The 52,057-nt window shown below is 67.6% G+C and carries 43 protein-coding genes (1 of these 43 cut by a window edge); 31 read left to right on the forward strand and 12 right to left on the reverse strand.

Translation table 11 applies throughout. The annotated features are described in order from the left end of the window. The 11 genes from ABD210_RS06460 to ABD210_RS06510 all read left to right on the forward strand — a co-directional run. Positions 1-704: the 3' portion of a carbohydrate ABC transporter permease gene (locus ABD210_RS06460; RefSeq protein WP_344109846.1), read on the forward strand. Its footprint begins 133 nt before the window's first position; only the last 704 of its 837 coding nucleotides appear in the window; the start codon falls outside the window, past its left edge; its stop codon occupies positions 702-704. A 5-nt stretch (positions 705-709) separates the two neighbouring features. Next, positions 710-1,816: a mandelate racemase/muconate lactonizing enzyme family protein gene (locus ABD210_RS06465; RefSeq protein WP_344109848.1), complete on the forward strand. Its 1,107-nt coding sequence runs from the start codon at positions 710-712 to the stop codon at positions 1,814-1,816. Then, complete coding sequence (locus ABD210_RS06470) at positions 1,794-2,648, forward strand: amidohydrolase family protein (RefSeq protein ID WP_344109850.1); 855 nt, start codon at positions 1,794-1,796, stop codon at positions 2,646-2,648. Before ABD210_RS06465 ends, ABD210_RS06470 begins: the two co-directional genes overlap by 23 nt. After that, positions 2,641-3,429 (forward strand): amidohydrolase family protein, encoded by a 789-nt coding sequence (locus ABD210_RS06475; RefSeq protein ID WP_344109851.1) that lies wholly within the window; start codon positions 2,641-2,643, stop codon positions 3,427-3,429. The genes ABD210_RS06470 and ABD210_RS06475 overlap by 8 nt, the downstream gene beginning before the upstream one ends. Then, complete coding sequence (locus tag ABD210_RS06480) at positions 3,426-4,238, forward strand: creatininase family protein (protein ID WP_344109852.1); 813 nt, start codon at positions 3,426-3,428, stop codon at positions 4,236-4,238. The genes ABD210_RS06475 and ABD210_RS06480 overlap by 4 nt, the downstream gene beginning before the upstream one ends. Positions 4,239-4,258: 20 nt before the next feature. Next, on the forward strand, positions 4,259-5,014 hold the full coding sequence (locus ABD210_RS06485) for an SDR family NAD(P)-dependent oxidoreductase (protein ID WP_344109854.1): 756 nt from the start codon (positions 4,259-4,261) through the stop codon (positions 5,012-5,014). Positions 5,015-5,016: 2 nt separating this feature from the next. Further along, positions 5,017-6,234, forward strand: a complete 1,218-nt coding sequence (locus ABD210_RS06490) for a hypothetical protein (protein WP_344109855.1) — start codon at positions 5,017-5,019, stop codon at positions 6,232-6,234. A 200-nt stretch (positions 6,235-6,434) separates the two neighbouring features. Further along, complete coding sequence (gene leuS / locus ABD210_RS06495; protein ID WP_344109856.1) at positions 6,435-8,924, forward strand: leucine--tRNA ligase; 2,490 nt, start codon at positions 6,435-6,437, stop codon at positions 8,922-8,924. 11 nt (positions 8,925-8,935) lie between these two features. Next, a complete protein-coding gene (locus tag ABD210_RS06500) occupies positions 8,936-9,355 on the forward strand; it encodes a YjbQ family protein (protein WP_344109857.1) in 420 nt (139 codons plus the stop codon). A gap of 154 nt (positions 9,356-9,509) precedes the next feature. After that, entirely contained in the window at positions 9,510-9,746 is a 237-nt protein-coding gene (locus ABD210_RS06505) for a hypothetical protein (protein WP_344109858.1), read from the forward strand. Positions 9,747-9,932: 186 nt separating this feature from the next. Next, a complete protein-coding gene (locus ABD210_RS06510; RefSeq protein WP_344109859.1) occupies positions 9,933-12,494 on the forward strand; it encodes an ATP-binding protein in 2,562 nt (853 codons plus the stop codon). Positions 12,495-13,045: 551 nt separating this feature from the next. Here ABD210_RS06510 and ABD210_RS06515 read toward each other — a convergent pair. Continuing rightward, complete coding sequence (locus ABD210_RS06515) at positions 13,046-13,561, reverse strand: pyridoxamine 5'-phosphate oxidase family protein (protein WP_344109860.1); 516 nt, start codon at positions 13,559-13,561, stop codon at positions 13,046-13,048. 52 nt (positions 13,562-13,613) lie between these two features. On the opposite strand from ABD210_RS06515, the gene ABD210_RS06520 reads away from it, so the two are divergent. The 5 genes from ABD210_RS06520 to holA all read left to right on the forward strand — a co-directional run bounded on the left by ABD210_RS06520 (position 13,614) and on the right by holA (position 18,923). Continuing rightward, positions 13,614-14,456: a DegV family protein gene (locus ABD210_RS06520; RefSeq protein ID WP_344109861.1), complete on the forward strand. Its 843-nt coding sequence runs from the start codon at positions 13,614-13,616 to the stop codon at positions 14,454-14,456. 104 nt (positions 14,457-14,560) lie between these two features. Next, positions 14,561-15,361: a ComEA family DNA-binding protein gene (locus tag ABD210_RS06525; RefSeq protein ID WP_344109862.1), complete on the forward strand. Its 801-nt coding sequence runs from the start codon at positions 14,561-14,563 to the stop codon at positions 15,359-15,361. Beyond that, positions 15,348-17,228: a ComEC/Rec2 family competence protein gene (locus ABD210_RS06530; protein WP_344109863.1), complete on the forward strand. Its 1,881-nt coding sequence runs from the start codon at positions 15,348-15,350 to the stop codon at positions 17,226-17,228. The genes ABD210_RS06525 and ABD210_RS06530 overlap by 14 nt, the downstream gene beginning before the upstream one ends. A gap of 65 nt (positions 17,229-17,293) precedes the next feature. Further along, the gene (locus tag ABD210_RS06535; protein WP_344109864.1) at positions 17,294-17,824 is read left to right on the forward strand and encodes a ComEC/Rec2 family competence protein; all 531 of its coding nucleotides are present in this window, start codon (positions 17,294-17,296) and stop codon (positions 17,822-17,824) included. Positions 17,825-17,939: 115 nt separating this feature from the next. Then, complete coding sequence (gene holA, locus ABD210_RS06540; RefSeq protein ID WP_344109865.1) at positions 17,940-18,923, forward strand: DNA polymerase III subunit delta; 984 nt, start codon at positions 17,940-17,942, stop codon at positions 18,921-18,923. A 68-nt stretch (positions 18,924-18,991) separates the two neighbouring features. Here the strand turns inward: holA and rpsT are convergent, their stop codons facing one another. Beyond that, the gene (gene rpsT, locus ABD210_RS06545) at positions 18,992-19,252 is read right to left on the reverse strand and encodes a 30S ribosomal protein S20 (RefSeq protein ID WP_112245713.1); all 261 of its coding nucleotides are present in this window, start codon (positions 19,250-19,252) and stop codon (positions 18,992-18,994) included. A 299-nt stretch (positions 19,253-19,551) separates the two neighbouring features. Beyond that, positions 19,552-20,007, reverse strand: a complete 456-nt coding sequence (locus tag ABD210_RS06550; protein ID WP_344109867.1) for an SRPBCC family protein — start codon at positions 20,005-20,007, stop codon at positions 19,552-19,554. Between the two features lie 197 nt (positions 20,008-20,204). Between ABD210_RS06550 and ABD210_RS06555 the strand changes: the two genes are divergently transcribed. Continuing rightward, a complete protein-coding gene (locus ABD210_RS06555; protein ID WP_344109868.1) occupies positions 20,205-23,210 on the forward strand; it encodes a S8 family serine peptidase in 3,006 nt (1,001 codons plus the stop codon). Positions 23,211-23,509: 299 nt separating this feature from the next. Here ABD210_RS06555 and ABD210_RS06560 read toward each other — a convergent pair whose 3' ends face one another. Beyond that, positions 23,510-24,415: an aminoglycoside phosphotransferase family protein gene (locus tag ABD210_RS06560; RefSeq protein WP_344109869.1), complete on the reverse strand. Its 906-nt coding sequence runs from the start codon at positions 24,413-24,415 to the stop codon at positions 23,510-23,512. A gap of 203 nt (positions 24,416-24,618) precedes the next feature. Between ABD210_RS06560 and lepA the strand changes: the two genes are divergently transcribed. From lepA to ABD210_RS06575, 3 genes are all read left to right on the forward strand, one after another. Next, positions 24,619-26,508 (forward strand): translation elongation factor 4, encoded by a 1,890-nt coding sequence (gene lepA, locus ABD210_RS06565; RefSeq protein WP_344109871.1) that lies wholly within the window; start codon positions 24,619-24,621, stop codon positions 26,506-26,508. Then, positions 26,508-27,419, forward strand: coding sequence for an aminoglycoside phosphotransferase family protein (locus ABD210_RS06570; RefSeq protein WP_344109873.1), 912 nt, complete (start codon positions 26,508-26,510; stop codon positions 27,417-27,419). Before lepA ends, ABD210_RS06570 begins: the two co-directional genes overlap by 1 nt. 539 nt (positions 27,420-27,958) lie before the next feature. After that, the gene (locus ABD210_RS06575; RefSeq protein ID WP_344109874.1) at positions 27,959-28,594 is read left to right on the forward strand and encodes an MOSC domain-containing protein; all 636 of its coding nucleotides are present in this window, start codon (positions 27,959-27,961) and stop codon (positions 28,592-28,594) included. Positions 28,595-28,745: 151 nt separating this feature from the next. Here the strand turns inward: ABD210_RS06575 and ABD210_RS06580 are convergent, their stop codons facing one another. Genes ABD210_RS06580 through kduI form a run of 3 tightly spaced genes read right to left on the reverse strand, consistent with a single transcriptional unit; the run spans position 28,746 to position 31,162 of the window. Beyond that, positions 28,746-29,501 (reverse strand): IclR family transcriptional regulator, encoded by a 756-nt coding sequence (locus tag ABD210_RS06580; RefSeq protein ID WP_344109875.1) that lies wholly within the window; start codon positions 29,499-29,501, stop codon positions 28,746-28,748. Positions 29,502-29,537: 36 nt separating this feature from the next. Continuing rightward, on the reverse strand, positions 29,538-30,326 hold the full coding sequence (locus ABD210_RS06585; protein WP_344109877.1) for an SDR family oxidoreductase: 789 nt from the start codon (positions 30,324-30,326) through the stop codon (positions 29,538-29,540). Then, complete coding sequence (gene kduI, locus ABD210_RS06590; protein ID WP_344109878.1) at positions 30,323-31,162, reverse strand: 5-dehydro-4-deoxy-D-glucuronate isomerase; 840 nt, start codon at positions 31,160-31,162, stop codon at positions 30,323-30,325. The genes ABD210_RS06585 and kduI overlap by 4 nt, the downstream gene beginning before the upstream one ends. A 156-nt stretch (positions 31,163-31,318) precedes the next feature. Between kduI and ABD210_RS06595 the strand changes: the two genes are divergently transcribed. Then, entirely contained in the window at positions 31,319-32,833 is a 1,515-nt protein-coding gene (locus tag ABD210_RS06595) for a sodium:solute symporter family protein (RefSeq protein ID WP_344109879.1), read from the forward strand. 64 nt (positions 32,834-32,897) lie between these two features. Continuing rightward, positions 32,898-33,083 (forward strand): tautomerase family protein, encoded by a 186-nt coding sequence (locus tag ABD210_RS06600; RefSeq protein ID WP_344109880.1) that lies wholly within the window; start codon positions 32,898-32,900, stop codon positions 33,081-33,083. A 376-nt stretch (positions 33,084-33,459) separates the two neighbouring features. Here the strand turns inward: ABD210_RS06600 and ABD210_RS06605 are convergent, their stop codons facing one another. Continuing rightward, positions 33,460-34,044: an ArsR/SmtB family transcription factor gene (locus ABD210_RS06605; protein WP_344109881.1), complete on the reverse strand. Its 585-nt coding sequence runs from the start codon at positions 34,042-34,044 to the stop codon at positions 33,460-33,462. A 66-nt stretch (positions 34,045-34,110) separates the two neighbouring features. Between ABD210_RS06605 and ABD210_RS06610 the strand changes: the two genes are divergently transcribed. Together ABD210_RS06610 and ABD210_RS06615 are read left to right on the forward strand one after the other, a co-directional pair. Further along, entirely contained in the window at positions 34,111-34,692 is a 582-nt protein-coding gene (locus tag ABD210_RS06610) for a dienelactone hydrolase family protein (RefSeq protein WP_344109883.1), read from the forward strand. A gap of 108 nt (positions 34,693-34,800) precedes the next feature. After that, entirely contained in the window at positions 34,801-35,826 is a 1,026-nt protein-coding gene (locus ABD210_RS06615) for an aspartate-semialdehyde dehydrogenase (protein ID WP_344109884.1), read from the forward strand. A gap of 85 nt (positions 35,827-35,911) precedes the next feature. Here the strand turns inward: ABD210_RS06615 and ABD210_RS06620 are convergent, their stop codons facing one another. Further along, the gene (locus ABD210_RS06620) at positions 35,912-37,537 is read right to left on the reverse strand and encodes a peptide-N4-asparagine amidase (protein ID WP_344109885.1); all 1,626 of its coding nucleotides are present in this window, start codon (positions 37,535-37,537) and stop codon (positions 35,912-35,914) included. A 105-nt stretch (positions 37,538-37,642) separates the two neighbouring features. Between ABD210_RS06620 and ABD210_RS06625 the strand changes: the two genes are divergently transcribed. From ABD210_RS06625 to ABD210_RS06650, 6 genes are all read left to right on the forward strand, one after another. Beyond that, entirely contained in the window at positions 37,643-39,478 is a 1,836-nt protein-coding gene (locus ABD210_RS06625; protein ID WP_344109886.1) for an AMP-dependent synthetase/ligase, read from the forward strand. A gap of 19 nt (positions 39,479-39,497) precedes the next feature. Then, positions 39,498-40,325, forward strand: coding sequence for a MerR family transcriptional regulator (locus ABD210_RS06630; RefSeq protein WP_344109887.1), 828 nt, complete (start codon positions 39,498-39,500; stop codon positions 40,323-40,325). Between the two features lie 60 nt (positions 40,326-40,385). After that, complete coding sequence (locus ABD210_RS06635) at positions 40,386-41,705, forward strand: MFS transporter (RefSeq protein WP_344109888.1); 1,320 nt, start codon at positions 40,386-40,388, stop codon at positions 41,703-41,705. Between the two features lie 317 nt (positions 41,706-42,022). Next, positions 42,023-43,234, forward strand: coding sequence for a radical SAM family heme chaperone HemW (hemW, locus tag ABD210_RS06640; protein WP_344109889.1), 1,212 nt, complete (start codon positions 42,023-42,025; stop codon positions 43,232-43,234). A 223-nt stretch (positions 43,235-43,457) separates the two neighbouring features. After that, on the forward strand, positions 43,458-44,780 hold the full coding sequence (locus ABD210_RS06645; RefSeq protein ID WP_344109890.1) for an ABC transporter substrate-binding protein: 1,323 nt from the start codon (positions 43,458-43,460) through the stop codon (positions 44,778-44,780). Between the two features lie 262 nt (positions 44,781-45,042). After that, the gene (locus ABD210_RS06650; RefSeq protein ID WP_344109891.1) at positions 45,043-46,056 is read left to right on the forward strand and encodes a LacI family DNA-binding transcriptional regulator; all 1,014 of its coding nucleotides are present in this window, start codon (positions 45,043-45,045) and stop codon (positions 46,054-46,056) included. A 26-nt stretch (positions 46,057-46,082) separates the two neighbouring features. On the opposite strand, the gene ABD210_RS06655 is transcribed toward ABD210_RS06650, so the two are convergent. Next, complete coding sequence (locus ABD210_RS06655) at positions 46,083-46,925, reverse strand: hypothetical protein (protein WP_344109892.1); 843 nt, start codon at positions 46,923-46,925, stop codon at positions 46,083-46,085. Then, positions 46,918-47,610: a hypothetical protein gene (locus ABD210_RS06660; RefSeq protein ID WP_344109893.1), complete on the reverse strand. Its 693-nt coding sequence runs from the start codon at positions 47,608-47,610 to the stop codon at positions 46,918-46,920. Before ABD210_RS06660 ends, ABD210_RS06655 begins: the two co-directional genes overlap by 8 nt. 148 nt (positions 47,611-47,758) lie before the next feature. Between ABD210_RS06660 and ABD210_RS06665 the strand changes: the two genes are divergently transcribed. Then, positions 47,759-50,344: a DUF3376 domain-containing protein gene (locus tag ABD210_RS06665; protein WP_344109894.1), complete on the forward strand. Its 2,586-nt coding sequence runs from the start codon at positions 47,759-47,761 to the stop codon at positions 50,342-50,344. Here ABD210_RS06665 and ABD210_RS06670 read toward each other — a convergent pair. Beyond that, entirely contained in the window at positions 50,319-51,143 is an 825-nt protein-coding gene (locus tag ABD210_RS06670; RefSeq protein WP_344109896.1) for a DUF3097 domain-containing protein, read from the reverse strand. The two genes, ABD210_RS06665 and ABD210_RS06670, sit on opposite strands and share 26 nt — an antisense overlap. Positions 51,144-52,057 lie beyond the last annotated feature (914 nt).

The raw sequence follows: 52,057 nt of genomic DNA on the forward strand, positions 1-52,057 counted from the left end.
TGCCGCCGCAGTTGATTCCCACCGACCCGACCCTGGCGAATTTCGGATACGTGTGGACGGCAGGTGGTGTGCAGCAGTACTTCCTCAACAGCGTGATCATCGCCGCCGGGACAGTGATCATCAACGTCGGCTGTGCGACGCTCGCCGGCTACGCCTTCTCCCGGCTCCACTTCCCGGGACGGGGAGCACTGTTCGTCGCGGTGGTCGCGACGATGGTCATTCCCTTCCCGTCGATCATGATCTCGCTGTTCGGGATCACGAAGACCGTGGGTCTCTACGGCAGCCTCTTCGGGGTGATGATCCCGTTGGCCGCGGTCAATCTCTGGCTGTCCGTGTACATCATGAAGAACGCCTTCGCCGCACTGCCTCTCGAGCTCCAGGAGGCGGCGTTCATCGACGGCGCCTCCGACGGCCGGGTGTTCTTGAACGTGATGCTGCCACTGGTCAAGGCGCCGATGGCCACTGCCGCCATCTTGGTGTTCACCGTGAGCTGGAGCGACTTCCTCTGGCCGCTCGTCGTGCTGCGCGACCCCAGTTCGTTCCCGATCTCCATCGGCCTTCAGTACTTCATGTCAATGCTCACCGGGAACTGGCACAACATCACCGCCATCGCAATTCTCGCTTCCGTTCCGACGGTGGCCGTCTTCCTGTTGCTGCAAAGGTACTTTTTCGGCGGCACGTTGACCGGTGCCACGAAGGGTTAGAGGTCATGAAGATATCCAGGGTGAGGGCGATCCCCTACCGGGTTCCGTTGCGCTCGACGATGAACTCCGCGCTCGGCGCGATGAGCCAATCGGAGTACGGTCTGGTCCGGTTGGAGACGGACGACGGTCTCGAAGGCCTCGGCGAGATCTCGCTGATCTGGCACGGGGACGGCGCGTCGTTGTGCGACCTCGTCAATGAGGTGGTCGGGCCGGCCGTCGTCGGGTTCGATCTCTTCGACTACAGCCGGATCATGGCGGCGGTCCACGCGTCGTTGAAGTTCGGCCGGCATTCGCTCACGGCGGCCGCGGCGGTCGACATGGCGGTGTTGGATGCCCAGGGCAAATACCTGGGGCAGCCGGTGATGAATCTGCTGGGCGGCGCTGCTGCTGATCGGATCCTGCTGACGATGTCGCTGTCCATCGCCTCACCCGAGGAGGCGGTGGCTGAGGCCCACCGATACCGGGAGTCAGGCTTCCGCGTCGTCAAGGTCAAGGCCGGGCGAGATCACGACCGCACCGTCGCGACCGTGAAAGCGCTCAACGCCGAGTTCGGATCCGACCTCGGCGTTCGAGTCGATCTGAACATGGCTTGTGTAACGGCCAAAGAAGCACTGGGCACCATCCGCCGGTTGGAGGAGTTCGGCGTGCTGTCGGTAGAGCAGCCGTTGGCGCCCGACGACCTCGCCGGGCTGGCCTTCCTGCGTCAGCACACGGTCTTGCCGATCATGGTGGACGAGAGCGTGTGGGGACCGGTCGACGCCCGGGAGGTCATCCTGGCCGGCGCCGCCGACATCATCAACATCTATGTCGCGGAGTCGGGAGGAATCCGGCCCGCCAAGCTGATCGCCGATCTCGCGGAACTCAACCACATCGGAGTCGCGATCGGGAGCATGCCCGAAACCGGCGTGGGCACTGCGGCGGCAGCACACCTCGGATTCTCGATGCCCAAGCTCGAACACCCCAGCGATGTGGCTGGTGTTCTTTACCACGCCGACGACGTCGTGGTCAGCAACCTGGTATTCGACGGCGGATACATCTATCCGCCCACCGCGCCCGGTCTAGGGGTCGCAATAGATGAGGAGAAGCTGAGTGCATTTGCAATCCGTCGCTGAGAGCCCGGAGCAGGACACCGATCCGGGACGCCTGGGGCTCGTCGACAGCAATGTATTCGTCGGCCGCGCGTCAGGTGTCCCCTGGGCACGGAACTTCGAGGTGAGCTCGCGGGACGTGCTCGCGGAGATGAGCAGGGTCGGCGTCGACGGGGCCGTCGCCTACCACGTACTCGCGCGGGAATACTCGCCGCGGCTGGGTAACGGCCTGCTCCTGGACGAGATCGCAGGGCAGCCGGCGCTGGCAGGCGCGTGGATCGTGTTGCCTCATCACACCGGCGAATTCCCTCCTCCTGCCGCGCTCATTCCAGAGATGGCCGCCGCCGGCGTCGTGATGGCACGGATGCATCCGTCCACCGACCCGAGCGCGCATCGGTACCTGCTGGCGGACTGGGTGGTGGGCGAACTACTGGAAGCCCTCGCGGACGCCGGGTTTCCGCTGGCGATCGACTTCTCCCTTTTCCGGCGGGCAGAACCGCCGTGGGAACTTCTCTTCCAGGTGCTCAACACACATCCCTTGCTGAAGGTCCTTCTGATGGACGTTCAGGGGCGGAACAACCGCACGCTGTACCCGTTGCTGGAGCGCTTTCCGAATCTGACCATCCAGACCGCCGGACTCAACGTCCATCGCGGCATCGAGGACGTCGTGAGCCGGTTCGGAGCCGATCGCCTGATCTTCGGCTCCGGCTACCCGCTGAGAAGCATGGGTGCGGCACGGTTCGGGCTCGACACCGCGGAGATCGCCGAGACCGACCGTCGCCTCATCGGAGCGGGAAACTTGACGAGCCTGCTGGGACCGCGAGCCGCCGACAGATTCGGAGCCACACATGCCTAGCGAAACGGTGCCCGGACGGCACCGCCCACCTCTCGTCATCGATGCTCATGTGCATATCGGTCCGTTCCGGAACTTCCATATTCCGGATAACGGCATCGAGGGTGTGGTGGCGGCGATGGACAGTCTGGGCGTCGACGTCTCGGTGATGTCCGCACACGCCTCGATCTCCGCCGACTACACCATCGGCAACGACATCGTCATCGATGCGGCAACGCGATTTCCGAGCCGGATCCTGGGCTATTGTGCGGTGAATCCGAACTATGCCGACTCGATGGCAGACGAGCTTGAACGCTGCTTCGAGCACGCTGCCTTCCGGGGGATCAAGCTTCATCCCGAACTGCACGGGAACCATGCGCTCGATTCCCGCCAGTACTCGGCCGTGTGGGAGTTCGCCTCACGGCGTCGGCTTCCGGTCCTGTCGCACAGCTTCTTCGCCGGCGACGGCCTGGACGTGTTCGCCCGGATCGCCGAGAGCTATCCGGACGTGCAGCTGATCCTCGGTCACGCCGGTCAGGATTTCGGGATCGACAGCGTCATCGATCTGGCCGCCGGACACGAGAACATCTGGCTCGATCTGTGTGGACCGCTCAGCCTCGACGGTGCCGTGGAGAAGTTGGTGCACGCACTGGGCCCGGGCCGGATCCTGTTCGGGAGCGACCTGCCGTTCTGCGACGGGGCGCTTCAGTTGGGGACGCTCTTGTACTCGAGGCTTGATCCCTCGCAGGTAGAGGCGATCGCAGGCAAGAACGCTCTGGGGCTGTTCGGTGAGGCCGCCGCATGAGGATTCTGTTGGAGGAGTACCGCTCGACCGAACTGGCGTCCATGGCCGAGTCCAGCACGCTGATCATTCCGGTCGGCTCGACCGAGCAGCACGGCCCGCATCTCCCCGTCGCCACGGACGCCGTGATGGCACAGTATGTCGCCCGGGCTGCCGCGGCGAAGGTAACAACGGGCGACACCCCGGTGCTGGTCGCGCCGACGCTGAACTTCGGGGCCTCCGACCATCATCTTCCCCGGGCCGGAACGATCTCCGTCACCGGTGGGGTCTACCTCGCATTCCTGAACGAGATGCTCGCTTCAGCGGCGAAGGGCGGTTTTCGCCGGATGGTCATCCTGAACGGCCATGGCGGAAACGAGGACGTCGCGCGCCAGGCGTCTCGCGACACGGCCGTCGAACACCCGGTCATGGTCGCTGCCGCGGCCTACTGGACCATGGCTTGGCCGCGACTTGTCGAGATCTGCACGACCCACGGTCTCGGCGGGCTTCCGGGCCACGCAGGCGCGTTCGAGACATCCCTCATGCAGCACCTGGTGCCCGAGCTCGTCGACCTGACCGCACTACGGGGATCCGACGCCGCGGACAGCACGCCGTCGGATCATCCGCTGGCAGTGCCGTCCATCGAGACCCACGGTTGGATCGCAGAGATCGACGGCTACAGCAATGGTGCTCGGGCAGCCTCCGCGGCCGCCGGCGCCGAAGCGCTGTCCACCATCGTGGCGGCGACAGCCGCGTTCTTGGAGAACTTCTCCAAGCGGGAGCTTCCACCCTTGGTCGTCCGTTCCGGTCGCAACATCCGGACAAATCAATGAAAGCGGAGTGAACTCAGTTGTTGAGCAGCGACTACTACCTCGACAAGACCGCCCTGGTGACAGGCGGCGCCCGGGGCATCGGACGTGCGATCGTCAAGAGGTTCCTGTCGGAAGGTGTCCGGGTTGTCGTCTGTGACATCAATCCGGACGGCATGGACGATCTGCTGGCCGATGAATCGATCGACAGCGCGATGGTCCTTCCAGTCGTCGGCGACATCCGACATGCGGGGGAGGTCCTTGATCAGGTGGCCGCCGCGGGGTGGCGCATCGACTACCTGGTCAACAACGCCGCACTCTCGCCGCGAATCCCGAGTTCAGAGCTCGCCCGCGACGTGCTCAACGACGTCCTCGACGTGAACGTCTCGAGCGCCTTCGAGCTGTCACGAATGCTGGTGGAGCGGTCCGAGTTGTCCGCCGGCGGGCTCGTGATCGTGAACATCTCCTCGGTGAACGCGTGGCTCGGCATCCCGGAGATGGCCCACTACAACGCGTCGAAGGCCGCTCTCCTGTCGATCACCCGGACGCTGGCGGTCGAATGGGCACCGCGGGGAGTCCGGGTCAACGCCGTCTGTCCGGGGTCGACGTGGACAGAGTCGTGGGAAGAAGGCGGGTGGGGCGAGGAGGACCGCGCCCGCTTCGCGTCCAAGAATCCGCTCGGCAGATTCGCCACCCCGGACGAGATCGCGGGCACTGTGCTCTTCCTGACCGGTCCCGATGCGGGCTTCATCACCGGGCACGGACTGGTCGTCGACGGCGGCCTCACTGCTTCGGTCTAGCCGTGGAGCCGCCGACGCCGCTGAACACGACCATCTTCCTCATGCCGGTCGACCTGGTTGGCGAGGGCGTCGACGAGGTGGTGGCCAGGAGCAGGGATGCACTCGGCGTGGGCGCCGTGGCCTTGGCGGTGCTTTACCACGCCTCCAGAGACCTCCTGCCACACAACCCGCAGTACAGGGTTCACCAGTCGGCCGGCGGCGCGTGCTTCCGGGTCGAACCCGCGCTCTTCTCGGCTGAGGTCCCCCCACCAGCGATCATTCCGGTGGCGCATGGGCGAGACCTGCTTGCGGAGCTCTGTGTGTCAGCGGGGAAGCGGGGGATGCCCGTAGACGCGTGGGTGGTCTACCTGCATGAGGATGCTTCTCAGCTGTCCGATCTCGAAGGGTGCGTTGTCAACGCGTTTGGTGACCGCTATCCGCGTCTACGGTGCCCTTCCTCGCCGAGAACCAGGCGGTATGCGCGCGCTGTGACCGAGAACGTCGCCCGGTATCCGATTCGTTCGATCCTGGCGGAGGGCCTTCATTGGTACCCGTTCGAGCACGGTGACCACCATGAGCGGACGGAACTGGCGGCTACGCCTCGCTCGGCACACCTTCTGAGCCTGTGTTTCTGCGCATCGTGCGAAGCAGCGGCGGCAGCGCACGGGCTGGATGCACGTCGGGTTGCCGAGCGGTGCCGAAACGAGATCGACGCTGAGATCAGTGGGCTGGCAGGTCTCCTCGGCGGCGTGCTGTCGGACGAGGGGTTGCTCGAGGCGTATCTGGACCTGCGGACTCGCGCTGTGTCAACGCTGGTGGCCGAGTGTGCCGACATCGCCGCCGCCCATCGGAAGCAGTTCGTTTTCATCGATCTCTCCGCCGGTCGCGCCGGATGGAGCGATGGCAACTCCTCCGGCCCGTTAGGCGTCGACGCGGCGCCGGAGTTGGGGATCGACGTGGCTTCCGTGGCTCGTACCGTGCCGATCGCCGTCGCCATCTACACGGCGGACCCGGCCAGGGTGAGCCTCGAACTGAGCGCGTACCGCGAGGTCGTCGGCTCCGGCGATCTGCGGGTGATTCTGAGGCCCATGCCGCCCGATGTGCGGTCGGATCACGAACTGCCGGAGAAGCTGAACCGAATTCGCGAAAAAGGTGTCAGCGACGTCGCCTTCTACCAGTACGGTCTGGCCCGGCGGGTCGACCTGGCGCGGATCCCGCTCGCCCTGGCCGCCGGGGCGTGAACCCGGTCACGCGGGAGTGGCGTGATGCGCTAATCTGGTGATATGCGAGTGACCCTGCTCCTTGGTTAGCCGTACTGGCAACCAGGCGCCCTCTGCGCCGGTCAGTACGGCGTCCCCTCCTGCGCGAGGGGCTTTTTCATGTGTGCAGAGTCTTTTCTGGCAGGGTTCACACCACATCCCGAGAACGCAGGAGTACGACGGTGAGCGAGCAGGTGGAGAACGAGGCGGACGCCCCGATCGACCGGGGCGGCTATGACTTCAATGCCCTGCAGGCCAAGTGGCGGCCGGTGTGGGAGAAGCTCGACCCGTTCAAGGCCCGCGACGACGGGTCGGCCGAGCGCCGCTACGCGCTGACGATGTTCTCCTACCCGTCCGGCGACCTGCACATGGGACACGGCGAGGTCTTCGCGCTGCACGACGTGCTGGCGCGGTACTGGTTCCAGCAGGGCTACGACGTGATGAACCCGATCGGCTGGGATTCGTTCGGGCTGCCGGCCGAGAACGCCGCGATCAAGCGCAACGAGCACCCCGCCACGTACACCTACGCCAACATCGAGACCCAGGCGGAGTCGATCCGGCGGTACGCCATGAGCTTCGACTGGTCGCGTCGCCTGCACACGTCCGACCCGGAGTACTACCGGTGGACGCAGTGGCTGTTCCTGCGCTTCTACGAGCGTGGCCTGGCCTACCGCAAGGCGTCGTACGTGAACTGGTGCCCGAACGACCAGACCGTGCTGGCCAACGAGCAGGTCGTGCAGGGCCGCTGCGAGCGGTGCGGGTTCGAGGTCACCAAGCGCGAGCTGACCCAGTGGTACTTCAAGACCACCGACTACGCGCAGCGGCTGCTGGACGACATGAGCCTGCTGGAGTGGCCCGAAGAGATCCTGCTGCAGCAGCGCAACTGGATCGGCCGGTCCGAGGGCGCCTTCACTGACTTCGTCGTGGAAGGCCGCGACGAGCCGATCAAGGTCTTCACCACCCGTCCGGACACGCTGTTCGGCGCCACCTTCATGGTGGTCGCGCCGGACTCCAAGCTGGCCGAGGAACTGGTCACGCCCGAGCAGCGGGCCGCCTTCGACGAATACCTGACCGCGGTGAACGCCTCGACCGAGATCGAGCGGCTGAGCACCGAGCGGGACAAGACCGGCGTCTTCCTGGGCTCGTACGCGATCAACCCGGTCAACGGCGAGCGGATCCCGATCTGGGCGGCCGACTACGTGCTGGCCGACTACGGCACCGGCGCGATCATGGCCGTGCCGGGCCAGGATTCCCGGGACTGGGAGTTCGCGGAGAAGTTCGGCCTGCCGATCGTGCGCACGGTGCAGCCGGAGGAGGGCTTCGAGGGCAAGGCCTACACCGGCGACGGACCGGCCATCAACAGCGCGAACGACGAGATCAGCCTGAACGGTCTGCCGATCGACGAGGCCAAGGCGAAGATCATCGACTGGCTGCAGGACAAGCACCTGGGCGAGCGGACGATCAACTATCGGCTGCGCGACTGGCTGCTGAGCCGCCAGCGGTACTGGGGTGCCCCGATCCCGATCATCCACTGCCCGGTCGATGGCGAAGTGCCGGTGCCCGACGACCAGTTGCCGGTTGAGCTGCCCGACCTGCGGGGCGCCGCTCTCGCTCCCCGGGGTGTCTCGCCCCTGGCCTCCGCCCGCGAGTGGGTCGAGGTGACCTGTCCGAAGTGTGGCGGTCCCGCCGAGCGTGACACCGACACGATGGACACCTTCGTCGACTCGTCGTGGTACTTCCTGCGCTACACCTCGCCGGAGTACACCGAGGGCCCGTTCGATCCCGAGGCCGCCCGCCGCTGGATGCCGGCGTACCAGTACGTCGGTGGCAAGGAGCACGCGGTTCTGCATCTGCTGTACGCGCGGTTCTTCACCAAGGTGCTGCACGACCTGGGCATGCTGGACGCCGTCGAGCCCTTCACCCGGCTGCTGAACCAGGGCCAGGTGATCAACGAGGGCAAGGCGATGAGCAAGTCGCTGGGCAACGGGGTCAACCTGGGTGAGCAGCTGGACGCCTTCGGCGTGGACGCGATCCGGCTGACGATGGTCTTCGCCGGTCCGCCGGACGACGACATCGACTGGGCCGACCTGTCCCCGGGCGGCTCGCTGAGGTTCCTGCAGCGCGCCTGGCGGCTGAGCGGGAACGTGGAGGCCCCGGTCGGCAGCGACCCGTCGACCGGTGACCTGGCGCTGCGCAAGATCACCCACCGCACGGTGGCCGACGCGTCCGAGCTGCTGGACTCGTACCGGTTCAACGTGATGGTTGCCCGGGTGATGGAGCTGGTGAACGCCACTCGCAAGGCGATCGACTCCGGGCCGGGCGCTGCCGACCCGGCGGTTCGCGAGGCGGTCGAGACCGTGGCGATCCTGCTGAGCCTGGTCGCGCCGTACACGGCCGAGGACATGTGGGAGAACCTGGGCCACGAGCCGACGGTCGCCAAGGCCGGCTGGCCGAAGGTCGACCCGGCTCTGCTGGTTCAGGACTCGGTCACCTGCGTGGTCCAGATCGCCGGCAAGGTGAAGGAGCGCCTGGAGGTGTCCCCGGACATCACCGAGGCCGACCTGGAGCAGTTGGCCCTGGCGTCCGAGGCGGTCCGGACTGCCTTGGACGGTCGTGGCATCCGCAAGGTCATCGTCCGCGCGCCGAAACTGGTCAACATCGTCCCGGCCTGAGACGCTGCCCTATGCGTTCCGAGCTGATCGACGTGGGGACCGGTAGCCGCGAGGTTGTTTTCGATCTGACGAGCAAGTGTGAGCAGTTCGTCGCCGCTGAGGCCCATCAGGCCCAGGGCGACGGACTGCTGCACCTGTTCGTGCCGCACGCGACGGCAGGGATCGCGATCCTGGAGACGGGAGCGGGCAGCGATACGGACCTGCTCGCCGTGCTCGAGGAGCTGTTGCCGCGAGACTTCCACTGGCAGCACCGGCACGGTTCTCCGGGTCACGGGCGCGATCACGTCCTGCCCGCGCTGATCCCGCCGTACGCGAGTCTGCCGGTGATCGGGGGGCGGCTGATGCTCGGCACCTGGCAGTCGATCTGCCTGGTCGACACGAACGTGGACAACCCGCAGCGGCACGTCCGGCTTTCCTGGCTGCCCAGCTGAGGATTTCCGGTATACCGCATTCAGTGCACGTCGAGTTGACTGGTCAAGCGGTAAAAGGACTACCCGGTAACAATGATTTCCGCATTTTGGTGACTTATCGCGATGTTGGCGATCGTGTTACGTATGCGAAACACCACTCCGCTTGAATCTTCGCATGGCAGCCCTCGATATCCTCCGTGAGCATTGGCTCGGTCTCGGCACCGACCTCCTGGTCCGTGCGACCCGGAGTATCTGCGACGGCAGCCTGTTGAACGCGGATTCCGGCCGCGCCGACACGCGCGCCCGGATCGAGGACTGGGCCGGCGTGCTCGTCCTTTATGACCCCGCGGTCCTGCAGCCCCGCGATTTCGAGCCCGGCAATGAGCCGCAGCAGGTGCGCTTCAGCGCCTGAGATCGGGCATTCTCTCGCGCACGGCAATTCAGCTCCGAGCCTCCAAGGTGCTACGAAATTCAACCGTTCATCCCTGGTCGGCGACTGGGCCGGCTCGTGCTTCGGTCACGGGGTGCGTACGGCATCCATGGCTCTGTCACGCTATGTTGTGCGGGGACGTGTGAGGCTCTGAAGGGGTGACGGGCTTTGTCGGACGCGGATGGCCGGGCTCAGGGACGGCGCGGGTTTGCCGATCTCCTGCTCGACCTGAGGGTCCAGGCGGGGCTTTCCCAGGAGGAACTGGCCGAGCGGGCCGGGCTGAGCGTTCGCACCATCCGTGAGCTCGAGGCCGGCCGCGTCGCCCGCCCGCGGAAGGATTCCGTCCGGCTTCTCTCCGAAGGTCTCGGCCTGCGCGACGGCGATGCCGGCAGGTTCCTCGCGGCCGCCGGACATGCGGCAGTCCGGCCGGTGATCGCCATGGCCGACCCCGCGCCGACCGGCTTGCGCTGGCGCGGGACGAGGCCCATCCCTGACGGACTGGTCGGGCGTGAGCCGGAACTGCTGGAGCTGGAGCAATTGCTGCGGCAGAACAGGCTCGTGACCCTGGTCGGGCCCGGCGGCGTCGGGAAGACGGAGCTCGCCCTGGCCGCGGCTGACCGCTTCTCAGGAGCAGAGACGACTGTCGTGGTCGTGGACCTGACCACGGTCCAGCGCGACGCCGCAGTATCGTCTGCGATCCTCGACGCCTTCGGGACTGCTCCCGGTACGTCGGACCTCGACGACCTGCTCTCCGGCCGGAAGCCCGGCGACTTGGTGATAGTGGAGGACAACGCCGAGCACGTCCTCGACGGCGTAGCCACCGTGGCCAACAGGATGGTGCGCAGCTTCCCGGGCGTCGGCGTACTCGTCACGTCCCGGATCCCCCTCGGCCTGCCGGACGAAGTCGTACGCCGTGTGCAAGTGCTCGGCGTACCGGAGAACGACAGAGACCTTGAGGTGATCGCGGCCAGCCCGGCGGTCGAGATGTTCTGCAGGCGAGCCGCGCGGGTCCGCCCGGACTTCAAGCTGACGCCGGAGAACGCGACCACGGTGGCTCGGCTCTGCCAGCGGCTGGACGGGTTGCCACTCGCGTTGGAACTGGCCGCCGCCCGGGCAGGGTCGCTGACGGTGGAGACGATCTTGGCCGCTCTAGATGACCGGTTCCGGTTGCTGTCGGGGCCACGCCGGTTCGGGGCGCCGCACCAGCGCACGCTCGCGGACACCATTGCCTGGAGTGTCGACGCACTTTCCGATCCGGCTCGGCAGCTGCTGTACCGGGCGTCGATGCTTGGGTCGCCGTTCACGCTGGATGCCGTGGTCGGTGTGTGCACGGGTGTGCCGATCGACGCCGCTGATGTGCCGATGTTGCTGGCCGAGCTGGTGGACAAGTCGCTGTTGCAGCCGGTGCTGGAGTTCGAGCAGCTGTACGGCGCGCGGTACAAGATGCTGGAGACGATCCGCGAGCACGCGTACGCCGGGCTGTCCTCGCAGGGGGACGACCTGACCGAGTTCCGCGATCGGACCGTCGCCTGGTGCTCGAAGTACGTGGAGGGGCTGGACGGGGCGTGGTCCAGCCCGGACCGGGACCGCCGGTACCGCGCGGCCAACGCGAACTCGGCGACCTTCGAGGTGGCCCTGGAGCGAGCGGCAGAGCTCGGCAGGTGGGACACGGCGGCGCAGATCGTGCTCGGGTTCCGCATCGCCTGGCAGTACCAGGCGAGCGTCGCGCAGAGCGGGATCCGCTGGGCGAGTGAGTCCGCGGAGAACGTAGAGGACAAGGAGACCAGCGGCAGGCTGCTAGCCATCGCCGGGCGGCTCTCCAGCCTCACCGGTGACGTCCGGGCCGCCCGCAGGTACTACGGCGACGCCCGCAACCTGGTGCCACCCGAGTCGGAGATGGGCCTGATGGCTCGGGGTGGCTGGGTCTCGTCCGGCTCGCTGCTCTTGGACACGTTGAGCCTGGCGGAGATTCCGACGCTGGTGGCCGATGCGCGCAGGCACGGCGATGTTCAGCGCTCTGCGACAGTGCAGGCGATCTGCGGCCTCGCCCTGGCCCGCTGGGGACGCCTGCCCGAGGCGAAGGAGTTGCTGCTCGCCTGGGAGGCCGCGCTGGCCAATCCGGGCGTCTACCCCGACGAGATCGCCTACATGGCGCTCAGCCGGGTGGAGTTGGAGCTCGGCGACCTCGAGGAGGCCCGCCGTTGGGCGGAGTTGGCCCGAGACAGCCAGGCCTCCGACGACCCGGAGCGAACCAAGGTGGCCGGCTGCCTGGCGATGGTCGAGTTCCAGGCCGGCAAGTACGACCGGGCCCGGGCGCTGCTGGATGAGGCCGACGCCGACATCCGCGGTCATCGGGGCTACTTCGACTACCTGGTGATGCTCTACCGGAGCCGCTTGGCCCGGCAAGCCGGCGACCTGGAGCAGGCCCGGCTGTCCGTCCGCGATGCCGTGAACCGCCTGCTGCTCGAGGGGCGCGTCGTGTACCTGCTGGACGTGCTGCCCGAGGCTGTGGCGGTGCTGCACGCTCTGGGTCAGGGTGAGGAAGCTGACCGGCTCTGCGGGCAGCTCCTCGCCTGGCAGCAGACGATGGATCCCCCTATGCTCCCCACGGCGTGGGCGGTCCTGCAGGATTCCTGCGACGGCGCCCAGCCGGCCGCCGGCTGGCCCGAGCCCGATCCGGCGGAGTCAGTCCGCCGGCTCGCGGACGACGTACTGGCTGCCCTTTCCTGACGCCGATCTTCCGAAGCTGCCGGGCAACTGCCGGGTTTTCTGCCTCGTCCTGACCTAGCGGCCGGAACCAGAATTACAGCCGTAGGACAGGTTCCACGAGACAGAGATCCGATGCCGGGTTCGGGCATCACGGGCAGGGAATGGGGGCGGTGGTCGTGCAGCATGCCCGATGCACCGGACTGCCGGAATCACTTCGAACCCGGAGCAGGCGACGCGGAGGACATCCGACGGCTGGACGGTGGGGGCGCCGAACGGCTGTCGAGATCTCCGGAGTGCTGCGACGTGCGGATCTGTCCTACCTGAACCGGGTGCCGTGTTCCGTCAGGGCATCGGACCCGGGGTGGGGCCCCAGTTGCGGTTTGGCACACGACACAGGGGACGAGTGCCGGCCCGGTCGATACGGGACAGCCGTGCAGGTTCGCTCACTGCCGGTGGGTCGGCCACTGGGGCCTCCCGGGGGAGCAAGTAGCTCAGTGAGCTGACGCCGAGGGGGAGTCGGCTACCGGCGAGGTGGAGGCCACCGGAGGGGTTGGCCGCCACCTCGCCGCGTCCTATCCCTTGCCTGCCAGTACTGCGGTCTTGTCGAAGGCGTAGCCGACCATCCAGCTGGGCCGGAGTCGGCAGTAGACGATCTCCTCGCCCCAGCTCGACGGGGAACTGCCGTAGTGGCTGGTGAGGTGCTCCTCGATCTCCGCGAAATCCGGGTGGTTCTCGTCGAGGAACTCGACCTGCCCGTGGCTGAACACGCCGATGCGCTCGCCGTCGACGTACGAGATGCTCGCGGCCGGTCTGGCGCGCAGGTGGCGCGCCTTGGCCGCAGTACCGGAGGTTGTGAACACCCAGCGCCCGTGCAGGAAGTGGCCGTCGACAGCGCTGATCCGGGGCTCACCGCCGGCGGTCACGGTAGCCAGATTGAGGGTGCGCATGCCGGTGAGAACCTTCGTCAGGTCCTGTGCGTCCAGCTTCCGCGCGCCGGTGATGATGTTGCGCAGATGCTCTGTCGAGCGGTCGTAGGCGGCGTCCAGCAGCCGCTGCAGTTCGGTGACTTCATCGCTGGTCTCCTTCATTCTCCGCAGTCTGGCACCAGGCGCAGACGAAACTGTCCGGTAACCTCGCTGCATGTCAGCCCGAGTGCACGTCGTCACGGACTCCACCGCGGGTCTGTCGGCGCTCGAGGTGCTTAGGCACCCGCTGACAGTCGTACCGCTGCAGGTGGTGATCGGCGGCACGTCGTACGACGACGGCGCGACCAGTGCCGACGCGGTCGCGGAGGCGCTCAAGACCTTCACCCCGGTCTCGACCAGCAGGCCCGCTCCCCAGTCATTCGCCGACACCTACGCCGAGTGTGCCGCCGCCGGGGCCGAGTCGATCGTGTCGATCCACCTGTCGGGGGACATGTCCGGCACGTTCGAAGCAGCGATGATCGGCGCGAAGGAGTCGCCCATCCCGGTTCGCGTCGTCGACTCGCGCTCGCTCGGCATGGGGCTGGGTTTCCCGGTCCTCGCAGCGGCAGAAGCAGCCGCCTCCGGCGCGGACCAGGCGGGCGTGGAAGCTGCCGCACGCTCCCGGATGGCCGCCATCTCGTCGTACTTCTACGTGGACACCCTGGAGTACCTTCGCCGTGGCGGTCGCATCGGTGCAGCCCAGGCACTGCTCGGTACTGCGCTGGCGGTCAAGCCGCTGCTCACCATCAGCGGCGGCCGGATCGTCCCGCTGGAAAAGGTCCGTACGTCGAGCCGGGCGATCGCACGACTCGCGGACATCGCCGTCCAGCGCGCCGGCGACGGCCCCGTCCAGATCGCGGTCCACCACCTCGCCAACCTCGACAAGGCGCACACTCTCGCCGACGGCCTGGCCGAGCGTCTTCCCCAGGCCGACGAAATAGTCCTCCGCGAGGTAGGCGCCGTCATCGGCGCGCACGTCGGCCCCGGCATGCTCGCCGTAGTAGTAGCGCCCCGCTAACCACCGCCGGCGACCCTCGGCGTCAGCTCCGCCTTCCGCCCCCTCTTTCCACAGGCCTGAAGGTTTCTCCGGCTTGCCGGGTTGCGGCTCGTACCTTCTCTGGCGTGAAGGTCAAACGCCGCACCCCAGAGCCCGACCCGGGCGAACGCCTGCGTGCTCTTGCGCGGCTGCGCGCCGCCGGCCCGGAGACGGTGGGGCGCGACGAGGAGCTGGGGAGGGATGAGGAGGTGCGAGGTGGATGGATTCCAGATCCTGTGCTGCCGGAGCGGTTGCGAGGGAGCAGATGGTCGCTGGCGCCGCGGCACGTCGCGGTGGTCACAGTCGTGCTCGTGCTCGGCCTTGCGTGGGCCGGCTGGTCGGTCTTCCACAACCGACCCGAGGTGGTTCCAGATGCCCGACCCGCCACGGGCATCGTCTCCGGATCACCCGTCGGACAACCGTCGCCGTCCGGCGTACCGGCATCCACCCCATCGACGCAGGTCGTCGTCGTCGACGTATCCGGAAAAGTCCGCCGTCCCGGGCTGGTCCGTGCCAAAGCCGGATCCCGCGTCGCCGACGTGCTTGCCCTGGCCGGCGGAGCTCTCCCCGGTGTCGACCTGACCAACCTGAACCTCGCCCGCCAGGTAGCCGATGGCGAACAGATCCTGGTCGGCGTCCCCGGCGGTGTTCCAGCCGGTACGCCGGCCGTCAGCCCAGGCGCTCCGTCCGGCACAGCCCAGGTAGACCTCAACACGGCCACGGTGGCCCAGTTGGAGGCCCTGCCAGGCGTCGGTCCAGTCCTCGCCCAACGCATCGTCGACTGGCGAACCGAACACGGCCGCTTCTCCTCAGTCGACGAACTTCAGGAAGTCTCGGGCGTCGGCGAGAAGAAGTTCGAATCCCTGAAACCCCATGTCCGCATCTGATCTCCGCGAAGCTCCGACGGAGGAGTCGCCGTCCGAAGAACCCCTCGATATTCGCCTACTAGCCCCCGCGGCCGCTGGCTGGCTGACCGCGATCCTCCTACTCACCCAACGGCCCTTAACCGGCGTCATCACCGCCCTGACCGCCCTGCTGATCGCCGCCGCGCTCCTGCTCACCCTCCGCCGCGCCCACGCCCAGACCACCAAACCTTCCACCGCAAGCCACCCCGCCAACGCGGCCGCGGGAGCACCGACAACGAGGTCTGTTGCGTCGGCAGCTCTGGTCACCGGCGTGGGCGTGGCGGCGGTGGTGGCGGGGATGGCGTTTGGGGCGGCGATGGAGGTGCAAGGACTGCGATCTGGGCCGGTGCCGGAACTGGCGTCGTCTCAGGCTGCGGTGACAGTGAGACTGAAGGTCGAGGGGGATCCGGCCCTCCGGACCAGCCCTGGGAACCGTCGGCCGCCATACGTGGTGGTTCGGGCAACGGTCGAAGAAGTGACCGGACGCGGCAAGACGACCCGAGTGCGGTCGCCGGTGCTGGTGATCGGCTCGGCTCAGTGGCAACGGGTTCGGTTCGGCCAGCACGTGCAAGCCAGCGGCAGGCTGGGGCCGGTCGAGCCGGGATCCGACCTGGCGGCGATTCTCTCCGCGCGGGCCACTCCCCGGGTCCTCGGCGAACCAGCGTGGTGGTTGCGTGCAGCGGAACGAGTCCGACTCGGGCTGAGGGAGGCCGTCGCCAATGAACCAGAAGCTGTGCGGGGCCTGGTGCCGGCACTGGTGATGGGTGACGAGTCCGCCCTACCTGCCGAGTTGGCCGATGACTTCAAGATCACTGGCCTGACTCACCTGTCGGCCGTCTCCGGGACCAACCTGACCTTGCTGCTCGCCTTCGTCCTGCCACTGGCCAGACTGCTCGGCGTACGGGCTCGTGGCCTGACGGTCGTCGGCTTGGCAATGGTCGTGGTCTTCGTGGTGCTCGCTCGCCCCCAACCGAGTGTGCTCCGGGCAGCGGTGATGGGGTTGGTCGCACTCGCCGCGATGACCAGTGGCGGCGGTCGGCGGCGCGCGGTGCGGACGTTGTCGGTCGCGGTGATCGCGCTGCTGCTACTCGACATGTCCTTGGCGAGATCGGCTGGCTTCGCCCTGTCGGTGCTTGCAACTGCAGGGATCGTGCTGCTGGGCCCGGGCTGGCGAGATGCACTTGCGGGATGGATGCCGCTTCGCCTGGCTGAGGCGATCTCGTGCCCGCTCGCGGCCCAGCTCGCCTGTACTCCGGTGGTGGCGTGGCTGTCGGGTCAGGTCTCGCTCGTCGCGGTGGCAGCCAACCTGCTGGCAGGTCCTGCGGTCGGCCCGGCGACGATCGTGGGCTTCGGAGCTGCCGGTATCGCCTTGCTCAGTGAGGACCTCGCGCGCCTCGCAGGTTGGGTGGCAGGTTGGCCCGCCCGATGGATCATCTTCGTCGCGCAGAGAGGTGCGGATCTCCCCGGCGCGGCCAGCGCGTGGCCCGCCACGGTGATCGGCGTCGGCGTGCTGACCTTGATCTGCCTCGCGTTGGTCGTCGGTCTGCATCGGCTGCTGGCTCGGCCGATCGCCATGGTCCTCGCCGTCATATTGGTCGCTGTCGTCGTACTGCGACCCGTCGGCTCGTTCGGGTGGCCTCCAGGCGACTGGCTCTTGGTCGCCTGCGATGTGGGTCAAGGCGACGGCCTCGTACTACGTGTCGGTGGTGCAGCGGCCGTGGTGGTCGACACAGGCCCAGATCCCGCAGCAATGGATCGGTGCCTACGCGAGCTCGACGTGACGTCTGTGCCGGTACTACTCCTGACCCACTTCCACGCGGATCATGCGGGGGCCTCGCCGGTGTTCTGAAGGGGAGGAAGGTCGACGAGATCGAGGTGACGCCGTACTACTCTCCACCAGCAGAATATCGACGGGTGATCGAGCTGGCCGGTCTGCATCAGGTGCCGATCCGCACCGTCGGCTTCCACGAGCAGCGGGTCGTCGGGCCGGTCTCCTGGACTGCCTTGTGGCCGGCGCGGGTGCCTGCCCTGCCCCAATCGGGTCAATCGTCGGCAACACCGACCGATGAGGGATCACCGGAGAACAACGCGAGTATCGCGATGATGGTCGAGGTCTCCGGCCTCCGGATGCTGATGACCGGCGACCTGGAACCGGAGTCTCAGCGAGCCGTCGTCGCCAGCGGAGTGGACCTCAAAGCCGATGTGCTGAAGGTGCCGCACCACGGCTCCGGCCAACAGGACCAGACCTTCATCCAGGCAACCGGAGCCAGGCTCGCACTGGTCTCCGTCGGTATCGACAACGACTACGGCCACCCCGCGCCCCGCACCCTCGATCTGCTCTCCCACGCCGGAATGACCATCGCCAGAACCGACACCCAAGGCTCCATCGCGGTCGTCCGCTCCAACGCCCACTTGGCCCTGACCACCCAAGGCCGTTCGCCCTGACCATCTTGTTCTTCCGTGCTGTCGGGCCTGCTGGAGGCGAAGAGAGCTGCGTGAGTTGGTGCCGGGAGAGTTGGGTCCGGGTTTGTCGGTGCGGCATGGCATGCTGGCGGGCGTTATGGCAGCTCGAAAGAATTCCGCGCCCAAGCTGGGTGACGTCCTGCTCGTCACCGGCGCCGAGACGTTCCTTGCCGACCGTGCTGTCCGGTCCGCGATCGCGGCCGTGTCGAAGGTCAGCGCCGAGGTCGAGGTGACGGACCTCAGCGCGGCGGACCTCGACGTCGGGGTGTTCGCCGAGTTGACCGGGCCTTCGCTGTTCGCGAGCGAGCGGGTGCTTGTGCTCCGGATGCTCGAGAACCTGCCCGCCGAGATGGCGCCGAATCTGATCGACTATGCGGGTTCGCCCGCGGACGACGTCCTGGTCGTGTTCGTGCACTCCGGCGGGCAAAAGGGCAAGGCGGTTCTCGACAAGTTGCGGAAGGCCTCGGTCAACGAGGTGGTGGCGACCGCGCCGAAGACGTGGGAGCTGCCACAGTTCGTCGTCGGCGAGATCCGGTTGCTCGGTGGCAGCATCGACGAGCGCGGAGCGGCCGCGCTGGTCGACGCGGTCGGGCATGATCTGCGAGCACTCGCGGGAGCCTGCTCGCAGTTGGTGTCGGACTCCGGCGGCCAGCCGATCAGCCCGGACCTGATCGGGCAGTACTTCGGCGGCCGCGCCGAGGTGACGAGTTTCGCGGTGGCCGATGCGGCGATCGCCGGGCGGACCGAGCCGGCGCTTGAGCAGTTGCGGTGGGCATTGGACTGCGGGGTCGCCGCGGTCCTCGTCACCAGCGCGATGGCCGGGGGACTGCGCGGACTGGCGAAATACACGAGTGCGCCGAGCGGGCTCCGAGAAGCTGACCTGGCGCGCGAGGTCGGCGTACCGCCGTGGAAGTTGAAGACCCTCAGGCAGCAAGCACGCGGTTGGACGCCCGGCGGTCTTGCCAAGGCCATCAAGGCGGTCGCTCAAGCCGACGCCGACGTCAAAGGCGCCTCCGGCGACGCCGGCTACGCCCTCGAGCGAATGGTCATCACCGTCAGCCAATCCCACGGCCGCCGCTGAGGGATTCCGGGTACGCAAAAACGATCGGCCCGGTCCGCGGGGCGGATGGGCCGATCGTCAAGGCGCGATCAGAGAGAAGCGGCCTTCTTGAAGATGGACGACTTCCGGTTGGCAGCCTGGTTGGCGTGGATGACGCCCTTGCTGGCGGCCTTGTCGAGCAGGCGGGCGGCCACGCGGGCGTTCTCCTGCGCCTTCGCGGCGTCGCCGGCGTCGGCGGCCTCACGGAAGCGGCGAACTGCCGTCTTGAGGGTCGACTTCACAGACTTGTTGCGAAGCCGCGCAGCCTCGTTCTGGCGGTTGCGCTTGATCTGGGACTTGATGTTCGCCACGGAGCAGAGCCTCGATCAGGAGTTTGCGGTCAATACAGGAAAGGTGGTGCGTGCACGGGTGAGTACCAACGCACACGCGCGAAGAGACAGACTAGCAAGAAGCCCTGGTCAGCACCAAACCGACCGACGCTGCCGACATCGTCGAACTCACCCACCCCGAGGCTACATCCCTGCCGGGGAGCAGCCGCCGCCGAGCGTAGGAGCACGGCGGCGGACCTGCCCCGGAGCGGGTTCAGTACGGCGCTAGTCGGCGGCGGGGGCAGCTGACCCGACGCAGCGCGGGCCGATGGCTGGATGGGTCAGGTGGTGGATTCGGCGGTGGACTTGAGGGCTTGGAGGGTCTTGTGGATGCCGGACTGGTTGCGGTGTCGGCGGTTACCGAAGAGCCAGCGGAAGGCGGGGCGGAGGATGGCAGGGCGGTGGTCGGTCCAGGATTCGCTGAGTTCGCAGCCGGTGGCGGTGGGGGTGAACTCGTAGGTCCAGAGGGCGATCGGGACAGGGCCGAAGTGGATGCGGAAGGAGAACCGGCGGCCTGGTGAGGCCTCCAGTACCTCGCCCTGGGTGAACCAGCGGATCGCACCGGCCCGGTTGTGGCCGATGAAGCGGGCGCCGGCCACAGCGCTCGTCGTACCGGCGGTCCAGGTCACGCGGGTGCACTCGGGGCTCCATTCACCCATCCGGGGCAGGTCGCTCACCAGGGCGTAGAGGCGGTCCGGCGGCGCGTCGACGGTGATCGACTCGGTGAAGTCCGGCATGGTCTGTTCCTCCTGGCGCTGACGGTGATTCGCCGTGACACGTGCTGAACCGAGCGTGACATCGAGCACCGACGACGGCATACTCGGGCCCGCGTCAGGCCGATACCGCGGGGGCGCCGGCCGCCAGAAGCTCCACCGACGCCCTGCCGGCCCCGCCGAGGATCCACAAAAGCTTCATCCCAGCCTGGAGGAACTTCGTGTCATCGCCCGCCCGCCCGCGTCGCCGTACGGCCGTCGTCACGACCCTCGCAGTCCTCACTGCAGCGGCAACCGCAGCAGGATTCAGCCTGGCCGACCAGGCCACGGCGGGAACCGCACAGCTGGGACCGGACGTGCCCGAGTCGCCCACCGGTGCGTACATCGTCCAGCTCGACGATTCCCCGGTCGCGGAGTACGACGGCGACATCGCAGGCCTGCCGGCGACGCGAGTGCTCCCGGGCGGCAAGTTGGTCCGTGAGGCGGGGCAGGTCGTCTCCTACGTCCAGCACCTCGCGGGGGAGCGGGCCGCGGTGCTCGACCAGGTCCCGGACGCCACCAAGCTGTACGACTACAGCTACACCTACGCCGGGTTCTCGGCACGGATGGCGCACGACGAGGCGGTGAAGCTGGCCAAGACCTCAGGTGTGAAGAGCGTCGAGGCGAGCGGGTTCCAGCACCAGGACACCGTCGACACCCCGCGATACCTCGGCCTCTCGGGCAAGGGCGGGGCCTGGCAGCAGGCGGGCGGCATCGACAAGGCCGGGGACGGCGTCATCATCGGCATGATCGACACCGGCTTCGTGCCGGAGCGGCCCAGCTTCGCGCCGATGAAGACCACCAAGCAGTCGGACGCTCTGGTCGCGAAGAAGTGGAAGGGCACCTGCCAGGTCGGGGAGGAGGCCCCGGTCGCCTGCAACAACAAGGTGATCGGCGCCCGGTACTTCGACGCCGGCATCGGCAACCGCCCCATTGCCGAGGAGTTCCGCTCGCCGCGGGACTACGGCGGCCACGGCACCCACACAGCCAGTACTGCGGCCGGCAACAACGGCGTCGACATGTCCGTACTAGGCAGGGACTACGGCAAGGGCTCGGGTATCGCGCCGCACGCCCGGCTGGCGATCTACAAGGTGCTCTGGGCGGTTGACGCAGCCGGAGGTGGCACCGGCACGGACGCGGACATCGTGGCGGGCATCGACGCGGCGGTCGCGGACGGTGTCGACGTCATCAACTATTCGATCTCCGGCTCCGGCTCCAGTTTCGTGAACTCGACCGCACTGGCCTTCCTCCGGGCGGCCCGCGCCGGCGTGTTCGTCGCGACCAGCGCGGGCAACACCGGCCCCGGCGTCAGCACGGTCGGCAAGAACTACCCCTGGGTCACGACCGTTGCCAACGGCACCCATGATCGCGAGGTCCAGACCACGGTCGTCCTCGGCAACGGAAAGTCCTACACCGGCGCGGGGATCGGCGCGGGCACAGCCGACGCCCCGGTGATCCTGGCCAAGGATGCGGGTCTCGCCGGAGCGAACCCGACCAATCTCATCCTCTGCCTGCCGAACACGCTCGACTCCACCAAGGTGACCGGCAAGATCGTCGTCTGCGACCGCGGTGTCAGCGCGCGGGTCGACAAGAGCCTGCAGGTGAAGAACGCCGGGGGCATCGGCCTGATCCTGGTGAACCCGACGGCGAACACGCTGGACTCCGACCTGCACTCGGTCCCCACGGTCCACCTCGATCACGTCGCCGCGCCCGAGATCAAGGCGTATGTCAGCGGCACCACCAACCCGACGGCCAAGATCGAGCCGGCTCAGACGGTCCGGGTGAACGCCCCGAAGGTCGCCAGTTCCTCGAGCCGCGGTCCTGCCCTGGCCGGCAACGGTGACCTGCTCAAGCCCGACATCATGGCGCCGGGCACGAACATCCTCGCCGCGACCAGCGCGTTCAGCGCGGCCGGCGGCCAGTACGCGTTCATGAGCGGCACGTCGATGTCGACCCCGCACATCGCCGGTGCGGCCGCCGTGCTCAAGGGGAAATACCCGAACTGGTCGCCGATGGCCATCAAATCGGCTCTGCTGACCACCGCCAACTCCCTCGACACCAACGGCGACCCGATCAAGAACGACTCGGGCTCACCGGGCAACCCGTTCGGCTACGGCGCGGGCATGGTCCAGCCGAAGAGGGCGATGGACCCGGGCCTGGTCTACGACTCGTCGTACGACGACTGGGCGCGGTTCGTCTGTGGGTCGGGACAGGTGCCGGACACGCACGAGCTGTGCGCCAAGGGCAAGCTCGACCCGAGCGACCTGAACTACCCGACGATCGCGATCGGGGATCTGGCCGGCAAGCAAACAGTCAAGCGGACCGTGCGGAACGTGGGCCTGCTGCCCGAGATCTACACACCGAAGGTGGAGGGGCTCGCTGGCGTCAAGGTGACGGTCACGCCGAAGTTGCTTGTGGTTCTGCCCGGCGGCACAGCGACGTACAGGGTGACCTTCGAGCACGATGGTGCGCCGCTGGACCAGTACGCGTTCGGCAAGCTCAACTGGCGGTCGAGCCGGCATACCGTCAGCAGCACGCTGGCGATCCGGCCGCAGACCGTCAAGGCGCCCGCGGAGGTCAACGGCACCGCCACGAGCGGCTCTGTCGAGGTCCCGATCACCGCTGGCTACACCGGCACGTTGTCGACTGCTGTCACCGGTCTGGTCCCGGCCGCCATCGAGAACGCGACGCTCAAGAACCCGACCGGCACGGCCTTCCCGACCACCAACCCGGCGGTCAATGACCACGTCGCCAAGTTCACCGTCGCTGTGCCGGCCGGTACGAAGCATGCCCGCTTCTCGACCTTCGGCTCCGACTACCCGGCCGGGACAGACCTTGATCTCTTCATCTACAAAGCCGGTACTACGGCTGTGCTCGCCGCCAGCGCGGGTGGCTCGTCCGACGAAGAGGTCAACCTCCCGGCCCCGGCAGGTGGTTCCTACGACGTCTACGTCGACCTGTCCGCCGGGCCCGGTCAGCAAGCGGTCAAGCTCAACCACTGGGAAGTCGCGAACCCGGCAGGCAACCTGACGGCGACTCCGGCCTCGCAAGCAGTCCAGGCCGCGGGACAAGTCTCTGTCACCGCGACCTGGACAGGTCTCACCGCGAACACCCGCTACCTCGGCCGCCTCGCCTTCTCCGACGGCGCCGACGGCTCCGGCTCGACCCTGGTCCGCATCGACAGCTGACCACCAGCCAGTCAGTCGACAGACGCCAGCTGATCACCAGCCGCTGAGTCGTCGAAGCCCAGGCCTCGGCGGCTCACGGCTGGTGCAGTTTGAACAGGGATCCGGCCGGGCTGGTGAGAACCAGCTCGCAGAAACCCGACGTCACGTCGCACCGGTAGACCGGCTGGGCTTGTGTCCGCTCTTCGCGGGGGTCCGAGGGCCGTCGGCACCGCCCGCCTCGCGTTGGGGTCGGGGATGGCGAACGGCAACGCGATGACATGGGTGTCGTCCTCGAAGACCGCGGCGGTGGAAACGCTGCATCAGCCCAGGCGTTCGCGTAGCCAGTCGAGGTGAACCAGGGCCGTCTCGCGCTGCCAGGTGCGGATCGTGGGCAGCCCGGGCGGGGCCGGCTGGCTGCTGCCCCACCAGAGACCTCCGGCGATCCCCGCCAGAAACCCGGTGATCCCCGCGTCGTCCGGTAGTTCGGGTAGGTGCACCGATTCACGCATGTCGGCGTGCAGGATGACCGTGTCGGCCCAAGGGGCTGCCAGTGCGGCGTGCGCCCAGTCGATGAACACGACTCGGGTCTCCGTCAGCATGATGTTGTCAGCCCGCAGATCCCAGTGGGACAGGCCGTCACCCTTGGCCAAGGCGTCCAACCCGGTCCGCGCCAGCCTTGCCAGCTCTGCCTCCCTCCCAGCGGCCCAAGCCGGTACTGCGAGTCCGTCGGCGATCACGTTGTCCCACCGGCTGAGGAACACCTCGCTCCGCACCGCCGCGACAGGGGCATCCGGCCACGGAGACGGTTGGAGGGCCTCGGTCAGCTCGTCCAGGGCATCGAGCACCCGGGAGGCGTCGTGCGGATGCCACGGATGTGGCGGCAGGTATCCCTCGATGTCCTCGAGCAGCAGGGCCACCCAGTCGCCGTCGTCGTAGACGTCGTACAGGAAAGGGGTGTAGGGCAACGAATGCGCCGCGAGTCCCTGCATCGCCGCGATCTCGTTGCGGAACAACCTCGGGGTGTCCGGGTTCAGCGAGGTTCCGACGGCTTTTACGAAGGCACGCCGGCCTGAGTTGGTGACGAGGCGCGCGGCCACCCCGGGGGAGAAGCCGCCTTGCTGGGTGCTGAAGGCGACGACCGACGAGCCGAGCGAACGGTCCACCCAGGCCCGTACCCGGCCGGGAACCTCTTCGTAGGGCAACCGGACTCCGACAGCATGCGCCATGCATCCCGAGGATAGACGCCGAGAAGTTCCCTCGCGCCGTATTTCGGGGGGTGCACCAGCACCCAGGTGAGTGCCTCATCACGCTCTGCGACGATTCATCGAGCGCTCCATCCACAGCTGTGCGCACGGATGCGGAAAGGAGTGGTGCGCCATGGGATGATTGAGGGGTTGCCCGCACCCTGAGATGAACTGGACCCCACTTCGTGCCCGCTGTCCCCACGACCGTGCCGCAGCCGGGTCGTACCGACCCTTCGCTGATCCGGAACTTCTGCATCATCGCCCACATCGACCACGGCAAGTCGACGTTGGCCGATCGGATGCTGCAGATCACCGGTGTCGTCGACGGCCGTCAGATGCGGGCCCAGTACCTGGACCGGATGGACATCGAGCGCGAGCGCGGCATCACGATCAAGTCGCAGGCGGTCCGGCTGCCTTACGCGCCGAAGCCGGACAGCCCAGGCGGGCTGCTCGCACCCGACGGCACGACGTACATCCTGAACATGATCGACACCCCCGGTCACGTGGACTTCACCTATGAGGTATCCCGGTCGCTGGAGGCGTGTGAGGGCGCAGTACTGCTGGTCGACGCGGCGCAGGGTATCGAGGCGCAGACGCTGGCGAACCTCTACCTGGCGCTGAACGCGGACCTGCACATCATCCCGGTGCTGAACAAGATCGACCTGCCGGGCGCGATGCCGGAGAAGTACGCCGCCGAACTGGCCCACATCATCGGCTGCCGTCCCGAGGACGTACTGCGGGTCTCGGCGAAGACCGGTGAAGGCGTCGAGGACCTGCTGAGCGAGATCGTCGCCCAGGTCGAGCCGCCGAAGGGTGTCAAGGACGCTCCGCCGCGCGCGCTGATCTTCGACTCGGTCTACGACACGTACCGCGGTGTGGTGACGTATGTCCGGGTGGTCGACGGCGAGCTGACCCACCGGGACAAGATCAAGATGATGTCGACCGGCGCGGTGCACGAGATGCTCGAGGTCGGGGTCATCTCGCCCGAACCGATGAAGTCGCCGAGCATCGGCGTCGGTGAGGTCGGCTACCTGATCACCGGCGTGAAGGACGTCCGCCAGTCCCGGGTCGGTGACACCGTCACGTCGGCCGTGCACGGCGCGACCGAGGCGCTGGGCGGTTACAAGCACCCGCAGCCGATGGTCTACTCCGGGCTGTTCCCCATCGACGGGGACGACTACCCGACGCTGCGCGACGCACTGGAAAGACTGCAACTGAACGACGCGGCCCTGCAGTACGAGCCGGAGAGCTCGGGCGCCCTCGGGTTCGGCTTCCGCTGCGGCTTCCTCGGCCTACTGCACATGGAGATCGTCCGCGAGCGGCTCGAGCGCGAGTTCGACCTGGATCTGATCTCGACCGCGCCGAACGTGGTGTACCGGGTCGAAATGGAGGATGGCAAAGAGCACGTCGTTACCAACCCCAGCGAGTTCCCCGAAGGCAAGATCGCCGAGATCTACGAGCCGGTGGTGCGCGCGACGATCCTCAGCCCGAAGGACTACATCGGCGTCATCATGGAGCTGTGCCAGACCAAGCGGGGCAACCTGCAGGGGATGGAGTACCTGTCCGAGGACCGGGTCGAACTCCGCTACACGCTGCCGCTGGCCGAGATCGTCTTCGACTTCTTCGACCAGCTGAAGTCCAAGACCAAGGGCTACGCCTCGCTGGACTACGAGCCGACCGGCGAGCAGGCCGCGGCGCTGGTCAAGGTGGACATCCTCCTGCAGGGCGAGACCGTCGACGCCTTCTCTGCGATCGTGCACCGCGACAACGCCTACTCCTACGGCGTCGCACTGGCCGGCAAGCTCAAGGAACTGATCCCGAGGCAGCAGTTCGAGGTCCCGATCCAGGCCGCGATCGGATCCCGGATCATCGCCCGCGAATCGATCCGGGCGATCCGCAAGGACGTGCTGGCCAAGTGCTACGGCGGTGACATCACCCGGAAGCGCAAACTGCTGGAGAAGCAGAAGGAAGGCAAGAAGCGGATGAAGATGGTGGGCCGGGTCGAGGTCCCACAGGAGGCCTTCATCGCGGCGCTCAAGACCAGCGACGGCCCGGGGGAGAAGGCCAAGAAGTAGTGCCGGTCGAGATCCCCGCCGACTTCCTCGTCATCGCATCGCGCGGTCCGGACTGGGCCGCCTGGCTGGACCGGTTGCCGCGGCTAACCCGTGACCTGCTCGCCGAGTGGGACCTGCGGGTCGACGGCGACCCGTCGTACGGGAACTGTGCGCTGGTGGTGCCGGTGACAACGGCCGACGGTCAGCAGGCGATGCTCAAGGTGCAGTTCCCGCACTGGGAGGCGGAGCACGAACACCTCGCGCTGCGGACCTGGGACGGGAACGGCACGGTGAAGTTGTTGCGGGCGGATCCGCGTCGCTACGCGATGCTGCTCGAACGGTTGCACTCGCGGGACCTGACGACTGTCGGCGATCTCGAGGCCTGCGAGATCATCGCCTCGACCTACCGGCGGTTGCACGTGCCGGCCGGTCCGCAGTACCGGGCGCTGTCCGCCGAGCTGAAGCGGTGGATCGCCGACTTCCGCCAGCTGCCTTCGTCGGCGCCAGTCCCACACCGGTATGTCGAACAGGCGATCTCCCTGGCGGAGGATTTCGCGTCGGACCCGGACTGCGACGGCCGGCTGATCCACAGCGACCTGCACTACTTCAACGTGCTGGCGGCGGATCGCGAACCGTGGTTGGTGATCGACCCGAAGCCGCTGTCGGGAGATCGGCACTACGAGGTCGCGCCGCTGCTGTGGAACCGGTGGGACGAGGTCGTTGCCTCGGGCGACCTTCGGTTCGCCGTGCGGCAGCGCTTCTATGCCGCGGTGGACGCCGCTGAACTGGACGAGGACCGAGCCCGCGACTGGGTGATCGTCCGGCAGATGCTCAACGTCCTCTGGACCCTGCGCGACGCCGTCGCCGACGAGTCCCTTCCCCAGGACTGGCTCACCCGCAACATCGCCATCGTCAAAGCGATCCAGGACTGACCGCCCGCTCCCGTTCCTCCCGTACTCCGCTACGCAACCGGTGGCCCCTGGCCCCTGATCGCGCGCGGGCTCGGTGCTGCCCACACGCCGCCCTCCGGTCGGCTCATGCATCCCGGTGCCCGGCGCGGCCGCCGCAGCTCCGCGGGCCGATGAATCCGCCTCGTCGAGCTCGACTCGGCGGTCCTGCTCGAGATCGGGATTATCCGACCAGTAGTGCGATTCCCGATGGTCCAGCCCTGGCGACCCCACCATTCGAGGAGTTCACCCTCACTCGCGGCTCGTGCCGCAGGGGAGCCCGCGGCCGCGGCATTCCAGCGCGCCAGGGTTGGCTCCTGATCTTGTGGGTTGCACCACAATTATCTGGTGGGTCAACCCACACTTTCGGGGGGTAACCCCTGCGCGAGCAGGCGCTACTGCGACCACCGGTTCCCGCCGGTGTACGTCGCCTCGGCTCGGAATATCCGCCGCAGCCGACCCCGCGCGGGGCGACCGCGGGAAACTCGGTGGAGGTGTGAGGGCGGGCGGGGGAGGATGCAGCTATGCGCTTGTTGACGGTGAATGTGGTGGAAGAGCTGCTACCGGGGCCTAAGGAGACCGGGCGGACGGCTATCGACAAGCGGCCGCAGGTGGGGCGGGTGCCGGTGGGGGAGTTGGGGCTGCGCGGGGACACCGTGTGCGACGTCGAGAATCATGGCGGGCCGGATCTGGCGCTGTATTCCTACGCCCAGGAAGACGCTGACTGGTGGGCTGAGCAGCTCGATCGGGAGATTCCGCCAGGGCTGTTCGGGGAGAACCTGCGGACCGAGGGGCTCGACATCACCAATGCGTTGATCGGGGAGACCTGGCGGTTCGGGGACGGGCCGGACGCGGTCGAGGTGATGGTGCGGGCACCGCGGATCCCCTGCATCACGTTCCAGCATCGGATGCAGATCCCCGGCTGGGTCAAGCGATTCCACCACGAGGGCCGTCCCGGCGCCTACCTCAAGGTGCTGAAGACCGGGACGATCGGTGCCGGCGACTCGGTGACGATCCTGCGTCGGCCTGAGCACGAGGTCACGGTGGGCGTGATGTTCGCCGCGCAGGATTCGGTCAGGATGCGGGGGATGCTCGACTCCGGCGTCGACCTGATGGATGAGCTCAGGGCCGACGCAGAACGCATCGCCGCGCGGGCCTGAAGCGCCTGCTGCCAGCACCGGGACAGTTGAGACGGCTGGCCCTGGCGACGCTGCTCAGCCGCGTCCTGTTCGTGCCCGTTGTGCGCTGGGCCGCCATACGCCGTACGCCGTACGCAATCGGCAGTGGTGCGGCAACCCGTCTAGGCCGGCGTCAGCCCGTCGGTTCCAGGTAGCCGAGTGCGGCGGAGATCTTGCGGGCTGCCTCGATCGCGGCGGGGGCCATCAGGGCGACCTGGGCGATTGACTGCTCGAGCGACAACGTCGAGATGCTGACCGCGGCGATCGCAGTACCGGTGTGGTCGTGGATGACTGCCGCCACACATCGGATGCCGGGCTCGTTCTCCTCGTCGTCGAGCGCATAGCCGCGGGCCCGCACCTGAACGAGGTCGGCCTTCAGTGCGGCGGCGGTCGTATGGGTCAACGGCGTCCGGGCCGGCAGGCCGGTCCGAGTGACGAGCGCATCGAGAGCTTCGTCGTCCTTCTCAGCCAGCAACGCCTTGCCGATTCCCGTGCAGTGCAGCCAGAACGCCTTGCCCACCCGCGACGGCATTCGATAAGGCTTCGGGCCGTCGAGGCGCGCGACGTAGATCGCCTCGTCGCCGTTCAACAGGCCGACGTGGACTGTGCAGCGGGTCTGGGCGACCAGGTCCGCGAGCACCGGACGAGCGACCGTCGCGAGGTCGACGTTGGTCAATGCGTGGCCGGCAAGCCGCAACGCCTTCGGTCCCGGATGATACGACCCGTCCTCGGCCTGGGCGACGAACTCGTGCTCGACCAGCGAGGCCATGATCCGGTGCACGGTCGACTTGGCCAGCCCGGTGGCGGTCACCACGTCGGTGAACCGGGAATGCTCGAGGACGGCGTCGAGGACCATCAGCGTCTTGTCGATGGCCGAGGGCGAACTCATGTCGCTCATCCTGTCACTCTCTCTCATCGGCGAGGTCTATCTCGCCAGCCAGCCACCGTCGACCGCGAGCACGTGCCCGTTGACATAGCCGGAGGCGGCCGAGGCCAGGAAGACCGCGGCGCCGACCAGGTCGTCGGGACGGCCCCAGCGCCCGGCCGGGATGCGGTCGCGGATGGCCGCTTCGCGTTCCGGATCCGCGCGCAGATCGGTGGTGTTGTCGGTACTGATGTAGCCGGGGGCGATCGCGTTCACCTGCACACCGGACGGTCCCCACTCGTTGGCGAGGGCTTTGGTGAGACCGGCGATCGCGTGCTTGCTCGCAGTGTAGGCGGGAACGGTGATCCCGCCCTGGAAACTCAGCAGCGAGGCGATCGTGATCACCTTGCCGCCGCCGCGGGCGACCATCGCGGCACCGATCGGACGGGTGATCGCCCAGGTGGAGTTGAGGTTCACGTCGATCACGTGCCGCCAGTCCTCGGCAGTCGTCTCGGCTGCGGCGGCTCGGCGGATCGTGCCGGCGTTGTTGACCAGGATGTCGATCGGGCGCCGCGTTGCAACCTCGATCGCGGCCGCCTCGACAGCCGCGGGATCGGCGAAGTCGGCCGTGATCACCGTGGCCTCGCCGCCGCCGTTCTCCTTGATGGCTTCGAGAGTGTCCTCGAGTGCCGCATCGCGAGCCAGCAGGATCAGGTCCGCCCCAGCAGCGGCGTACCCGGCGGCGATCGCAGCGCCGATACCCCGCCTGGCCCCGGTGACCAGGGCGGTCCTGCCCCGCAGGCTGAACGCGTCGGGCGGAGCCGGCGGACTGGATGCGGCAGCCGTCACCGCAGATCCTTCACGTCGACACCGTCCATGTCCGCGAAGGCCTGGTTCTCACCGGCCATCGCCCAGACGAAGCTGTACGCCGCGGTGCCAACGCCCGAGTGGATCGACCAGCTGGGGGAGATCACCGCCTCGCGATCCCCGACCAGCAGGTGCCGGGTCTCCTCGGGCTCGCCCAGCAGATGCACGATCCGCTCGGACGCGGGCAGCCCGAAGTACAGGTAGCACTCGGTACGGCGGTCGTGGGTGTGCGCGGGCATCGTGTTCCACGTGCTGCCCGGGTGGAGTGTGGTGACGCCGAGCACGATCTGGCAGCTCCGCACGCCGTCCGCGTGGATGTACTGGTCGATCGTCCGGCGGTTCGCGGTCTGCTGGTCGCCGAGCTCGAGGCGGTTACCCTCGCCGGGTTGGACCAGTGTGGTCGGGAAGTCGGTGTGTGCCGCAGCCGAGAAGATGTAGAACGCCGCGGACTCACCCGCGAAGACAACCTCGCGCGCGCCGCGTCCGGCGTACAGGCAGGCTCCGGTGGTCAGCTCGAACTTGGTGCCGTCGATCGTCACGGTGCCGGGCTCGCCGACGTTCACGATGCCGGCCTCGCGGCGTTCGAGGAAGAACTCGCTGCGCAGCTCGGGCCAGGTCCCCAGGGTGAGCGGGCCGCTCACCGGGCGGGCGCCGGCCAGCACGATCCGGTCGTGATGGGTGAGCACCGCGGTGATCGTGTCCGGAGTGAACAGGTCGTCGACCAGGTAGCTGCTGCGCAGTGTAGCGGTGTCGAAACCGGGGACCTGGTCGGGATGGGTGGCGTACCTGACCTGGAGGGCCTGCTGGGCTGGATTCACAGAACAAGGTTCTACTCAGCGGAACATCCTGTCAATCGTGGACCGCGTCATGGGCTGAACCTCGCAAATTGATAGGCGTCTGTGTTCCGCCTATTGACACCTAGTTCTGACAGGTGGAACCTTCCAGGCACATCCCCCCGCCCCTGGAGGAATCACATGACAGCCCTCGACTGGACGGTCCTGGCTGGCTACTTCGTGCTGATGGTGCTGATCGGAGTCTGGTCCCGCAGCAAGATCAAGACCGTCGTCGACTACTTCACGACCGGTGGCCGGATCCCTTGGTGGTTGTCGGGGATCTCGCACCATATGTCCGGCTACAGCGCGGTCATGTTCGTGGCCTTCGCCGCGGTCGCCTACAGCTACGGCATCACCGTCTACGTCTGGTGGGCGATGTCGATCGGCATCGGCGTCGGCATCGGCGCGTTCCTGTTCGCCGCCCGGTGGAACCGGCTCCGCGCGAAACACGGCGTCGTCTCGCCGCTGGAATACCTCGCCCGGCGCTACAACCTGCCCACCCAGCAAGTGCTGGCGTACTCCGGTGCCGCGCTCAAGGTGGTCGACATCGCTGCCAAGTGGGTCGCGATCGCCGTGCTGCTGAACGGATTCACGGGCGTTCCGATGCGCTGGGGGATCCTGCTGACCGGCGTGGTGACGATGCTCTACGCGACCCTCGGCGGACTCTGGGCCGACGTACTGACCGACTTCGGCCAGTTCATCATCCAGGCCGCGGCCGGGATCGCGATGTTCGTCGGCGTGCTGTCGCACCTGGACGGCATCCCCACGCTGTGGAGGATGTGGGACCAACTTCCGGCAGGGCACGGCGATGCGTTGAACGGGCCTTACACGCCGATCTTCTTGATCGCGTTCCTGTTCATCAAGACCTTCGAGTACAACGGCGGCATGTGGAACCTGGCCCAGCGCTACATGGCAGCGCCGTCGGGTTCCGATGCCAAGCGCTCGGCGCTGCTGTCGTCGGCGCTGTGGCTGGTCTGGCCGCTCGTGCTCTTCATCCCGATGTGCGCCGCACCGCTGCTGGTGCCGAACCTGGCCAAGCCCGAACAGTCGTACGTCGAGCTGGCGCAACTCCTGCTGCCGAGTGGACTCATCGGTCTCGTGCTCGCGGGATTCTTCTCGCACACGATGGCGATGGTGGCGTCCGACGCGAACGTCATCTCGTCGGTGATCACCCGCGACATCGGGCCGGTGCTCGTGCCCAAGCTACGCCGGCTGAGCGACGCCGGGATCCTGAGGTTCGCCCGGATCACCACCTTCAGCTTCGTCACCGTGAGCATGCTGATCGCGATCATCACCAACGGGCAGGGGGTTGTCCTGAAGATCGTCGTCGACCTGGTGGCCGCGACGATGGGGCCGATCTCGATCCCGCTGATGCTCGGCCTGCTGCCCTGGTTCCGCCGCAGCGGCTCGCGCGCGGCGATCGCGTCCTGGGCGATCGGGCTGATCGTCTGGGCGATCGTCAAGTGGGGCGTCGGCTCCACCGACACCACTCTCGTAGTTGCGTTGCCGCTGGCAACTTCTTTGGTGGTGTACGTCGGGCTGGGGCTGCTGCTGCCGGAACGCCGGGACGAAGTGGACGACCTGCTCGAGTCGCTGAACCACGACCCGGCCGCACTCGAAGACGTGCCCACGGGTCGAGCACCGGCGCTGAGCTGACCGACAACCAGGAACAATGTTCCGCTAGACAGAACAATCCAGGCTTCGTCTGAGGAGAGCTCTTATGCCCAACATCACCGTCGAACTGTTGTCCGGCCGCACCCTCGACCAGCGCCGCGAGTTCGTTGCCGCCGTCACCGATTCGGCCATCGCCATCCTGGGCGCCAAGCGCGAGTCGGTCCGCATCGTCTTCACCGAGATCGAGAAGACCGACGTAGCCAACGGCGGCGTCCTCGTCTCGGACTCCTGACGGTTCCCAGGCTCGGCCCGGCGTCCCTCCCCGCCCCGGGGACGCCGGGCCGGCATGCGCTCCGGGCTCCGGCGACGCCGGGCCGGCGTGCGCTCCGGACCACGGATCCAGGTCCCCGGCGCTGACCGCGTGAGCCCGGTTCGGGGGGAGGGTTGCCCCCTGAAATTGTGGGTTGCCACGTCAGATTCTCATGGTGCAACCCACCATTTCGTGCGACAACCCACCATTTCGTGGGTTGTCCGGGGTGCGAGTGGGGGGTGCCGGGGCGGGGATGGCCGGGGCGTGTCGGCTGCGGGGCAACCGTGGTGCTGGCGCCAGGCGGCGCCCGCTTTTCCACGCGTGGTCCTCCGATAGGCCCGCGGGGTAGCTCGGTGCGTTAGTCCTCTTCGCCGGCGGCGGGTGGCAGGGTGGGGTAGTCGAGGATCGGGTAGAGACCGACCGCGAACCCGTACGTCGTGTCGCCCGAGCGCGGGAGTTTGTCGAACTCGTGGATGATCGGATCCACGCGCTCCCAGAACTCCGCCGCACGTTCCGCGGGGATCCGGGCGTGCCGGATGAAGGCGCGTAGCCGGCCGGCGTCGTAGGCACCCTTGGACTCTTGCGCCGCGACTTCGAAGTCGTTGAAGTCCGGCGGGAACGGGTCATCGCCCGTGCGTCGGCCGAGACTGTGGTAGAACATCCGCGCCGCGCGTCCGTAGTACCGCTCGTCGATGGCGCGGACGCGCCGGGTCCGGACGACGCGCAGGATCCCCGCGTCGGCGAGCACCTTGACGTGATGCGCCACGGTGCTCTTCGGCCGCTTGACCGCTGTCGCGAGTTCGGTGACAGTCGCGGCCCGTTCGTGCAGCAGTCCGAGGATCGTCGTCCGGAGCGGATCGCTGATCGCGCGCACCTGCTCGGCGGTGGTCAGCTCGATGGTGTCTTCGAGCTCGTAATCCGGGACCGGGCTATTGATCGACATGATCGGTATAGACTAACATCACAGTTCGTTCCAAATATCCGGATCAATGACGAAGGCGAGCAGATCATGGCCGAGGTTGTGCTGTACCACCACGCTCAGGGACTCACGAAAGGGGTGGAATCCTTCGCCGATGAACTGCGCCAGGCGGGCCACGCCGTCCACGTGCCAGACCTCTACGAAGGGCACACCTTCGACACTCTCGACGACGGACTCGACTATGCGCGGCGGACCGGGTTCGGTGCGATCAGGCAGCGAGGTATCGCCGCCGCCGAGGAACTGGGTGACGCGCTGGTCTACGCGGGCTTCTCGCTCGGCGGGATGCCGGCACAGCAGCTGGCTCAGACCCGCACTGGGGCCAAGGGAGCGCTGCTGTTCCACTCGTGCGTGCCGGTGTCGGAGTTCGGTGACGCCTGGCCGGCCGGCGTTCCGGTCCAGGTGCACGGAATGGACGCAGACCCCTTCTTCACCGAGGAGGACGGCGACCTCGACGCGGCACGCGCCCTGGTCGACTCCACCGAGCAAGCCGAACTGTTCCTCTATCCCGGCAAGGAGCACCTGTTCGCCGACTCCTCACTGCCGTCGTACGACGAGGCTGCGGCTGCCCTGCTCACACGCCGGACGCTCGATTTCCTCGACCGGATCCGTTGAAAACCTGCGGTTCGTGATGCGTGGTCCGGCTCTGGCCGTCGTCGGGTGCAACCGACCGGGGTGCGGACGAAGCCCGATCGAGGTGACAGCGACGGATAGGCTCGGGCCATGCGAGTAGGAGTGTTCGGAGCAACAGGTCAGGTCGGCGGCGTCATGCGGGAGCTGCTCATCGAGCGGAAGTTCCCCGTTGATGAGATCCGGTACTTCGCGTCCGCGCGTTCGGCGGGGAGCCAGCTGCCGTTCGGGGACGAGAAGATCATGGTCGAGGACTCGGCCACGGCGGACTTCAAGGGTCTTGAGCTCGCGCTGTTCTCCAACGGCAAAACGGCTTCCAAGGAGTTCGCACCGAAGGTTGCCGCCGCCGGCGCGGTCGTCGTCGACAACTCCTCCGGCTGGCGGATGGACCCCGAGGTCCCGCTCGTCGTCGCCGAGGTCAACCCGGGCGACCTCGATCACCTGCCCAAGGGCATCGTGGCGAACCCGAACTGCACCACCATGGCCGCGATGCCGGTGCTCGCGCCGCTGCACCGCGAAGCCACCCTGACCCGTCTCGTGATCTCCACCTATCAAGCGGTCTCGGGCTCAGGCGGCGTCGGCGTACGGGAGCTGGAAGACCAGACCAAGGCGCTCGCCGACGGCGCCGCTCGCCTCGCCCGCGGCACGGACGGGATCACCTTGCCGGAGCCCAACGTCTATGCCGGCCCGATCGCGTTCAACGTCCTCCCGCTGGCCGGGTCGATCGTTGCCGACGGCACCGGTGAGACCGACGAGGAGCAGAAGCTCCGCAACGAGAGCCGCAAGATCCTGCACATCCCGGACCTCCTGGTCGCCGGCACCTGCGTCCGGGTCCCCGTGTTCACCGGCCACTCGCTGAGCATCCACGCCGAGTTCGCGGAGCCCCTCACACCCGAGCGAGCCGCCGAGCTCCTCGCCACTGCTCCCGGCGTGGAGGTCACCGACCTGCCCACTCCGCTGCACGCCGCCGGCAAGGACCCGTCGTACGTCGGCCGCATCCGCCAGGACCAGTCGGTCCCCGACAACCGCGGCCTGGTCCTCTTCGTCTCCAACGACAACCTCCGCAAGGGCGCCGCGCTCAACGCCGTCCAGATTGCCGAACTCCTCCAGCAGCGCTAGTCCGGGCGACCGAGCTGCTGCTGGACGAAGAGGTGACCGGCAGCAGCTCAGGAAAGACCATCCATCGGGTGATCGGCCGGAAGGTTCAGCAGCGGTAGTAGTCCTTGGTATAGAAGCCGTTGACCGCGCTCAGCGCGTGGTCGTAGCAGCCGCCGGTGCCGGACTCGCGGTACCGGACGGTCTGGGTTCCGGTGGCATGGCGTTGGTCGCGGGGAACGTTGTAGATCCAGGACGCGCGCCCGTCGTACGTCTCCTCGGTCTTGCGATCCGCGACGATCCGTCCCGCGATCGCGGTGGACATCCGGCTGCGGTCGTAGATGTCGAGATCGGTGACGACGTCGTAGGCGTCCGGGATCGTTGCATGCGGCAAGAAGCTGATGTAGCCGGACTTGCCGTACGTCAGGTCGGTCCGCTCCACCTTCGCGCCCGTGGTCACGACCGAGAGGTCGCGCCACGAGGCGTCCAGGGTGTCGCGGGACTCCCCGGCTTCCCAGACATGGTCGGAAGAATTCGAGAGAGTGCGCTCCACTGTGGTGCGGATCCGCCCGGCCGACGTCTCGACGTACCCGCTGATCTTCAAGGACCGGGATGCCTTCGTCAGCACCGATCCAGCGGCACCACTCGACCCGGTGACTTCGTCGGACTTGGTCAGCGGCGTCACGGAGTACGAGGTGATCGAGCCGCTTGTCTGCTTCGAGCGGGCGTCCGTCCAGACGTGCAGACTGGGCACGGTGAACCAGCCGCTCTGCCCGGCCGGTACGCCGACCACGTGGACGCGGAATTCGTGCGGCTTGCCGTCGCTGGCCAATCCGGCGAAGGGCGTCAGGTCATACTGCAGCGGCTTGATGTCGAAGGCGCGCGGCGCGGGGGAGGGCCGCCAGGCATACGGGTTCGACCAGCCGCCCGTGTAGATGTACGGATATGGCAGCGCGATCCCCGCGACCCTGCCGTCGATCTGTACTTCGACTTCCCTGTACGGCGAACCGTCCGGGCAGGAGTATCCAGTCGACGGGGGCGCCGAGGTGTCCCAGAACTCCTCGCAGCCACCGCCCGAGCCGGTCACGTAGACCTCGCCGAGCAGGCGGGACGTGTTCCGCGGCAGCGTTGCAGTACCGACGAGATCGGAGTCCTCGCGGCGTTGGTCCTGCAGCGGGAGTACCGCGGACGCAGTACGGGCGGCTGGTGCGCCGGGACCGGTCCGGTAGAAGTCGAGCGTGACGGTGATGTCGAGGACGCCGGTGTACGTCTCGTTGACGACATTGCCGAGCTCCATCACGACTGGCTGCGGCGATCGCAGCAAGGGGATGTACGCGCTGACGTCCTTCTCGACCTGCCAGCTGATCCCGTCCGTGCTGGGCTCCGGGGTCGACGTGCGGAAGACACCAACGCCGCCGATGGTGATGTGGCCGAGGCGGTCGTACTGGACGCCCTTGACCGAGCCCTGCATCCGGAACACGACCTTCGACCAAGGGCCGCGGCAGGCCGCCGGCGGCGTATAGGTTGAGGTGTAGGGATCGAAGTTCTTGAAGCCGTTCCTGACGATCTCGACCGAGCAGTGCCGGGTGTGCGGCACCGCAACGGGTGGAGCGGGAGTCCGGGGATCGGCATAGTCCGTGCCGAACTCGGAAGGCGGAGGTGCGGCGGTGGCGGGGGCCAGCCGGCCGAGGAGAAGGACGGACAGTGAGACTAGTGCCACAGACCGTGCGCGCATGTTGCGGAAACGTAATCGAGATGGTGCGGACGGGCAAGCGATGACCATGGTCAGCGCTGGCTCGTTCCATTACCGTTCGGTACCGACCCCCCTTGGAGGCCAGAGATGAAGCCCGTTGCCGACGGTCCCCAGCTCGCGTTGCTGAGCTCCCGCAAGGAGCACCTCGCGCAGATGTTCCTGGATCGCGTCGCCGCGACCCCGAACCGGGAGGCCTTCCGCTACCCGGTCGGGAGTGAGTGGAAGTCCGTCACCTGGCAGGAGACGGACGAGCTCGTACGCCGTCGTGCTGCCGGGCTGGTCGCGTTGGGAATCGAACCCGAGCAGCGGGTCGGTATTGCCGCCAGCACCAGGCTCGAATGGGCCGAGTGCTTCCTGGCGGCGGTGCTCGCGGCCGCGGCGACGACCACGATCTACCCGACCACGATGGGCGGGGATGTCGCGTACATCGTCGCTGACGCCGAGGTCCAGCTGGTGTTCGCCGAGGACGCGAGTCAGGTCGACAAGCTGCGCGAGCACAAGTCGGAAACCCCGTCACTGCGCAAGGTGGTGCTGATCGACGGCGAGCCCGACGAGCGCGACGGCGACTGGGTGATCTCACTGGCCGCACTGGACGACCTCGGCGCCAAGTATCTCGACGAGCACCCCGAGGCGATCGACGAGCGGGTGGCACAGCTCAAGCCCGAGCACCTCTGCACCCTCGTCTACACATCCGGGACGACGGGCCGGCCGAAGGGCGTGCGGCTGCCGCACTCGGTCTGGACGTACGAGGGCGCCGCGGTGGAAGGGATCCGGGTGCTGAGCCCGGATGACCTGCAGCTCCTCTGGCTGCCGCTGTCGCACGTTTTCGGCCAGGTGCTGTTGGCCGTGCAGCTCCAGCTCGGGTTCGCGACGGCGATCGACGGCCGGGTCGACAAGATCGTGGAGAACGCGGCGGCCGTGCAGCCGACCTTCATGGCGGCCGCGCCGCGCGTCTTCGAGAAGGCGCACGCGCGGATCGTGACGATGATGGAGGCCGAGGGCGGCGTCAAGGCGAAGCTCTTCCACTGGGCCTTCGGAATCGGCGAGCAGGTGTCGAAGCTCCGCCAGCAGGGTAAGGAGCCGAGCGGAGTACTGGCTGCGCAGTACGGGCTGGCGGACAAGCTCGTGCTGTCGAAGATCCGGGCGCGGTTCGGTGGCCGGATCCGGTTCTTCGTGTCGGGTTCGGCGGCGCTCGACAAGCACCTGGCCGAGTGGTTCCACGCTGCTGGGCTGCTGATCCTCGAGGGCTACGGGCTGTCGGAGACGGCCGCCGGCTCCACCCTGAACCGGCCCAACCAGTACCGGTTGGGCAGCGTCGGGCCGGTCTTCCCGGCCGCCGAGTTCAAGATCGCCGACGACGGCGAGATCCTGATCAAGGGCCCCGGCGTGATGAGCGGATACCACAACCTGCCCGAGCAGACCGCCGAGGTGATCGACGCCGACGGCTGGTTCCACACCGGCGACATCGGCCACTTCGAGGACGAGTTCCTCTTCATCACCGACCGGAAGAAGGACCTCTTCAAGACCTCCGGCGGCAAGTACGTCGCGCCGCAGGTGATCGAGGGCCGGTTCAAGATGATCTGCCCGTACGCGAGCCAGTTCCTCGTCCACGGCAACCAGCGCAACTTCGTCAGCGCCCTGGTGACGCTCGACCCGGAGGCGATCCAGGGCTGGGCCAAGCAGAACGGCCTGGACGGCAGGTCGTACGCCGAGATCGTCACGTCCGAGCAGGCGCGTCAGATGGTGCAGGGGTATGTCGACGAGCTCAACGCAGGCCTGAACCGCTGGGAAACCATCAAGAAGTTCACCATCCTCGAACGCGACCTCACGGTCGAGAGCGGCGAGATGACACCCAGCCTCAAGCTGAAGCGCAAGCACGTAGAGACGACCTACGGAGACCTGCTCGACAAGATGTACGAGTAGGCGGCCGACGATCGCTGCCATGCGGGTACGACTCGCCATCGGGGACTTCGCCCGGATGACCCACCTGAGCGTGAAGGCGCTGAGGCATTACCACGAGGTGGGCGTCCTGGTCCCGGCGGAGATCGATCCGTCGTCGGGCTACCGGTTCTACGAACCGGACCAGGTGCCCGTCGCACAGGTGATCCGCAGACTCAGGGACCTCGGTCTGCCGCTCGACGAGGTCAAAGAAGTGCTGCAGGCAGCCGACGTAGAGGCTCGCAACCGTGTCATGCTCGCCCATCTGCGGCGGATGAAGTCGCAACTCGAGCAGACCGAGTCCGTGGTGGCCTCGTTGCAGTCTCTGCTGGAACGCCCGCTCGCGCCGATCGCCGTCGAGCACCGGTCGGTCGGCCCGGTGCGAGCCCTCGCCGTCGTCGATCACGTCTCCATGCTCGAGCTCGACACCTGGTGGGAAGACGCATTCGCGGAGCTCGAACTGGCACTCGCGTCGGCAGGCGTCGGGGCCTCCGGCCCGCGTGCAGCGCTGTACTCGGCTGAGTACTTCGCCTCCGAGTCCGGCGGCGAGGTCGTGGCGTACCTCCCGGTTCCGGTCGACGTGAGCTCGGCCGGCCGGGCGAAGTTGGTGGAGATACCGTCCGCCGAGCTGGCAGTGGCTGTGCACCGGGGCGGTTTCGGCGACCTCGACCGAACGTATGGGGCCCTGGGCACCTATGTCGCCGAGCGCGAGATCGGCGTGGACGGGCCGATCCGGGAGAACTACCTGGTCAGCGCCTCGGACACCGAAGACGAGTCCCGCCTTCTGACCGAGGTCTGCTGGCCGGTCTTCCAGACCAGCCCGTCATCCTGACCGCTTCGCCGTCGTGCCGCCCTTGACTGTCCCGTAACGGGAGAGTCGACGGTCGGCTTCATGGACGGAATCGATCGCGCGATCGCCAAGCAACGCCAGGCCGACCTGCTCCGAAGATCGTTGCGTCGGCACCAGTGGGATGACGGCCCGCCTCCGGCGCGCTTCGGGCTGCCGCGCGAACTATGGCTGGTCGTGTTCGGAATGTTCCTGAACTACGTGGGATACGGCGCGGTCCTGCCGTTCGAGGTCATCTATCTGCACGACGGCCGCGGTTTCAGCCTGGGCGTCGCCGGGCTCGTGGTCGGCTTGATCACCGGTGCCGCGGTCGTGACTGCGCCGTTGGCAGGCCCGCTGATCGACCGCTTCGGGGCTCGTGCCGTCGCGACCTACGCGGGCGTTGCGCTGGCCGCCGGATACATCGCTCTGGCGTTTGCCGAGTCGCAACCTCACGCGTTCCTCGCCGCTGCGATCGCGGGAGCCGGAAACGGCGCACTCAACCCGAGCCAGTCCACCCTCGTGGCGACACTGGCACCGAAGGAGCTACGCCATCGCGCCACGGCCGTCTCGCGGGTTGCCGGCAACGCAGGCGCCGGACTGGGTGCGGGACTCGGCGGCCTGATCGCGACGGCTGGGCTGACGGGATTCGTCGTACTGTTCGTGGCCGATGGTGTGACCTACCTCGTTTATGTGGGTGTGCTCGTCGTCGTCGTGCGGGACGACCCGCGACCGGAGCGGGTCGCCGGCGGGTACCGGGTCGTCGTCCGTGACCGGGCATTCCTCCACCTCGCCGTGACCAATGTGGCGATGATCGCGGTCGGATGGGGCGTGTTCACCTGGCTGCTACCTCCGTACGCCGAGGGTGGTCTGGGCATCAGTGCCTCGCTCATCGGACTGCTGCTGCTCGCAAATGCCGCCACAGTCGCGGTCGCCCAGGTGCCGATCGCCAAGTTCGCCGAGGGACGCCGACGGGTGACGGTGATGGGGCTCGCCGCGTGGGCGTTCGTCGGTGCTTGCCAGCTCGTAATCACCGCCGGCGTCACGGCCGAGGCTGCGACGGTGATGCTGGTCGCGGCCGTGATCCTCGTGGGCCTCGGTGAGTGTTTCCATACGACCGTGCTGATGCCACTCGTCGCCGACCTCGCGCCCGCCGCTCTGCGGGGGAGATATATGGCTTCGATGGGCCTGTCGTGGTGGATCGGCCTGGCGATCGCACCGGCGGCCGGCGCGCAACTGCTGAGCGTCTCACCAACAGCGACGTTTGTCGCGGCTGCGGTTGTGGCACTGCTGGCCGGCGTCTCCGCGCTCACCTTGGAACGCCACCTTCCCGACGCCGCCCGCCTGACACCCCGCCCACCGCCCTCCGGCCTCCGCCGACGGTGAAATCGGCACCAGCCGAGACCGATACAGCGCGGGTCTCGTAGTCGCCCTTGACCAACGGCGATTCCGCAGCGGGGCGTACCGACCGACAGGAAGAGGTCTCCCGATCTGCCGAATCGCACCTGTGCGGCAGGCGACAGACCGTCCCAGGCGGGGACTACTTCCTGTCGGTCGGTACACCCGGCTCACCGACCAAACTGAGCGCTTCCGACAGGCTGAGCCTCGGTGTCCATGAGCCGAATGTAGCGATCCGGGCACGGACTGCCACCACAGAATCACGGCGATCCCGTCTCGGATTGCGGTGACCGTACGATGGACGGGTGCCATCGACACTGCCCGAGGGGGAGGTTGCGCCCCGGGACGGGTCGCTGCCGGACTCGGCCGTGCGTGAAGCCGCCGGCCGGCCGTTCGGGTTTTACCTGCACGTCCCCTTCTGCGCGGCGCGCTGCGGATATTGCGACTTCAACACCTACACGGCCAAGGAACTCGGCGGGGGCGGTTCGCAGGCGTCGTACGCGGAGACCGCTGTGGAGGAAGTCCGGCTGGCTCGGCGGGTTCTGGGCGACTTGGACCGGCCGGTGGACACGGTGTTCTTCGGCGGAGGTACGCCGACTCTCTTGCCTGCGGCTGACCTCGCGCGGATGCTGGCCGCAGTACGGGATGAGTTCGGGTTGGCGCCGGGTGCCGAGGTGACCACCGAGGCGAATCCCGAGTCCGTCGATCCGGCGTACTTGGCGGCGATTCGGGCGGCCGGGTTCAACCGGGTTTCGTTCGGGATGCAGAGCGCGGCGCCGCATGTGCTGCAGATCCTTGATCGCAAGCACACCCCGGGACGCGCTCTGGAGGCAGTGAAGGAGGCAACGGCCGCGGGCTTCGAGCATGTGAACCTGGACCTGATCTACGGAACACCGGGGGAGTCGCTTGATGATTGGCGGGCCTCGCTGGAGTCCGCGCTGTCCGCGGAACCAGACCACGTGAGCGCCTATGCGTTGATCGTCGAGGACGGGACACAGTTGGCGCGGCGCGTCCGTCGGGGCGAGCTGCCGATGCCGGACGACGATGACCTGGCCGACAAATACGTGCTGGCCGACGACCTGCTGACGAGCGCCGGCCTCGGGTGGTACGAAGTGTCGAATTGGGCGCGGACCGAGGAAGCTCGCTGCCGGCACAACGAGCTCTATTGGCGTGGCGGCACCTGGTGGGGGGTCGGCCCGGGCGCGCACAGCCATGTCGGTGGCGTGCGCTGGTGGAACGTCAAACACCCCAGCGCGTACGCCGATCGCCTCGCGGCGGGGGACAGCCCGGCGTACGCGCGGGAGGTTCTCGATGAGGAGACCCGGCGGGTCGAGCGCGTCCTGCTGGAGATCCGGCTGCGGGCGGGACTGCCGCTCGACGTACTGGACGAGGCCGGCCGGGCGGCCGTGAAAGATGCGGTAGGCAACGACCTGCTGGAGGCGCTCGGCGGCCGGCTGGTGCTCACTCGGCGTGGTCGCCTCCTGGCCGACGCGGTGGTCCGCGATCTGCTTCCCTGACCTGCGCGCGCAAGACCCGGTCACAGGAAACCTCCAGGAAATGCAGCGTTCCGTCACCGGTGTGGTTCACACCGTGACAATCGCGGCAGGTATGTACTGACCTGATAGTGGTGGTGTCTCAGCGTGACGGTGTGTTGCTTGACACAGTCAGTTCAAACACTCGAAACTTCAGTCACTCTCCGATCGAGAGCGCTCTCAACCCGTCCCCTCAGGGAGCCTCCTCATGCGGCCCAGTGCCCGCCAATGCAGTGCCGTGATCGTCTTCGCCTGCAGCCTCACCCTGCTGGCCTCGGCGTGCGGTGGCAAAGACCAGACTGCTGCCTCCGGCGTCGCCGACGATCCGGGCGCGAAGATCGAGCTGACCATCGCGACGTTCAACGAGTTCGGCTACAGCGATCTCTACCGCGAGTACGAGGCGGCCCACCCCAACATCAAGATCACCGAACGCAAGGCCGCCACGGTCGACGAGCACATCAAGAACCTGGACGCCAACCTGGCCGCCGGGTCAGGCCTCGCCGACATCGAGGCGATGGAGGTCAGCTGGATCTACAACTACCTGGCCAAGGCCGACAAGTTCGTGGATCTGCGCAAGTACGGCGCCGACGACCTGAAGTCGCGCTGGCTGGACTGGAAGGTGGCCGGCGCGACCACCGGCGACGGCCGGATCATCGGCTACGGCACCGACATCGGTCCGGAGGCGATCTGCTACCGCAAGGACCTGTTCGCCAAGGCGGGGTTGCCGACCGACCGGGTCGCGGTGGCCAAGCTGTTCCCGGACTGGGCGTCCTACTTCTCCTACGGGCGCAGGTTCAAGAAGGCGGTGCCGAACTCGGCCTGGTACGACTCGGCGGTGCTCACCTGGGAAGCGATGCGCAACCAGCTGATCCAGGCCTACTACTCGAACCAGGATCGCTACCTGGGGGACGAGAACCCGCTGCTGAAGAAGACCTGGGACCAGATCGTCCAGGGCACCGAGCAAGGTCTGTCCGCGAAGCTCCCCGCCTGGAGCGACGCCTGGACCAAGGCGTTCCGCACCGACGCGTTCGCCACGATGGCCTGCCCCGGCTGGCTTCTCGGCGTGATCCAGGACAACGCGGGCAGCTTCGGCAAGGGCAAGTGGGACGTGGCGGACGTGTTCCCCGGCGGCGGTGGCAACTGGGGCGGTTCGTACCTGACCGTGCCGACCCAGTCGGAGAACCCCGAAGAGGCCGCCAAGCTCGCCGCGTGGCTGACCGCGCCGGAACAGCAGATCAAGGTGTTCAAGAAGGTCGGCTCGTTCCCTTCGACAGTCGATGCCTACGACGCGCCTCAGGTGAAGTCGCAGGTGAACGCGTACTTCAACAACGCGCCGGTCGGGCAGATCTTCATCAACCGCGCCCAGAACGTGATCCTCAAGCAACACAAAGGTCCACGGGACGGGGAGATCAACCAGGTCTTCACCTTGGCGCTCGCCCGGGTCGACGAGGGCAAGCAATCGCCCGACGCGGCTTGGAAAGAGGCGCTCCGGGAGAGCGACCAGGCCGCGAACATCCGAAAAGGCGGCTAGTCCTACAGCCGGACGTTGTGATGTTGCGGGGACGGGCCCGGACTGCCAGCACTCCCGAAGTGGCGACCTTGAACACCAAACAGGGACCGCGGACACGAAATAAAGTGTTCAAGGCCCCGACTACCTGTCCCAGGTCCCCACTCTTGGTCAGGGCCGGCACCAGGCGGAAAGGGTGGGTGGGAGCGGCGGCGTCGGGGGCGGCGGGGGCTGTGCAGGTATTACGGTGTGAACACCAGAAACCAGGGAGGGAGGCCCGTTGTCGATGCAAGGCCAAGACGGTGGCTCTCCGACTCTCGAGCAGGTCGCGGCACTCGCCGGCGTTTCACGCGCAACCGTCTCGCGGGTGGTGAACGGATCACCCAAGGTGCTGCCGGACACGGTCGCTGCCGTCGAGCGCGCGATCGGCGAACTCGGCTACGTCCCCAACAGGGCGGCTCGCGCGCTGGTGACCCGACGGACCGACTCGGTCGCGCTCGTCGTACCGGAGCCCGACAGCAGGGTGTTCTCGGACCCTTTCTTCGCCGGGATCCTTCGCGGTGTGAGCATGACGCTCGCGCCGACCTCCTCCCAGCTCGTGCTGTTGATCGAACCGGCCGAGGGTGACGACCAGAGGCTTCTGCGCTACCTCCGCGGCGGTCACGTGGACGGCGCGATCATCGTCAGCCACCACGGCCGTGACAACGTGCTGCAGGAGCTCGCGCACCTGCCGCTGCCGATCGTGTTCAGCGCCCGCCCGCTCGGCGTCGAGGTACCGGTCGCGAGCGTCGACGTCGACAACGTGGCAGGCGCCCGTACTGCGGTCGAGTACCTCCTGTCCAAGGGGCGTCGCAGGATCGGCACGATCGCGGGACCCCTCGACATGACCGCTGGGCTCGATCGTCTGACCGGCTACCAGGAGGTCGCTGCCGAGGCGGGGATGGCCGAGGCGGTTGCCTACGGCGACTTCACGGCCGACGGAGGCGAGCAGGCCGCGGTGAAGTTGTTCGCCGAGTATCCCGATCTCGACGGACTCTTCGTCGCGTCGGACCTGATGGCGACAGCCGCGCTGCGGGTCCTGTCCGAGCTCGGCCGGCGCGTCCCTGAGGACGTGTCCGTGGTCGGGTTCGACGATTCGGTGATGGCAACCACGACGACACCGAAGCTGACGACGGTTCGCCAGCCGATCGAAACACTCGGCGCTCGGCTCGCGGAGATCATCCTCGCCAAGATCGGCGGCGCCGACCTGACCAGCCCGGAGATCTTCAGCACCGAACTGATCATCCGCGGCTCCGCCTGACCTTCTCGTACTGCGATTCCCCCGGACTACGGTGGATCGTTCTGGAACTGGAACTGGACCCGGATCGAGCTGTCCAGCGGAACCACCAGAGTGGTGTTCGAGGCGTTCCAGTTCTGCGGCACGAGGAACAGCCTGTTCTGCCCGACGACGAGCAGTCGCAGTCCCCGATACCTGTAGTTGAAGGTCTGGCCGGCGCCCGGCCGGAGGGCAGTCTCCTCCAGCCCGGGGGAGCGGAGTTGGAGTTTCTCCTTGGTATCGAGAATGACCACCGGGAACCGGTCCAGGTGCTCGGCGTCGGACTTGGCCAGCCCGCGTCCGGAGTACTGGGCAGTGGTTGCCGTGGCCCAGAAGGCGCAGGTGATGGTGACCACCGCGAGCAGGGCGATCAGGACGCGCTGCTTGCCCAACTCTGGTTCGACCTTCCCGGTCAGGTAGGAGATGTACGCGAGGGCTGCCGCGGAGAGACCGATCACCAGCGGGACGAGCAGGGCGTAGTACGACATGTGGCCGATCAGCGGGTATGCGAGCAGGCCGAGGATGCCCAGGAGGAGCACGGCGATCGCGGCGAGGCGGGCACGGCGTACCGGGGCGGGGCTCAGATGGCGACGGATCAGGTTGTGCAGGACCAGACCTGCGACCGCCAGCAACGTCAGGATGAGCAGCGGGACGAGCAGCGGTTGCGGGCTGCGCATCACGTAGGCCTGGGTGCCCAGACCGATCGTGTCGACGTCGATCCCGAAGTACTCGTACTGCGAGCGCGCGGAGACGTAGCCGAAGTAGAACAGCAGACCGCTGATCAGCGTCACCGGCGCGACGATGCCGGCGGCGAAGCTGACCCAGCGCTCCGCCTGGGACCTCTCGTCAGCCATCCGAGGACGGCGGGTCCGAGGGAGGCAGCGGCTCCGAGGGAGGCAGCGAGTCCGAGGGAGGCAGCGGCTCCGAGGGAGGCGGTGAGTCCGAGGGAGGCGGCGAATCCGAGAACTCGTCCGGGCTGAAGGAGATCTGGCTGCCACCCGCGCCGAGCAGGCTCTGGCAGTCCACCTTGGTCTCGCAGGTGGCGGTGACCGGGATGATCAGGCTGACATCCTCGTTCCCGGCCGCGACCTGGCGAGCGCCGACGTAGCAGGGCCTGAAGCTGTCCGTCGCCCACCAGACCCCCGCGCATGGTCGCGAGTCTCCCGGGCAACCGGTCTGGTCCAGCACGAAGATGCCGCCGGGCCTCAAGCGCGGCCGGCCGAGGTCGATCCTGGTGCCGTCGGGAATCGGGCTCTTGCCCAGCCAGTTGACCTCGGCGCACCGGTAGTTCTCGTTGGTGTCGACATTGCCGCCGATCGGTGCCGAGGCGATGTCGATGGACGGCTTCCGCTGGGAAGTCTGGCTCGACTCTGGATCCGTCGGCTCGATCGGCGGCTCGTTCGTGGTCTCGCCGTTCGCGGTGGGCGACGGGCTCCCGTCGGCGCCCGAACCACCACCGGTGTCAGAGCAACTGCTGCCGCCGAGACCGACAAAGATCGCCAGCAAACCGGTGGCCAGCGCTTCTCGCAGTGGGCACATGACGATCACCCCCACTGTCAGAATGAGCCTGGCCGCGCTTGTCGACAACAGTTCGTGTTCTTGTTTGTTCACTCTCTGCTGCGATGACTGTCGGTGCAGGTCACGGACGTGGTATCTGTGACACAGGAGAACCAAGGGGGGCCTTGAGATGTCCGACCACGAGATCCGGATCGCGCTGGTTCTGAACGGTGGGGTGAGCCTGGCCGTCTGGATGGGTGGCGTCACACACGAGCTCGATCTGATCCGCCGCGCCTCCACCTCCGGCACCAAGACCGCCCAGCCGTACGACGAGGTCCTCGCCGACAGGTGGCGCGACCTTTGTCATCGGGACGGGGAACGCCGCCGGGTCGTGGTGGACGTGATCGCCGGCACCAGTGCGGGCGGTCTGAACGGATCACTGCTGGCGACGGCGATCTCGTCCGGGTCGTCCCTCGACCCCGACGGCGCTCACGGGCCGTGGCTGCGGCAGCGATGGGTCGGGCTGGGTTCACTGGAGGTCGGCAAGCTGGTCCCGGCCGCGGGGAAGCCGTCTACCTCGGTGCTGGACGGCAAGTACTTCCTCAGCGAGCTGAACAACCTCCTCGAAGGAGTCGCCGCTGCGGGCAGCTCGTCGGCCGCCGAGCCGGTCACGTTGTTCGTGACGGCTTCCGGACTCGGGGTTCAGCAGTTCCAGGCGAGGGACGCGGCCGGCGAGCGATTCGTCGTACCGGATCATCGTTATCTGTTCAGCTTCACCAGCGAGCGGGTGGCCGTGTACGACGGGAAGACGCGGGCGTTCTCGTTCGCGGAGAAGAACGGGTTGGAGGACACTGAACTGCTCGCCCGCGCGGCTCGTGCCTCGGCCTCCTTCCCGGTGGCGTTCGGCCCGGTGCTGGAGACGCCGAAGATGGCCGCGGCGCCGCCCCGGGTTCAACCCGGCCAGCATCAGGCGGAATCCGGCGCCTGGCTGGTGGATGGTGGCGTCCTGGACAACGCGCCGTTCGGGCCGGTGCTGGATATGGTGGCCCGCCGGCCGGTGTCCGGACGCGCGACCCGGTACGTGCTGTACGTCGTACCGTCGGCCGGCATCGGTTCGGCGGAGACCCGGCTGCAGGAGGCGACCGAGCCGACCTGGCGGCTGGCGGCGTTGTCGGCCGTGCAGTTCCCGCGCGAGGTGGACTTCCGGTCGGATGTGGAACAGCTGGAGCGTTTGCTGCTGGAGGCGGACGCGTCCTGGTCCGATTCGCAGCGGTTGTTCGATCGTTGCATTGAGCAACCAACTGAGCGGGACCGGCTGCGGGAAGCCGCCAGGCTGCTGCAGCCCACCTATGCGCGCGGCCGGGCGGCTGGTGGGGTCTGGGAGGCCGTGACGATCGCGACGCACGACCAGTCGACCGTGCTCGATGCCGCGAGCGCACTGTCCGAGACCCAGATCGACGAGGTGCTCGCCACCGACCATCCGTGGGTCCCCGGTCCGGACGGCTCGACCGCACCCCTGCTCCACAACGCCGAGGGAAACCCTTGCTGGGCTTGGGGAATCGGCGCGGCCGAGCGCGTAGTACGACTGGTACTGCGGTCGTTGCGAACGCGGATCGACACAGCGGCACCGGCGGATCGAACCGACCTCGAGCGGCGGTTGAAGGCGACCAGCGACAGCCTCCAGAAGGTCGTGGCGGTGCGAGATGCGTTGTCGAAGGAGCTCAACGAGGCCGACCTCGACCTTCGGCCCGCCGGGGGAGCCGAGGCGGTCGCCGTCGGGCTTGCTGACATCTTCGAGGCGCTGCAGGTGCAGCGCGCCCTGGGCGAGGAGTTCGCGGCGCTGATCAAGATCGTCGGCGCGGACGTCGTCGAGACGGCTCTCGAGGTCGAGATCGTGTCGCGGTGTACGTCGGCGCGGACCCCGCAGCAGCGCAGCGCGCCGTTCCAGTTCCTGCGGCTCGGCCCCGACATTCCGCTGACACTGCTCGACGAACTGCCCGAGGGATCGATCGCGGACGACCTGAAGGACCGGATCCTCTACGGCACCCAGGTCGGGCACTTCGGCGCGTTCGGCGCGGTCGACTGGCGTCGCTGGGACTGGCTGATGGGCCGCCTGCACTGCGTCGCCCACCTCGGCGCGATGCTCGGCGCCGACCCGGACTGGATCCGCGAGACCCAACGCCAGGTGCTGGAAGCCGAGGACTGGAAGCTCGAGAAGGTCGCCGAGCAGATCCAACGCCTGGCCGTGGACTTCCCCGTCGACGCCGGGCTGGGCGCGCTGACGACAGTGCGGGACGAGCTCAACACCAGCCGCGAGGGCATCGCCACCACGAAGGGACTCGCCGATCGGATGGTCGAGGTGTCCGGCGGACTCAACGAACAGTTCGGCGACTGGGTCAAGGCGATGGCCGCGCGGAAGCACCAGCCAGGCTCATGGTTGCTGCAGTGCGCCCGATGGTTCGCTGAACCGGCCAGGCAAAGCTTGTGGCAGCGGTTGGTGAAGGACGTCGAGCTGTCGGCGGCCAAGCGTCCGATGATCGTCCAGCAATGGTTGCCGTTGGCAGCCTTAGGTGCCGCTGTTGCGCTGCTCGTGATCGCCGGCGTCGTCGAGGTCGCCGCGATCAGGATCATCGCGTCGCTGCTCGCCGGCTTGGTTCTGGCCGCCGGTGCGGCGCTGCTGGCCGCAGCCTGGTTCGTGCGCCGCCAACGCCGGCGGATCCAGGCCTGGATCGAGAAGCGGATACCGCCGATCAGTCCTGCGTCACGAAATCGATGAGCTCCTCGACCCGGCCGAGCAATTCCGGATCCAGATCGGCGTAGCTCCGAACTTTCGACAGGATGTGCTTCCAGGCCGCGGCGACGTCCGCCTGGTCGGTCGCCGGCCAGCCGAAGGTCTGCAGCACACCCTTCTTCCAGTCCTGCCCGTGCGGGATCTTCGGCCAGGCGGCGATCCCGAGCGAGGACGGCTTGACGGCCTCCCAGATGTCGATGAATGGGTGCCCGACGACGAGCACATGCTGGTTCGTCACCTGCGCCGCGATCTTCGATTCCTTCGACCCCTCGACCAGGTGATCGACCAGTACGCCGAGCCTTCGCCCCGGCCCGGGCTGGAACCTGTTGACGATGCCCGGCAGATCGTCGACGCCTTCGAGATACTCGACGACGACCCCCTCGATCCGCAGGTCGTCACCCCAGACCCGCTCCACGAGCTCGGCGTCGTGACGACCCTCGACATAGATCCGGCTGGCTCGCGCCACCTTCGCCCGAACGTCGCTCACCGCCACCGACCCGGACGCAGTACGGGTCTTCTTGGCAGGTCCGGCCTTCCTCGGCGCGATCAGGTTCACGGGCTTACCGTCCACCCAGAACCCGGGCCCGAGCGGATACGTCTTGATCCTCCCGTGCCGGTCCTCCAGATCCACCACCCCGTGCTCCCACCGAACCACGGCCCCGACGAACCCCGAGCTCGGCTCCTCGACCACGAGCCCCTTCTCGATCACCAGATCGACGGTCCGCCCGTTCTTGGGCTTCCGCCAATCCCCAGCCAGCACGTCATTCCCATACCGATCAGCCACCGCCCAACCGTATGTCCTGCAGGGCTGCTTACCGCTCAACCACACACCCCGTACGCCGAACCGCCCGCGCGTCCTCCGGGACCCCCACCACCCCGCCGCTGTCGGCGATCAGGTGCGACAAGCGACTCCGAAGGCGCCGGTTCGTCGACTGGCGCCAAATGCAGCCGCTATCGGTCCCAAAACCCGCCATCGGGTCGGCGGACGCCGATTCCAGCCGCGGCACGTCGTAGCCATGGATCGCGCCGCCACTGGTGACCAGCAGCTTCTCCGAGGCGCCACTTCTTGGGAACTGCGTCTTCCCGGATCGACCCGCCGGGTGGCTGCGGCTTCCCGGCTGGACGCGCCGCTTCTTGGGAACTGCGTCTTCCCGGATCGACCCGCCGGGTGGCTTGACTTCCCGGTTCGACGCGCCGCTTCTTGGGAACTGCGTCTTCCCGGCTCGACCCGCCGGGTGGCTGCGACTTCCCGGCTCGACGCGCCGCTCTCTGCTCGTCTTCCCGGCTCGACCCGCCGTCGTGGCCGCACTTACCGGATCGACCCGCCGAAACTTGGACGACGGTTCGGCGGGTCGACGCGGGTAGTCGCGTCGGTGCGGCGGGTCGGGCCGGGTAGTGGGGTGGGTGTGGCGGGTCGAGCCGGGTAGTGATTGGTGGGGTCCGGTCGGCCAGCGCTGGAGACCTTTCCTGCCCCGGCGACCCGGTGACCCCGGGTGGCCACCCGACTGGCCGGTCACCCGGGTGGCTGCGACTTCCCGGATCGACCCGCCGGGTGGCTGCGACTTCCCGGCTCGACGCGCCGCTCTCTGCTCGTCTTCCCGGCTCGACCCGCCGTCGTGGCGTCACTTACCGGCGCGACCCGCCGAAATTTGGACGACGGTGCGGCGGGTCGGGCCGGGTAGTGGGGTGGGTGTGGCG

The organism is Kribbella alba (genome assembly GCF_039529635.1).
GTDB classification, from domain to species: Bacteria; Actinomycetota; Actinomycetes; order Propionibacteriales; family Kribbellaceae; genus Kribbella; species Kribbella alba.

Coding starts and splice junctions, on each gene's coding strand:
- ABD210_RS06465 (WP_344109848.1), top strand. CDS start 710: ATGAAGATATCCAGGGTGAGGGCGATCCCCTACCGGGTTCCGTTGCGC.
- ABD210_RS06475 (WP_344109851.1), top strand. CDS start 2,641: ATGCCTAGCGAAACGGTGCCCGGACGGCACCGCCCACCTCTCGTCATC.
- ABD210_RS06480 (WP_344109852.1), top strand. CDS start 3,426: ATGAGGATTCTGTTGGAGGAGTACCGCTCGACCGAACTGGCGTCCATG.
- ABD210_RS06500 (WP_344109857.1), top strand. CDS start 8,936: ATGCGTTCCGAGCTGATCGACGTGGGGACCGGTAGCCGCGAGGTTGTT.
- ABD210_RS06505 (WP_344109858.1), top strand. CDS start 9,510: ATGGCAGCCCTCGATATCCTCCGTGAGCATTGGCTCGGTCTCGGCACC.
- ABD210_RS06515 (WP_344109860.1), bottom strand. CDS start 13,561: ATGAAGGAGACCAGCGATGAAGTCACCGAACTGCAGCGGCTGCTGGAC.
- ABD210_RS06520 (WP_344109861.1), top strand. CDS start 13,614: ATGTCAGCCCGAGTGCACGTCGTCACGGACTCCACCGCGGGTCTGTCG.
- ABD210_RS06530 (WP_344109863.1), top strand. CDS start 15,348: ATGTCCGCATCTGATCTCCGCGAAGCTCCGACGGAGGAGTCGCCGTCC.
- holA (WP_344109865.1), top strand. CDS start 17,940: ATGGCAGCTCGAAAGAATTCCGCGCCCAAGCTGGGTGACGTCCTGCTC.
- ABD210_RS06550 (WP_344109867.1), bottom strand. CDS start 20,007: ATGCCGGACTTCACCGAGTCGATCACCGTCGACGCGCCGCCGGACCGC.
- ABD210_RS06560 (WP_344109869.1), bottom strand. CDS start 24,415: ATGGCGCATGCTGTCGGAGTCCGGTTGCCCTACGAAGAGGTTCCCGGC.
- ABD210_RS06575 (WP_344109874.1), top strand. CDS start 27,959: ATGCGCTTGTTGACGGTGAATGTGGTGGAAGAGCTGCTACCGGGGCCT.
- ABD210_RS06580 (WP_344109875.1), bottom strand. CDS start 29,501: ATGAGTTCGCCCTCGGCCATCGACAAGACGCTGATGGTCCTCGACGCC.
- ABD210_RS06595 (WP_344109879.1), top strand. CDS start 31,319: ATGACAGCCCTCGACTGGACGGTCCTGGCTGGCTACTTCGTGCTGATG.
- ABD210_RS06600 (WP_344109880.1), top strand. CDS start 32,898: ATGCCCAACATCACCGTCGAACTGTTGTCCGGCCGCACCCTCGACCAG.
- ABD210_RS06605 (WP_344109881.1), bottom strand. CDS start 34,044: ATGTCGATCAATAGCCCGGTCCCGGATTACGAGCTCGAAGACACCATC.
- ABD210_RS06610 (WP_344109883.1), top strand. CDS start 34,111: ATGGCCGAGGTTGTGCTGTACCACCACGCTCAGGGACTCACGAAAGGG.
- ABD210_RS06615 (WP_344109884.1), top strand. CDS start 34,801: ATGCGAGTAGGAGTGTTCGGAGCAACAGGTCAGGTCGGCGGCGTCATG.
- ABD210_RS06620 (WP_344109885.1), bottom strand. CDS start 37,537: ATGCGCGCACGGTCTGTGGCACTAGTCTCACTGTCCGTCCTTCTCCTC.
- ABD210_RS06625 (WP_344109886.1), top strand. CDS start 37,643: ATGAAGCCCGTTGCCGACGGTCCCCAGCTCGCGTTGCTGAGCTCCCGC.
- ABD210_RS06630 (WP_344109887.1), top strand. CDS start 39,498: ATGCGGGTACGACTCGCCATCGGGGACTTCGCCCGGATGACCCACCTG.
- ABD210_RS06635 (WP_344109888.1), top strand. CDS start 40,386: ATGGACGGAATCGATCGCGCGATCGCCAAGCAACGCCAGGCCGACCTG.
- ABD210_RS06645 (WP_344109890.1), top strand. CDS start 43,458: ATGCGGCCCAGTGCCCGCCAATGCAGTGCCGTGATCGTCTTCGCCTGC.
- ABD210_RS06650 (WP_344109891.1), top strand. CDS start 45,043: ATGCAAGGCCAAGACGGTGGCTCTCCGACTCTCGAGCAGGTCGCGGCA.
- ABD210_RS06655 (WP_344109892.1), bottom strand. CDS start 46,925: ATGGCTGACGAGAGGTCCCAGGCGGAGCGCTGGGTCAGCTTCGCCGCC.
- ABD210_RS06660 (WP_344109893.1), bottom strand. CDS start 47,610: ATGTGCCCACTGCGAGAAGCGCTGGCCACCGGTTTGCTGGCGATCTTT.
- ABD210_RS06665 (WP_344109894.1), top strand. CDS start 47,759: ATGTCCGACCACGAGATCCGGATCGCGCTGGTTCTGAACGGTGGGGTG.